The organism is Allobosea sp. GW822-FHT03F07 (assembly GCF_058801345.1).
This window is the reverse complement of record NZ_JBXAND010000015.1, coordinates 1-54490: the sequence shown is the minus strand read 5'-3', so window position 1 is coordinate 54490 and position 54490 is coordinate 1. Positions and strand designations below refer to the sequence as shown.

Below are 54490 nucleotides of genomic sequence, written 5' to 3'. Positions count from 1 at the left end.
CAAGAGCGTGCCGCAGATCGCCCCGAATTGGCTGCTCGCCCGCCCGACCGTTTCGAGCGTCATCATCGGCGCGCGCAACGAGGAGCAGCTTCGCCAGAATCTCGGCGCCGTCGGCTGGAGCCTCACGCCCGAGCAAATCGCGAGGCTCGACGCGGCCAGCGCGACGACGCCGGCCTACCCCTACTATCCCTACTGGGGAGAAGGCGGCTTTCGCCGGATCAACCCGCCGCCGGTGTGACCGGAATATCGGACCAATCCGGTCCGATATTCCCCTTGCCCCGGCATCGGCTTCTCCCGAAAACCGCATTCCACTTTTCGGGCCGATGCCCTAACGCGGCGCGCGCTTCGCCAAGATGCGTTGCAGCGTGCGCCGGTGCATGCCGAGCCGCCGCGCCGTCTCGGAGACGTTGCGGTTGCAGAGCTCGTAGACGCGCTGGATATGCTCCCAGCGCACCCGGTCGGCCGACATCGGGTTCTCGGGCGGCAGGGGCCGGGCGTCGCGCGCGGCGGCGAGCGCGGCATGGATCTCGTCGGCATCGGCCGGCTTGGCGAGGAAATCGAAGGCGCCGAGCTTCACGGCGCTGACGGCGGTGGCGATGTTGCCATAGCCGGTGAGCACGATGCCGCGCGCATCGGGACGGCGTTCCTTCAATCTCGCGATGACGTCGAGCCCGTTGCCGTCGCCGAGGCGCAAATCGATCACGGCGAAGGCCGGCGCCTCCTGATCGACCGCCGCGATGCCGGCGCTGACGCTCTCGGCCGTGCGCACGGAATAACCGCGGCCCTCCATGGCGCGGGCGAGCCTGGTCAGGAACGGCTTGTCGTCGTCGACCAGCAGCAGCGACATGTCCTCCGCCGCCAAGTCCGGAACGGTGTCGTCCAGCGTATCCTGCATCATCCTCTCCTGCCGTGGGGGCGGGCCCCGCGGAATTCTAGCGCGGCTGCCGCCGCGACGCACCCCATGCGGATGCTCCCTTGCGCCGAATCATCTGCCAACGCCATGTGGGATCGGCGGTTCGGGGTTTGTAGACCCGGAAACCGGCAGATCGGCCTCGAAGACCTCGCGCGGCCAGGTCATCCGCACGGAAGCGCCGCTCGCGGGCGCGGGCAGGTTGGCGAACTCAATCAGCGCGCCGCCCCGCTCGAGCAGGGTCTTGGCGATGAAGAGCCCGAGCCCCAGCCCGCCACCGGCGCGACTCTCGCTCGCGCCATGGGTGAGATAGGGATCGCCGGCCCGGAGCAGCACGTCGGGCGGAAAGCCCGGACCGTCATCGGCAATCGTGAGCGTGACGAAGTCGGCGTTCCATCGTGCCGAGATCGTGACCGTCGAGCGGGCAAAATCCACAGCGTTGTCGACGATGTTGCCGAGGCCGTAGATCATGCCGGGACTGCGCCGGCAGACCGGCTCTGGCTTCTCGCCGTTCATCACGATCTCGAAAGGCACGCCGAAGGGGCGCTGTGGCCCCGCCGCCTCCTCGATCAGCAGGCGCAGCGAAAGCTGGTCGAGCGGCCCGGCATCGTCGTCCTGCAACGAGGCGAGCTTCCCCAGGATGCCGCGGCAGCGCTCGACCTGCTCGCGCAACAAAGTGATGTCCTCCGCCATTTCACCCTCAGCCGGGGCGAGCCGGGACAATTCGCGGGCGACGAGCGCGATCGTGGCGAGCGGCGTGCCGAGTTCATGGGCGGCGGCGGCGGCAAGGCCGTCGAGCTGCGAAAGGTGCTGCTCGCGCGCCAGGACGAGTTCGGTCGCGGCGAGCGCATCCGAGAGATCGCGCGCCTCCTTGGCGACCCGCCAGGCATAGATGCCGGTGAAGCCCAGCCCGAGGACGAGCGCGGCCCAGCTTCCGAGCTGATAGTAGGCCGGCAGCACCGGCCGGTCCGGCCCGGCCCAGGGCAGCGGCAGGTGGAAGAAGTTGAGCAGCGTCGCGAGCACGATCGCAAGCAAGCCGAGGACAAGCGTGCGCTGCGGCGGCAAGGCCGTCGCCGAGATCATCACGGGCGCGAGGAACAGGATCGAGAACGGATTCTCCAGCCCTCCGGTGAGGTAGAGCAGGGCCGCGAGCTGGACGATGTCGAAGGCGAGAAGGGCCGTCGCCGCGCCGGCCTGGAGCCGATGACTCAGCGGAAATCGGATGCGCAACGCGATGTTCAGCCAGGACGAGACCGCGATCGCCGTGAAGCACCAGCCGAAGGGTAAGGGAAAGCCGAGCCCGAAATGCACGCCGGCGACGGCCAGGCTCTGGCCGGCGATGGCGAGCCAGCGCAGCCGCACCAGCGTGTCGAGTCGCAGATGGCGATTCGCACGGCCGAGAACGGGGTTGGCGACGTCGGCGAAGCTCATGCGGCGGTCCACATCATGGCGAACAGGGCTGAATGGGCGCGGCGGGCGTCACATAAGGCACTCCGGCGAGGTAATCATCTGTGGCCAACTCGCATTGGAGGGATTTCTTAGCCTTTTGCAGGATTGAATGAGAACAAATTGGGCATACGCTGCGTTGCTGTTGCGGCGCATCAACGAATGTTGCAGCGCCGGAAGGAACACAATCGCATGTACGGGGCTGCCATGTCGTTCGCCTACCATGCCTACGAAGCGGTTCACATGATGCTCAGCCCCGCCAGGGGCCTGTCCGATGCGATGCATCTGGCGTTCAAGAACCCGGCGAATCCGCTGACCTATACGCCGATGGGGCGCACGATCGCCGCCTCTTGCGAATTGTTCGAGCGCACGACGCGGCGCTATGGCAAACCCGCCTTCGACCTGGCCGAGACGACGATCAACGGCGTCAAGACCGCCGTCGAGGAGCGTGTCGTCTGGGAGCGCCCCTTCTGCCGGCTGGTCTATTTCGATCGCAAGATTCAGGGCCGCCGCAAGCCGCAGCCCAAGGTGCTGCTGGTCGCGCCGATGTCGGGTCACTACGCCACGCTGCTGCGCGGCACCGTCGAGGCCTTCCTGCCGGGCCATGAGGTCTACATCACCGATTGGGTCGATGCCCGGCTGGTGCCGCTCGCGGCGGGCAGCTTCGACCTCGACGACTATATCGACTACGTCATCGCGATGCTGCAGATGCTGGGTCCGGAGACCCATGTCATGGCGGTCTGCCAACCTTCGGTGCCGGTGCTCGCGGCAGCGGCTCGCATGGAGGCCGAGGGCGACGTCTGCGCTCCGCGCTCGATGACCCTGATGGGCGGGCCAATCGACACCCGCCGCTCGCCGACCGCGGTGAATTGCCTCGCCATGGAGCGCGGCACCGACTGGTTCCGCCGCAACTGCATCACCAAGGTGCCGTTCCCGCATCTGGGCACCTTCCGCGACGTCTATCCGGGCTTCATGCAGTTGTCCGGCTTCATGGCGATGAACATCGACCGCCATGTCAGCGCGCATTACGAGATGTTCCAGCATCTGGTCGCGGGCGACGGCGATTCGGCCGAGAAGCATCGCGACTTCTACGACGAGTACATGGCGGTGATGGACCTGACCGCCGAGTTCTATCTCCAGACCGTCGAAACTGTCTTCGTCGAGCATGCCCTGCCGAAGGGCACGATGATGCATCGCGACAAGCCGGTCGACTGCACGGCCATCCGCCGCGTCGCGCTGATGACGGTCGAGGGCGAGAAGGACGACATCTCCGGCGTTGGGCAGACGCAGGCGGCGCATGATCTGTGCCCCAATATCCCCGACGACAAGCGCGTGCACTATCTCCAGAAGGGCGTCGGCCATTACGGCGTCTTCAACGGCTCGCGCTTCCGCTCCGAGATCGCCCCGCGCATCTCGGACTTCATGGTCAGCCTCGACATGGAAGCCGCCAGGCGCCGTCGCGAGGCCGGCGCCACCGAGGCGCGCAAGGGGCTGAAGATCGCGAGCTGAGGCGGCTCTCCGCTGCTCCGGCCTACCGGAAGAAGATCACCGTCTGCAGCAGGAAAAGCGGGATCAGGATCGCGCCCGACCAGAGCATGTAGCCGAAGAAGCTGGGCATCGCGACCTTGCGGTCCTTGGCGATGGCGTAGACCATGAAATTCGGCGCGTTGCCGATATAGGTGTTGGCGCCCATGAAGACCGCGCCGGCCGATATCGCCGCCAGCGTCAGCGCGCCCGTCGTCATCAGCTTCTGCGGGTCGCCGCCCGCCAGCTCGAAGAAGACGAGATAGGTCGGTGCGTTGTCGAGGAACGAGGACAGGATGCCGGTCAGCCAGAAATAGGCGACCGTGTTGTGGCTGCCGTCTGGATGGGTGACGAGCGCGACCAGCCCGGAGAAGGCGCCGTCCTTGCCGGCCTGCAGCATCGCCAGCACCGGGATGATGCAGACGAAGATGCCGGCGAAGAGCTTGGCGACCTCCTTGATCGGCCCCCAGCTGAACTCGTTGCCGGCCCGCACCGGCTTTGGCGTCAGCTTGAGCGAGAGCGCGGCCAGCACCAGCAGGATCGCGTCGCGCACGATGTTCTGCAGCTCGAGATGAACGCCCGCGACGCTGAAGGAAACGCCTGGTTTCCAGCTCGCGGACATCAGGATCGCGGCGATGACGCCGCCGAGCAGGATGAAATTGACCTTGCCGTAGAGCTTGATGTCGCGGTCGGGCGTCGGGTCCTTGAGCGAGGGCATGCCCTCTTCCTTCCGGTAGAACCAGCTGTCGAGGAGGAAGAACAACGCGAGCAGGATCGCCACCGCGAGCCCCGTCTCGGGAAGAAGATGCGTCGTCGTCCAGAAGAAGTTCACCCCGCGCAGGAATCCGAGGAAGAGCGGCGGATCGCCGAGCGGCGTCAGCGAGCCGCCGATATTCGACACCAGGAAGATGAAGAACACGACGACATGGACATTGTGGCGGCGGTTGTCGTTGGCGCGCAGGACGGGGCGAATCATGATGATCGAGGCGCCCGTCGTCCCGACGAAGCTCGCCATCAGCGTGCCGATCGCCAGCAGCGCGGTGTTGGTCGCGGGCGTGCCGTGAAGGTTGCCCATGATCAGGATGCCGCCGGCGATAGTGAACAGCGCGAAGAGCAGGATGATGAAAGGGATGTATTCGAGCAGCGCAGTATGGGCGAGCACGCCCAGCGCCGGTTCGAAGCCGCGCAGGAGGACCAGCGGCACCAGCACGAGCGCCGCCCAGAAGGCCGCGAATTTGCCGTAGTTCAGCTCCCAGAAATGCGGGAACAGGATCGGGCCGAGCGCGATCGAGAGCAGCATGCCGGCGAAGGGCAGCGCCCAGAGGCCGCCCATCGAGGCCCCGCCGATATCGCCGGCGGCGAAGGCGGCACTGGATGTCAGGCAGAGGGTCACGATCGCGGCAGCCCGCGTCAGTCCGGTTTTCAAGGCCATTCCCCGCCCCACTCTTCGCGTGGTTGTCGTGATCCGCTGCCGGGCACGGTTATACGATGGCTATGCCCCCCGCAACCGGAGGCGCGCGCCCGTTTTCCGCCATTGTGCCGCCGTTCATTCCGCGAGAATAATCTTCTCCGCGCGGTGATCCGCCGCGCTTGATTCGGACAGCCCCATGTGCCGTTTCCTCGCCTATTCCGGCGTGCCGGTCTTCCTGGAGGACCTCGTCGCCGCGCCGTGTCATTCGCTGATCCACCAGTCCCTGCACGCGGCCGAGGCGAAGACCGGCACGAATGGCGACGGATTCGGCGTCGGCTGGTACGGCGACAGGCAGGAGCCCGGCCAGTATCGCGAGGTCCGACCCGCCTGGTCCGACGAGAACCTGCTCTCGATCGCCCGGCAGGTCCGCTCGCATCTGTTCTTCGCGCATGTCCGGGCGGCCACCGGCACCGCGACGACGCGGGCGAACTGCCACCCCTTCGCCCATGGCCGGCATCTCTTCATGCATAACGGGCAGATCGGCGGCTACGGCCTGATCCGGCGCCGGCTCGAGGCGCTGATTCCCGATTCGCTCTATTCCGTGCGTGTCGGCACCACCGATTCGGAAGCGCTGTTCCTGCTCACCCTGTCGCGCATCGAGGAGGGGCTGGCGCCGGGTGCGGCCCTGGCCGCCGCGCTGGGCGACGCGCTCAGCCTGATGCGCCAGGCCGGCACGACGGAGCCCCTGCGCTGCGCCGCCGCGCTCGCCGATGGCGACACCATCCACGCCGTGCGCTGGTCCTCGGATACGCGCCCGCCGAGCCTCTATCTCTGCCAGCGCAGCGACAGCGTCGTCGTCGCTTCGGAACCGGTCGATGCGGCGCGCGACTGCTGGCAGGCCCTGCCCTGCAACACCCTCGTGTCGGTCCGCGCCGGCACGGTCGCGCTGACACCCTTCGAGGTCGGACTCGAGCGGGCGGCCTGATCCGAGATCGCGGAAATATTTGCGACGCTTCGTGAACCTGCCGGTTGGCAGAAGCGACAGATGCATGGGCCGCCCCCGCGGCTCGAACTTCGCCGCCCCGGTCTTCACACCTCCCAAAGGCTACCGGGGCGGCGATACGCTTTCGCTCCGCACATGCGCCGGCCGCGAGCAGGCCTTGGCCTGACCTGCCTTGACCCGGTTTTCCGTTTCCCCCTACCTTCGGGCGGGGGGCGCCGTAGGGCCGATCATGCTGCGCACCATCCTTCTTGCCGTCACGCTTCTCATTCTCGCCCCACCGGCACGGGCCTATGACAACCCGATCGGCCGCGGTCTCGCAGACTTCCTCAACATCTTCAGCGAACAGCCGATTCCGCGCCAAATGGTGCCCTGGGGCGGAGGCCAGGCTCCCGGCACGGTCGTGATCTCGACCAGCCAGAGGCGGCTCTACTACGTCCTCGGCAATGGGCGGGCGTTGCGCTACGGCGTCGGTGTCGGGCGACAAGGCTTCAGCTGGTCGGGAACCAAGACGGTCACGATGAAGCGGGAATGGCCGGATTGGCGGCCACCGGCCGCCATGCTGAAACGCCGCCCCGACCTACCGCGCCATATGGCCGGCGGCATCGACAACCCTCTCGGGGCGCGCGCAATCTATCTCGGCTCGAGCCTCTACCGCATCCATGGCTCGAACGAGCCGAACACGATCGGGGCCGCTGTCTCGTCGGGCTGCATCAGGATGACGAACCGCGACGTCACCGATCTCTACGAGCGCGTCAGAATCGGGACCAGGGTGGTCGTGCTCCGGTGATTCGGAGGCGGCGCTTTGGAGACCGGGTTCACGCCGGCAACGCGATTCGCGTGCAGCACCCGTTTGCGCTGGTGCCTGATGGCAACGACGAATGAGCAGTGGGATGTTGTCGCAAGCCCGGCTGTTCCGGGCGATCCCGCTGCATCTCAGCTATGGAGCGGAAGGAAATGGTGGAGCCAGGCGGAATCGAACCGCCGACCTCTTGAATGCCATTCAAGCGCTCTCCCAACTGAGCTATGGCCCCACTCTCAACCAGCCGACATGGGGGTCGGCCGGGGGTAATCTCGGATCCGTGCACCTCGCCGCGGTGGTGAGGAAGAGCCCGGAACCCGGTCGCCGCGTCAGCGGCGAAGCGCTCTATAGGCGGGAGTGGCGGAAGACTCAAGCACCGATTGTCGTCCGATCGTCATTCTCTTGGGCGCCGCCTCCCGGGACGTCCTCAGACGTCCTCGTCGCCCTCGATGTCGCCATCGATCAGGTCAGCGACGTCGTCATCGCCTTCCTCGTCCTCTTCCAGGAAGGTGTCGTCATCGGGCGCGCCATCGTCCTCGACCTCGATGTCGTCCTCGCTGGTGACGACGACGTCCTTCTCGGACGCCTCGGCATCGGCCTCGTCGAGCGAGACGAGCTCGACCGCGCCGTCGGCGGCCTCGGCCTCATCCTCGTCTTCGTCGGGCTTGGCCGCTGCGGCGGCCTTGGCCTGCGGCTCGAACATCGAGCGCGGGAAGGATTGTCCCGTGTAAGGCGAGACAATCGGGTCCTTGTTCAGGTCATAGAATTTGCGGCCCGTGGTCGGGCAAACGCGCTTCGTGCCAAGTTCCGGTTTCGCCACTGCGTCGGACCTTCAATCAATCATGTTCTGAAAAGCAGGCGCGTCCGTTAGTCGTGGCGGGCGGCCCTGTCAAATGCTCATTTCATGCGAATGCATCCGACCGTCAGGGCCGAGGTCGATTCCTGGCGTGCCTGTTGCGCGACCTGCGCAGTCCAAGCCGGACGTGACGCATGGCAGAGCGGCGTGCTAGGGCAGCGCCCTTCCGATCGATCAGCCGGCAGAAGAACCGTGTCCCACGCGCTCACACCCGTCCCCGTCACCGCACGCCGCTCCGGCCCGCTGCGCGGCAGCGTCCGCGTCCCCGGCGATAAATCGATCTCACACCGGGCGATGATCTTCGGCCTGCTCGCCATCGGCGAGACCGTTGTCACCGGCCTGCTCGAAGGCGAGGATGTGATGCGCACGGCCGATGCCGCCCGCGCGCTGGGCGCCATCGTTCATCATGACGGGCCCGGCGCCTGGCGCGTGCAGGGCGTCGGCGTCGGCGGGCTGCGCGAACCGGCGGGCCTGCTCGATTTCGGTAATGCCGGCACCGGCTCGCGCCTGATGATGGGCGTCTGCGGCGCCCATCCGATCACTACAACCTTCGACGGCGACGCCTCGCTGCGCAAGCGGCCGATGCGGCGCATCCTCGATCCGCTCGAGCAGATGGGCACCGTCATCGTCTCGCAGGAGGCGGGCGGACGCGTGCCCTTGACCCTGCGCGGGCCGAAGGAGGCGCTGCCGATCACCTATCGCACGCCAGTCGCCTCGGCGCAGATCAAGTCGGCCGTGCTGCTCGCCGGCCTTGCCGCTCCCGGCGAGACCACGGTGATCGAGACGGAAGCGACCCGCGACCATACCGAGAAGATGCTGATCCATTTCGGCGCCGATGTCGCGGTCACGCCCGAGGGCGAGCATGGTCGGCGCATCGTGCTGAAGGGCCAGCCGGAATTGCAGGCGCAACCGATCGTGGTGCCGGCGGACCCGTCCTCGGCCGCCTTCCCGTTGGTCGCCGGGCTGATCGTGCCCGGCTCCGACATCCTGATCGAGAGCGTGATGACCAATCCGCTGCGCAGCGGCCTGCTGACGACGTTGCGCGAGATGGGTGCCGACATCACGATCGAGAGCGAGGCGAACGAGGGTGGAGAGGCGGTCGCCACGCTGCGCGTGCGAGCCTCCTCCCTGAGGGGCGTCGTGGTGCCGCCCGAGCGGGCGCCCTCGATGATCGACGAATATCCCGTTCTGGCGGTCGCTGCCTCGTTCGCGACCGGGACCACGCGCATGCGCGGCCTCCAGGAATTGCGCGTCAAGGAATCGGACCGGCTCGCGGCAGTCGAGGCGGGGCTGAAGGCAGCCGGCGTCACCTGCGCGATAGAGGGCGACGACCTGGTCGTCGAGGGGTCGGGCGGGAGCGTCACCGGCGGCGGCACCGTCGCGACCCATCTCGACCATCGCATCGCGATGAGCTTCCTCGTCATGGGGCTGGCGACGGACAAGCCGATGCAGGTCGATGACGGCTCGATGATCGCGACGAGCTTCCCGAGCTTCATTGCGCTGATGAACGGGCTCGGGGCGGAGATTTCCGGGGACCACATCGGATGAGCCCCGAACAGGCGCCGGCAGGGCTCGTGATCGCGGTCGACGGCCCGGCGGCATCCGGCAAGGGCACGCTGGCGCGCCGGCTCTCGGCGCATTACCGACTGCCCTATCTCGACACCGGCCTGCTCTACCGCATGGTCGCGCGTGCCATGCTGGATGCGGGGCACGACATCCGCGACGCTGAGGCCGCGGCTGTGCTGGTCTCGACCTTCAGGGACGATGCCTTCGCCGAGGACAGCCTGCGTGGCCGCGAGATCGGCGAGGCGGCCTCGGTCGTCGCCGCGATGCCGGCGGTGCGCAGCGGGCTGATCGAGCGCCAGCGCCGCTTTGCGGCGCAGCCCGGTGGCGCCGTCCTCGACGGCCGCGACATCGGCACGGTGATCTGCCCGCAGGCACCGGCCAAGCTCTTCGTCACCGCGACGCCCGAGGTGCGCGCCGCCAGGCGCCACAAGGAATTGGCCGGGCGCGGCGAGATTGCCAGTTTCGAAGGCATCCTGGCCGATATCCGCCGGCGCGACGCTCGCGATTCCGGGCGCAGCGACGCCCCCCTCAAGGCCGCCGACGACGCCGTGATCCTCGATACATCGGCGCTGACCGTCGAGGAGGCGACGGCTGCCGCAATCGACATCGTCGAGATGCGCCGCACGGCGCGATAATCGGCGCGGCTGCCCAGCTTTCGCACTTGGAACGAATCGAAAGCGGGCGCACACTTCCGTTGCGACATGATGACGGAGGTGGCGATGCGGCGTTGGCTGTACGGTCTCTTGAGTCTGGCGGCAGCGGGTCTATGGACCGGCGCCGCCCCCAACGCCCAGCAGGCGGCAGGCCCGCCCGAGGAGGTCGATGTCGCGCTCGTGCTCGCCGTCGATGTCTCCTTCTCGATGGACCTCGACGAACTGGCGCTCCAGCGCAACGGCTATATCGAGGCCTTCCGCTCGAAGCCGTTGCACGATGCCATCGCCAAGGGCGCCATTGGCAAGATCGCGGTGACTTATTTCGAATGGGCCGGCGGCAATTTCCAGCACATCGTCAAGCCCTGGACGATCATCGACACGCCCCAGTCGGCGATCGCCTTCGCGGAAGAACTCGGCGAGGCGCAGACGCGGCGGGGCCGCCGCACCTCGATCTCGGCAGCGATCGATCTCGGCGTGCAATTGCTGGAGCAGGCCAATGTCACGCCGATGCGCAAGGTGATCGACATCTCCGGCGACGGAGCCAACAACGACGGACGCGCCGTCACCACCGCCCGCGACGAGGCCGGCGCGAAGGGCATCAACATCAACGGCTTGCCGGTGATGCTGAAGCAGGCGAGCTATTTCGACATCGACAACCTCGACGTCTACTACAAGGACTGCGTCGTCACCGGGCTGGGTGCCTTCGTGATCCCGATCCGCGAACGGCACCAGTTCGTCGACGCCACCCGCACCAAGCTCGTCCGCGAGATCGCCGAGATGCCGCGCGACGGCGAGGCGCTGGTCCAGAAGGCGCAGGCCACCGGCGGCAACAACGCAACCTGCCTCGCCGGCGAGAGGCAATGGCGCGACCGGATGGGGAATTGAGGCATCGGTCGCCAGGACAAGCGCGCGCCGTCATCCCGGGCGTAGCGCAGCGAAGACCCGGGATCCATGCCGGAGCAGATCAGTCAAAGGTTCAGGCATGGATCCCGGAGCGGCGCGGCTTTGCCGCTCGTCCGGGATGACGGCGCGGTTCCGGACATGAACGGTAGGCTTCGCCGGCAGTTCAGGTCCCGCGTGGCTTCGCCCGCGTCGTCGGCGGCGCGGCGGCAGGGTCATCGGGCCAGGGATGGCGGGGGTAACGCCCCTTCATTTCGGATTTCACCGCAGCCCATGAGCCGCGCCAGAAGCCCGGCAGGTCGCGGGTGATCTGGACGGGCTTGTGGCCGGGCGAAAGCAGCTCCAGCACCAGCGGCACCCGCCCGCCGGCGAGCGCGGGATGCTTCGACAGGCCGAAGAGTTCCTGCACCCTGATTGAGATCGTCGGCCCGGCCTCGGCTGCGTAGTCGACTGCGAGGCTGGAACCAGTCGGTGCGGTGAAATGCGTCGGCGCCTCGCTGTCGAGCCGGCGCTTCATGTCCCAGGGCACGAGTTCGGCGAGCGCACCATCGAGATCGCCAGGCTCGATCGCGGCGAGCGAGGCCCGGCCGAGGGTATGAGGGGCGAGCCAGGCGGCGGCATCGGCCGCCAGACCCTCGTCCGAGAGATCGGGCCAGCCTTCGCCGGGCTCGGCCCGCCGCAGGAAATCGACGCGCTCGCGCAATTGCCGCTGCGCCTTGGTCCAGGGCAGCAGGCCGATGCCCAAACCCGCGATGCCCCGGGCGAGAATGGCCGCATTGTCGGGCGAAGACTCGGCCGGCAAAGGCCGCTCCGCCAGGCCGAGCGCGCCATAGCGCCTGACGGCCCGAACCCGAAGCGCGCGCGCGGTACGGTCGAAATTCGTTTCGCTACGCTCCTCGATCGTGAAGGGCGAAAGACCATTGGCGGCCAACCAGGCGATCTCGGCCTCCGCGATCGCAGCCGCCGACAGGATGCGGGATTGCTGGGCAGCCCCCGTCATTTCGGCGACGACGATATGGCTTTCACGCGCCAACCTCTGCGTCGGCTCGAGCGTAGCCCCGCGCCCGTTCGCAAGCAGGTACTGCCCGGAGCCCGGATTGCGCGCCCTGGCAACGCGTTCGGGATAGGCGAAGGCCAGCAGCAGGCCCGGCGACAGTAGCTGGGCTTCCCTCGATGATCCCGAGGCGCGCTCGGCCGCGCGGGCCCAGCCCTCGGCGAGACGGCGCATGTCGCCTGCCCGGCCCCCCCGTTCGCGCTCGAAGCGCTCCAGCCGCTCGGACAGATCGAGCGCGTCGCCGCCGAGGCCGCGCTCGACCAGCAATGCTGCCAGCATGGCGGCCGGCTCCGCCTGCCCGAAGCGCGCCGCCGCCACGACCATGCGGGCGAGGCGAGGCGGCAGCGGCAGGAACTGCAGCGCACGCCCCTCAGGCGTTATCCGGCCGTCGGCATCGAGCGCGCCGATGCTTTCCAGCAGGCTGCGCGCCTCCTTGAGAGCGGGCGCGGGCGGCAGGTCGAGGAAGGCCAGGCTCGTCGGATCGGAGACGCCCCAAGCGGCGCAATCGAGCAGTAGGGGCGCAAGATCGGCGGAAAGGATTTCGGGGCGCGCGAAGGCTTCGAGCGCGCCGTTGCCCGCCTCCTCCCAAAGCCGATAGCAGATGCCCGGCTCGGTGCGCCCGGCGCGACCGCGGCGCTGGTCGCAAGCGGCGCGGCTGGCGCGGCGCGTCTCCAGTCTGGTGACGCCGATATCCGGCTCGTAGACGGGCACGCGGGCGAGCCCGGAATCGATCACGACCCGCACGCCTTCGATCGTCAGCGAAGTCTCGGCGATGGCCGTCGCCAGCACGACCTTGCGGCGGCCGGGTGGCGCGGGAAGAACGGCGCGGTCCTGCTCCGCCTGGTCGAGCGCGCCATAGAGCGGCGCGATCTCGACGCCCTTGTCGCGGATCCGCTCGCGCAGCCGCTCCTCGACCCGCCTGATCTCGCCCTGGCCGGGCAGGAAGACGAGCTGTGAGCCGGGCTGCTCGTTCAGCGCCAGCATAACGGCATCCGCGACCTGATCCTCGATGCGTTTCAACGGTTCGCGACCGAGATAGCGCGTCTCGACCGGAAAGGCCCGGCCCTGGCTCTCGATCACCGGCGCCTCGCCGAGCAACGCCTTGCCCAGCAGTTTGGCGACACGGGCGCCGTCCAGCGTCGCCGACATCACGAGGATGCGCAGGTCCTCGCGCAGGCCCGATTGCGCGTCCAGCGCCAGGGCCAGTCCGAAATCGGCATCGAGCGAACGCTCGTGGAATTCGTCGAACAGGACGGCCGCGACGCCCTCCAGCGCCGGGTCGTCGAGGATCATCCGGGCGAAGACGCCCTCGGTGACCACTTCGATGCGCGTCTTCGGGCCGATCTTCGAGCCGAGGCGGACGCGCAGGCCGATCGTCTCGCCGACGCGCTCGCCCAGCGTCTGCGCCATCCGGTTCGCCGCACCACGCGCTGCCAGCCGGCGCGGTTCGAGCACGATCAGCTTGCGCGCTAGCGTCCAGGGCTCGTCGAGCAGGGCGAGAGGGACGCGCGTGGTCTTGCCGGCACCAGGCGGGGCGACGAGCACGACGTTGCTTTTCTCCCGCAAGGCGGCAGCGAGATCGCCGAGGACGGCGTCGATCGGAAGCGGTGTATCGAAGACGCGCATGCGCGCCCGATGTGGCCCAAGCCCGCCGCAGGCGCAAGCATCCCGCGGCAGGCGCAAGCATTCCTCGCCGCATGCGCAAGTTCCTCGCGTGCAAGCCACTCGCCAGCCCGCGCCCGTCATGCTAACCGCTCAGGCCATGACCGATCCCAAGACAGCCACCGGCCAGGCTCGCATCCAGGCCCGCTTCCAGGCCTGCGCAGCGGAAGGCCGCGCCGCGCTCGTGACCTTCATCACGGCGGGCGACCCCGATCTCGATACTTCTGCGGCGATCCTCGCCGCGCTGCCCGGCGCCGGCGCCGACCTGATCGAGCTCGGCGTGCCCTTCACCGACCCGATGGCCGACGGCATCCCGGTCCAGCTCGCCGGCCAGCGCGCCCTCAAGGCCGGACAGACGCTGAGGAAGACGCTGGCGATGGTCGAGAGCTTCCGGACCGCCGGCCATGACACGCCGATCGTGCTGATGGGCTACTACAATCCGATCTACGCCTATGGCGTCGAACGCTTCCTGGTCGATGCCCGCAAGGCCGGTGTCGACGGGCTGATCGTCGTCGACCTGCCGCCCGAGGAAGACGCCGAGCTCTGTCTTCCTGCGCTGGCCGCGGGCGTCAGCTTCATCCGCTTGGCCACGCCGACGACGGACGACAAGCGCCTGCCCAAGGTGCTGCAGAACACCTCGGGCTTCGTCTATTACGTCTCCGTGACCGGCGTCACCGGCGGCGCGATCGCCAGCTACGATGCGGTTGGCGACGCCGTCGCCCGCATCAAGCGCCATACCGATCTGCCGGTCGCCGTCGGCTTCGGCGTCAAGACGGCGCAGGACGCGATCAAGATAGCAGGGAGCGCCGACGGCGTCGTCGTCGGCTCGGCCTTGGTCGAACGGATCCGGCTCTCGCTCGACCCGCAAGGCAAGGCCACGGAAAAGACGGTTTCGGCTGTCACCTCGCTGGTCGCCGAACTCGCCGCGGGCGTCCGCTCGGTCGCGAAGGCGGCGGCCTGAGGCTCGAAGCCTCGCCCGCCATTTGCGCCAGAATCGTAAGGATCGATCCATGAACTGGATTTCCGAAGTCGTCCGGCCGCGCATCAAGACGCTGTTCAAGCGCGAGAGCCCGGAGAATCTCTGGATCAAATGCCCCGATTCCGGGCAGATGGTCTTCCACAAGGATGTCGAGGCCAATGGCTTCGTCATCCCCGGCTCCGACCACCATATGCGCGTCACCGCGCAGGACCGGCTGCGCCTGACCTTCGACGAGGGCAAGTGGCTCGACGTGCCGCTGCCCGATGTCGCCATCGACCCGCTGAAATTCCGCGACGAGAAGCGCTATGTCGACCGGCTGAAGGACGCCCGCGCCAAGACCGGCGCCATCGACGCGTTCAAGGTCGGCTATGGCCGGGTCAAGGGCTTCGCCCTCACCATCGCCGTGCAGGATTTCCACTTCATGGGCGGCTCGCTCGGCATGGCGGCCGGCGAGGCCTTCATCAAGGGCGCCGAGACCGCGCTCGAGAAGAAGACGCCCTATGTCGTCTTCGCCGCCTCGGGCGGCGCGCGCATGCAGGAGGGCATCCTCTCGCTGATGCAGCTGCCGCGCACGACCGTCGCGGTGCGCCGCCTGCGCGCCGCCGGCCTGCCCTATATCGTCGTGCTGACCAACCCGACCACCGGCGGTGTCACCGCCTCCTATGCGATGCTGGGCGACATCCACATCGCCGAGCCGGGCGCGCTGATCGGCTTCGCCGGGCCGCGCGTCATCGAGCAGACGATCCGCGAGAAGCTGCCCGACGGATTCCAGCGGGCCGAATATCTCAAGGATCACGGCATGGTCGACATGGTGGTGCACCGCCACGATCTGCCCGAGACCCTGGCACGCCTCGGCCGGCTTCTGACCAAGCAGCCGCTCCAGGGCGCTGCGCCTGCCACCGCGGCGCCGCCGCGGCCGATCGTCGAAGCCGTCTGACGCGGCAACGGCGGGGACAACATGGGCTCGTCCGACGCGGTGCTGGCGCGCCTGCTGGCGCTGCATCCCAAGCTGATCGACCTTTCGCTCGGGCGCATCCTGACCTTGCTGGAGCGGCTCGGCGATCCGCAGAAGCGCCTGCCGCCGGTGATCCATGTCGCCGGCACAAACGGCAAGGGCTCGACCATCGCCTTCATGCGAGCGATCCTCGAGGCGGCGGGCTTGTCCGTCCATGTCTACACCTCGCCGCATCTGGTGCGTTTCCACGAGCGCATTCGGCTGGGTGCGCCCGGCGGCGGCCGCTTCGTCGACGAGGCCGTCCTGGTCGAGGCGCTGGAGCGCTGCGAACGCGCCAATGCCGGCGACCAGATCACCTTCTTCGAAATCACCACCGTCGTCGCCTTGCTGCTCTTCGCCGAGCACAAGGCCGATGTCGTGCTGCTCGAGGTCGGCCTCGGCGGACGCTTCGATGCGACCAACGTCATCGCCCATCCCGCCTGCACCGTGGTGACGCCGGTCTCGCTCGATCATTCCGAATATCTCGGCGACACCGTCACCAAGATCGCGGGCGAGAAGGCCGGCATCTTCAAGCGCGGCGCGCCGGCCGTGATCGCTCCGCAGGAACCGGAGCCGACTGCGGTGCTGGAAGCTGCGGCCGAGCGCGTCGGCGCCTCGAAGATCCTGATCGGCGCGCAGGATTTTGCCGTGCATGAGGATGGCGGGCGGCTGGTCTACGAGGATGGCGACGGGTTGCTCGACCTGCCCCTGCCGCGCCTTTCCGGGCGCCACCAGCACGTCAATGCCGGCACGGCGATCGCAGGCTTGCGTGCGGCCGGCTATGGCGGGCTGCCTGCGCGCGCCTTCGAGCAGGGCATGCTGAATGCCGACTGGCCGGCGCGGCTGCAAAGGCTGGCGCGCGGCCGGCTCGCCGATCTCGTCCCCGCTCGCGCCGAACTCTGGCTCGACGGCGGCCACAACCCCGATGGCGGCCGCGTGCTGGCGCAGGCCATGGCCGATCTCGCCGACCGCAACCCGGCGCCGCTGGTGATGATCGCCGGCCTGCTCTCGACCAAGGACGCGAAGGCGACGCTTGGCCATTTCAAGGGGCTGACGCAGATGCTCTTCGCCGTCCCGATCCAGAACCAGCTCGTCGCGCGGCCGGCCGAGGAGGTCGCCGAGCTCGCCCGCTCGGCCGGGCTCGTCGCCGAAGCCTCCGGCTCGGTCGAGCAGGCGCTGCGCGAGATCGCCGCACGCAACTGGTCGGCACCGCCACGCATCCTGATCTGCGGTTCACTCTACCTCGCGGGCGAAGTGCTCTCCGCAAACGGCACGCCGCCGGCGTGAGGGCGCCGCGAGATATCAGGATGGCCCGGACGTTGAGGAAAGCATGCCTGTTTCAGCACCAATGGTCGTCACCTCCGCGCTGCTCTGCGCCATGCTCGGCGGCTGCGTCACCTCCGGCGGCGGATCGTCGGAGAGCGACGCCATCGACCGTGTCACGGCCGGGGAGCCGACCTTCCTGCGGCAGACCTATATGACGATGGACGAACGTTGCCGGCCGCTGAAGCGCCCCACGGCCGTTCTGACGCAGCCGCCGCAGCATGGAGTGGTCAAGATGGCGACGCGCCATGCGAAGGCCGTCTATGGCCCCGGCCCGCAGGCGCACTGCGACGGCAAAGTCGGAGCATCCCTCGCCTTCGAATACACGCCCCGCTCCGGCTACCGCGGCCCCGATTCTTTCGAGGTGCGCGTGCGCTATGGCGATGGCGAGATCCGCCCGGGACGCTTCGACGTCGAGGTTCGCTAGAGCCAACAGGAGACCATCCGATGAAGCACGCTTTCGGCCGAGGCGGCCCGCAGATCGCGTCGATCGGACAGGGGAGCTGGTACATCGAGCAGGGCGACCGGAAAGAGGCGATCGCCGCCTTCCGGCGCGGGCTCGATCTCGGCCTCTCTCATATCGACACCGCCGAGATGTATGGCGACGGACGCTCGGAAGAAATCACCGGCGAGGCCATCGCCGGGCGGCGCGACGAGGTCTTCCTCGTCTCGAAGGTGCTGCCGAACAATGCCTCGAAAGCCGGCACGCGCGCGGCCTGCGAGCGCTCGCTGCGCCACCTCAAGACCGACCGGCTCGATTGCTACCTGCTGCACTGGCGTGGCCCGCACCCCCTGGCGGAAACCTTCGACGCCTTCGAGGCGCTGAAAGCCGAGGGCAAGATCCTGTCCTGGGGCGTGAGCAACTTCGACGAGGCCGATCTCGACGAGGCGCTGGATGTTGCCGGCCCCGGCCGGATCGCCTGCAATCAGGTGCTCTACCACCTGCGCGAACGCGCGATCGAACATGCCGTCATCCCCTGGTGCGAGCGCAACGGCGTCGCCGTCACCGCCTACAGCCCTTTCGGCCATGATGATTTTCCCGAGCCGAACAGCGCGGGCGGCCGCGTGCTGGGCGAGATCGCGGCTGCCCATGGCGCGACGGCGAGACAGGTCGCGCTCGCCTTCCTAACGCTGCGTCCCAGCGTCTTCGCGATCCCGAAGGCGGGCCAGACCGCGCATGTCGAGGACAATGCCGGCGCGCTGCGGCTGACTTTGACCGAAGACGACCTCGCCCGGATCGAGACGGCCTTCCCGCGCGGTCGCAAGCCGCCCTCGCTGCCGATGCTTTAGACAAGACTGGCATCAGAGCTTTCTCTGGCACAGGCCGTGCTTGGGCGCGGGCTTCCGCCGCCTGGAGTTCGCCCGTGCATCGCCGCCAGTTCCTGAAGACCTCCGCCGCCGCCTCGGCCCTGATCGCAGCGCCGCAGGTCGCCCTCGGCCAGGGCAACAATGTCCTGCGCTTCGTGCCCTATGCCGATGTCGCGATCATCGACCCGATCTGGACGACGGCCTATGCGACGCGCACCCATGCGCTGCTGGTCTTCGACACGCTGTTCGGCCTCGACGAGAACCTGCAGCCGCAACCGCAGATGGTCGAGGGTCATGTCGTCGAGGATGACGGCAAGCGCTGGACGATGACGCTGCGGCCTGACCTCGTCTTCCATGACGGGACCAAGGTTTTGGCGCGTGACTGCGTGGCGAGCCTCAAGCGCTGGGGCGTGCGTGACGCCTTCGGCCAGGCTCTGATGGCCGCCACCGACGAGATCGCCGCGCCCGATGACCGCACCATCGTCTTCCGGCTGAAACGGCCCTTCCCGCTCCTGGCGCATGCGCTGGCGCGGCCGAGCTCGCTGATCCCGGTGATCATGCCCGAACGGCTCGCAGTCACCGATCCGTTCAAGCAGGTGCCGGAGGCGATCGGCAGCGGACCGTTCAGCTATGTGATGAGCGAGCGCGTTCCCGGCGCGCGGCACATCTACGCCCGCCATGCCGCCTATGTCCCGCGCCAGGGCACGCCGAGCTTTACCGCGGGTGCGCGCACTGCACATTTCGACCGCGTCGAGTTCCAGGTCATCCCGGATGCCGCGACGGCGGCGGCGGCCTTGCAATCGGGCGCCGTCGACTGGGTCGAGCAACCCCTGATCGACCTCTTGCCGGTGCTCAAGGCTAATCGCGACATCGTCGTCGAGATCAAGGATCCGTTCGGCTGGTGCGGGCAGGTCCGCCTCAACCATACGCAGCCGCCCTTCGACAATCCGGCGATCCGGCGGGTCATCCTGAAGGGGCTGAACCAGACCGAGTGCATGCAGGCCGTCGCCGGCGCTGACAACTCGCTCTGGAAGGACCGGACCGGGTTCTTCGGGGCGGTCTCCGAGATGGCGACAGAGGCGGGGCTCGAGGCGATCGGCTCCTCCTCCGACTATGCGGCGCTGAAGAAGGAGCTGATCGAGGCCGGCTACAAGGGCGAGCGTGTCGTCTTCCTGTCCGGCCAGGACGTGCCCCGTATCAGCGCCGTCTGCGAGGTCGCGGCCGAGATGATGAAGAAGATCGGCATGAACGTTGATTTCGTGCCGGCCGATTGGGGCACGGTGATCCAGCGCATAGCCAAGCGCGGCCCGGTCGAGGATGGCGGCTGGAGCTGCTACGTCACCTACTGGTCCGGGCTCGATCTGGCGACTCCCGCGACCAACACGCCGCTGCGCGCCAATGGCGCAAAGGGAGCGACCGGCTGGCCCGACAGCCCGGCGATCGAGGCGCTACGCGACAAATGGCTGACCGCGGGCGGTCTCGCCGAGCAGAAGACGATCGCGCGCGATCTCCAGCTCCAGGCGTTGAAGGACGTGCCCTTCGTGCCCGCCGGGCAATATTTCCAGCCGGTGGCCTATCGCAAGAACCTGACGGGCATGCTCAAGGGCGTGCCGGTCTTCACCAATATCCGCAAGAGCTGAGGCGCAATGCGCCTCAAGCCGTCTCAGGCTACCTGGGCCAGCCGCGCCAGCGCGGCGGCCGGGTCGATGCGGCCGTCATAAAGCGCCCGGCCGGTGATGGCGCCTTCGAGGATGGCCGCATCGGGCGCCATCAGGCGCTCGATATCAGCCATCGAGGCGAGGCCGCCCGAGGCGATGACGGGGATGGTCAGCGCCTTGGCGAGCGCGATCGTGCCATCCCAGTTGATGCCCTGGAGCATGCCGTCGCGGGCGATGTCGGTGTAGACGATCGCCGCCACGCCGGCATCCTCGAAGCGCCGTCCGAGGTCGTCGGCCGCCAGCGCCGAGGTTTCGGCCCAGCCCTCGACGGCGACGAAGCCGTCGCGGGCGTCGATGCCGACCGCGACCTGTCCTGGAAAGGCCTTCGCCGCCTCGCGCACGAAGGCGGGATCGCGCACCGCGGCCGTGCCGATGATGACGCGGCGGATGCCCTTGGCGAGCCAACCCTCGACCGTCTTCATGTCGCGGATGCCGCCGCCGAGCTGCACCGGGAAGGCGACCTGCTTCAGGATGCCCTCGACAGCCGCCGCGTTCATCGGCTTGCCGGCGAAGGCGCCGTCGAGATCAACGACATGCAGCCACTGGAAGCCCTGAGCTTCAAAGGAGGCCGCCTGCGCGGCGGGATCGTCGTTGAAGATCGTCGCCTGGTCCATGTCGCCCTGCCTCAGGCGGACGCACTGGCCGTTCTTGAGATCGATCGCGGGGAAGAGGATCACGGCTTCCACCTCAGGAAATTGGCGATCAGCCTGAGACCGAGCTTCTGGCTCTTCTCGGGGTGGAATTGCGTCCCGGCGATGTTGTCGCGCCCGACCATCGCGGTGACCGGTCCGCCATGGTCGGTCATCGCGATCACCTCTGCCGGATCAGCGGCGGCGAGCGCATAGGAATGGACGAAATAGGCGTGCAGCCCGTCCGGGCCGGTCTCGATGCCGTCGAGCAGAGCGTGGTCGTTCTGCTTCGCCAGCGTGTTCCAGCCCATATGCGGGATCTTCAGGCCCTCGCGCTGCGGCACGATCAGCGAGACATCGCCCGGGATCCAGCCGAGGCCTGCCGTCACCGTGTATTCGAGGCCGCGCGAGGCCAGGAGCTGCATGCCGACGCAGATGCCGAGAAAGGGGCGGCCCTTTCCGCGCACGACCTCCTCCAGCACCTCGACCATGCCCGGCACGGCATCGAGACCGCGGCGGCAATCGGCGAAGGCGCCAACGCCTGGCAGGACGATGCGATCGGCCGCACGGACCTCGTCGGTGTCGCTGGTGACGCGGATGGTCGAGGCGATGCCGGATTCAAGCGCGGCGCGCTCGAAGGCCTTCGCCGCCGAGTGCAGATTGCCCGAACCGTAATCGATGATGACGACGGATTGGCTCATCGGCCCCGCGCCTCGGGAAAGAGCCCGATGATCGGCACCGGCCCGGCCGGCTGCGGACGGGCGGGCAGGGGTGCCGACAGACGCGGCGGCAGGGCTTCGCGAACCAGAGCGCGCTCGAAATAGCGCCGCTCCGCTTCCGGCAAATCGCGCGCCTCGACGACATCCGCCAGCCGCCAGCCTTGGCGCGAGAGCTTGCGGGCCAGGAGATTCTGACCCTCCATCGCGAGGAACAGCGCGATCGTCCAATGGGAGATCAGCAGCGCCCCGCGGGTCAGGCCGAACTGGTTGCTTGCATAGAACAGTGCGCCCCAGAGCAGGGCATAGATCAACGTCGCCAGCCAGAGCCGCTTGCCGAGCAGCCACAGCCCACCCAGGAAGAAGGCCGGCCAGGTGAAGGTCTCCGGCAACAGCCGGGCCTGTTCAATCTCGTCACGCGCCCCGCCTGAGCCGGGCGGCGGGATCATCACCGTGTAGAATGCCATGATCCGACCCCTCAGAGAGCGCCCTTGGTCGAGGGCACGCGGCCGCCCTCGCGCGGATCGACCTCGAGCGCGTGACGCAGCGCGCGCGCCAGCCCCTTGAAGCAGCTCTCGGCGATGTGGTGGGCGTTGTCGCCATAGAGCGTCTCGACATGCAGCGTGATGCCGGCATTCATGGCGAAGGCCTGGAAGAACTCGCGCACCAGTTCGGTGTCGAAGCTCCCGATCTTCTGCGCCTCGAAGCGCGTGCGGAACACGAGGAAGGGCCGGCCGGAGACGTCGACGGCGACGCGCGTCAGCGTCTCGTCCATCGGCAGATGGATGTCGGCGTAGCGCCGGATACCCTTCTTGTCGCCGAGCGCCTGCCTGAGCGCCTCACCGAGCGCAATGCCGGTATCCTCGACCGAGTGATGGTCGTCGATATGGGTGTCGCCCTTCACCACGACCTTCATATCGATCAGGGAATGGCGGGCGAACAGGTCGAGCATATGGTCGAAGAAGCCGACGCCCGAGGCGATCTCGGCCTTGCCGGTGCCGTCGAGGACGAGGGAGACCGCGATGTCGGTCTCGTTGGTGCGGCGCTTCACTTCGCCCAAACGCATGATGGCCTCTGTTTCCTTGCGAAAAACCGGCCCCGCTTTAGCAGGCAAGGCAAGCGAAGGCCATGGCCGGCGGCTGCACCTCGTCATGCTCGGGCGAAGACCCGAGCATCTCTTGCCGGAGGTTCTCGGGTCTGCGCTACGCTCCGCCCGAGAATGACGCCCGCCACGCGGACCGCGGCGTTCAGACCCCCGCCAGCGCCTGATTCAGATCCGCGACGAGATCGTCAGCGTGCTCAAGTCCGACGGACAGCCGGATCAGCCCCTCGCCGATGCCCATGCTGGCGCGGATCTCCGGGCTGAAGCGCTGATGCGTCGTCGTCGCGGGATGGACGATCAGGCTCTTGGCGTCGCCGAGATTGTTGGAGATGCGGATCAGCTTGAGCCCATTGAGGAAACGGAAGGCCCCGGCCTTTCCGCCCGCGACCTCGAAGGCGACCAGCGTCGAGGGGCCGTTCATCTGGCGGGCGATGATCTCGGCCTGCGGATGGGTCTTCGAGCCGGGGAATATGACCTTGGGAAGCTGCGGCTGGGCTTCCAGCCATTCGGCAACGACCGCGGCATTCTCGGCCTGCTTGCGCACGCGCAGCGGCAGGGTCTCCAGCGCCTTCAGCATGACCCAGGCGTTGAAGGGCGAGATCGCCGGGCCGGTCTGGCGCAGGAAAGTCTGGACATGGGTCTCGATGAAATCCTGCGAAGCCAGGATCAAGCCGCCGAGACAGCGGCCCTGCCCGTCGATGTGCTTGGTCGCGGAGTAGACCACGCAGTCGGCGCCGAGCTCCAGCGGGCGCTGGAAGAGCGGCGTGGCGAAGACGTTGTCGACCACCAGCGTCGCGCCGACCTCCTTCGCCAGCGCCGCGACGGCGCGGATGTCGATGACCTCCAGAGTCGGGTTGGAGGGGCTTTCGAGGAAGAACACCTTGGTCTGCGGCGTCACCGCCTTGCGCCAGGCCGCGATGTCCGTTCCGTCCACCAGCGTCGAGGCGACGCCGTAGCGCGGCAGGTGCTCCTCGACGACATAGCGACAGGAGCCGAACAGGGCCTGCGCCGCGACGACATGGTCGCCCTGCCGGACCTGCCCCATGATGGCAGCGGTGACGGCCGCCATGCCCGTCGCGGTGGCGCGGCAGGCCTGCGCACCCTCGAATGCGGCCATGCGGGCTTCCAGCATGGCGACGGTCGGGTTCGAGAAGCGGGCGTATTGGAAGCCCGGATCCTTGTTCAGGAAGCGCGCCTCGGCCTGCTCGGCACTGTCATAGACATGGCCCTGGGTCAGGAAGAGCGCCTCGGAGGTCTCGCCGAATTGCGAGCGCAGGATGCCGGCATGCACCAGACGGGTTTCGGGGTGAAGACTGGCCGCGCCGCCGTCCGGTGCCGACATGACGAAAACTCCAAAGCGTTCTATAAAACGAACCCTCGGAGTATCATCCTGCATCGCGTTCGTAAAGAAGAACAATCTTCCGCCGTGGCGGATCGTTTTGGCGGCTTCGCTTCGCTGTCGTTCCTCGGCGCGAAAGCGGCAATCCGTCAGCGGTCGGCCGGATCGCGCGCGAGCGGCGCCAGGAAGCCGGCCAGATCCGAGGTCACATGGTGGACATGGCCGGCCTCGACCGCCGTCTGCTCCCAGGCTTCGCGAAAGGGGTCGGGCGTCTTGGGGATGATCAGCACCGTCTTCATGCCGAGCGCGCTCGGGACGATGAGGTTCTTCTCGATGTCCTCGAACATCGCCGCCCGGCCCGGGTCGACCGCGTGCTTGGCGAGGAAGAGCTCATAGGTCGAGCGCTCGGGCTTGGGCGTGAAGCCGGCTGCGACGATGTCGAAGACATCCTCGAAATGATGGAGAATGCCGAGTTTGCCGGCGACGTTGCGGGCATGGCCGACCGAGCCGTTCGTCAGGATCAGCTTACGTCCGGGCAGTGCGGCGATCGCCGCGCCCAGCGCCGGATCGGGCTCCAGCAGGCTGAGATCGATGTCATGGGCGAAGTCGAGAAAGTCGTCCGGCTCGACCCCGTGCTCGACCATCAGCCCGTTCAGGGTCGTGCCGTAGCGATGGTAGTAGTAGTTCCGCAAGGCGTGCGAGGAGAGGCCGTCCAGCCCGAACAGTTCCTGCAGGAACAGGGTGATCCGCTGGTTGACCTGCGGCCAGACCTGGCACTCATGCGAATAGAGCGTGTTGTCGAGATCGAAGACCCAGTGGTCGACATGCGCGAAGGCCTCGGCCTCGAGCGGCGGGGTCGCGACGGGAATGCTGGCATGCGTGTTCATGGGACGGACTCATGTGGCGAGCCGATCCTGACATGCAAGAGTTCTGCTAGAGGTTAACGCATGGAGTGCGTCATGCCCGGGCCTGACCCGGGCATCTCTGCATCGCTCGGCGCCGGAGATTCCGGGATCAAGCGCGGGAATGACGGCCTGGCCAACCTCAACGCCGAATGATCGTGCCCGAGCCGGTGTCGGTGAAGAGCTCGATCAGCGCCGCATGCGGCACCTTGCCGTCGAGAATGACGACCGCCTCGACGCCCTTTTCGAGCGCGTAGATGCAGGTCTCGATCTTCGGGATCATGCCGCCGGAAATGGTGCCGTCCGCGATCAGGCGGCGGCATTCCTCGACCGTCAGCTCGGGGATCAGCTGCTTGTCCTTCGTCAGCACGCCGGGAACGTCGGTGAGCAGCAGCAGGCGCTTGGCATTGAGCGCACCGGCGATCGCGCCGGCGAAGGTGTCGGCATTGACGTTGTAGGTCTGGCCGTCCTCGGCGGCGCAGACCGGCGCCAGCACGGGGATCAGCTCGGCCTTGAGGACGGCATCGAGCACGGAGGTGTCGACCTTGTCGGGCTCGCCGACAAAGCCGAGATCGAGCACCTCCTCGATCTTGGAATCGGGGTCGACGATGGTGCGCGTCACCTTGCGGGCGGTGACCATGTTGCCGTCCTTGCCGCAAAGCCCGATCGCCTTGCCGCCCTCGCGCGAGATGTAGCCGACGATCTCCTTGTTGACCGAGCCGGCCAAGACCATCTCGACGACGTCAACGGTCGCCGCATCGGTGACGCGCAGGCCCTGCTTGAACTCCGACTTGATGCCGAGCTTGCCGAGCATGCGGGCAATCTGCGGCCCGCCGCCATGGCAGACGACCGGCTTGAGGCCGGATTGCTCGAGCAGCACGACATCCTCGGCGAAGTCCTCGGCGGTCGCGGCGTCGCCCATGGCGTTGCCGCCATATTTGATCACGATGACCTCCTGATCGTAGCGCTGCATGTGCGGTAGCGCCTGGACCAGCAGGTCGGCGGCTTGCGACGGCGTCAGATGGGCAGGGGTGATCATCGGTCGAGGCTCCGCGTCGGCGCGCGAGGCAGTCGCGCCGGGTGCGGCTTCTAGAGGAAGATCGGCGCCGACGGAAGCAGCGGCAGGCACGCTTCGCGAACAAAGCCGACAGCGCGAGCGCGAGGCCTCCGGAACCACGATAGCCAGGCAGGCCACTCAAGCTTATCATCCGGCCGGATCCTCGAAATGGGGAGTTCGGTCGATGAGCGATGCCCGATCCTTGTTCGACGTTCTGCGTCAATCGGTATCGGCCGATATCGTCGACGAGATCGAAAGGCTGATCGCGACCGCTCCCGATCGAAAGCTCAATCGCATTAACGCTCTGGCCTTTGCCGCCGAACGAGGCCTGGACGAAGAGCGGGTGATCGGCGGCTTTTTGCATGCCTCTCGGCTCGGCCTGTTCGAGTTCTCATGGAATGTCCTTTGTCCGGGATGCGGCGGTGTGCTCGACGCCGGCGCGTCGTTGAAGCATGTCCGCAGCGAGGTCTACACCTGCGCGCTCTGCGCCGCCGGCTACGAACCCTCGCTCGACGAACTGGTCGAGGTGACGTTCACGGTCGCTCCGAACGTCAGGCGGATCGAGGCCCATCAGCCGCACCAACTGCCGGCCGCGGAATATTTTCGCCAGATCTACTGGGGTTCGGGCGTCGATTTGCCGGAAGACGACTACGAGGCGATGCTTGACGAATTCATCGTCGAGGCGCTGGAACTGCCGGCAGGCGGTAAGGCCGTCGTCTCGCTTCAGATCGCGGAATCCTTCCTCATCGTCTTCGAGCCGGTGACCCACGCCGCGCAGTTCATCGACGTCAAGGGCGAGCCTACGAAGGAGCGGCAGGCGCTTTCGCTGGTGTTCGACCGTGCGCACCGCCACAACGAGACGCTCGTGATGCGGCCAGGGGCCCTGCGCATCGCATTCGAGAACCATGCCGACATCCGCACCCTGCCGTCCGTCTGCATCGCGAACGATGCGCTGCATCACATGCTCGGAAGGCGCCGCCCTTTCCTGACCGCCAAGCGGGTGCTCTCGAACCAGACCTTCCGGGACATCTACCGCACCGACACGCTCGATATCGACCAGCGCCTGAAGATCGCCAGCCTGACCTTTCTGTTCACCGATCTCCGCGGGTCGACCGAGCTCTATGAACGCGTCGGCGATCTCGTTGCCTTCGACTTGGTGCGTGCGCATTTCGAGGTCCTGAGCGAGATCGTAGCGTCCGAGACAGGCGCCGTGGTCAAGACGATCGGCGATGCGGTCATGGCGTCTTTTCCTGCGCCAGAGCGCGCCATCGCAGCAGCCGTTCGCATGCGCGAGGCGATGCGTGGTCTCAATCGGGAACGCGGAAAGGAGGATATGATCCTCAAGATCGGGATCCACGAAGGGCCCTGCATCGCGGTCAATCTCAACGAAAGGCAGGACTATTTCGGGCAGACGGTGAACATCGCGTCCCGCGTGCAACATCTGGCCGCCTCGAACGAAATCTTCACCACCGATGCGGTGCTCGGCGACCCGCGCGCCAGCGATCTGCTCGCCAAACTGGGACTGAAGCCGTTGCGGCAGGACGTCGGGCTGCGCGGCGTCTCCAGGGATGTCGGCGTCTTCGTTATACAATAACGGAGTTCGCCATGGCGCGACGGCCGGAGGCGGGATTTTCGACCTGATAGCCGATCGACATCAATCCGGCGCCGGGGGCGGCTCCCAGAGCAAGACAGCGCGACCAAGAATGGGAGTTGGCGAGCCTCAGGCGCGGGGCGCGAACAAGGCCGAGAGCACGAGGCCGAGCCAACTGCCCATCATCAGAAGGCCGCCTGTCGGCGCGGCGCCCTGGAACAATCTCTCGCCGCCGAAGCCGCGGCGCGCGAGATCGGCGGCGAACAGGGCGACGCCCAGGCACTGGAACGACAAGGCGATGCGAGCCATGATCTGATGCAGCAGCCCGACCTTGCGGGCAGCCGTGGCGGCGATGACAACCGGCGCGTGGAAAAGCAGCATCTGGCCGGCGATGGTGACGGATTCGGCCACACCGCCATGGGCACCGGCGGCGAGCAGGCCGACGCCGGCCAGCCCCATCAGCATCGCCACCGCGAGATGGATCTTGGCGGCGTTGTGCCTCATCCTCGCTCCGCCAGCACGCGCCCGACCGCGGCTCGCAGCTCGGGGATGCCGAGCCCGGTCTCGCTCGAGGTCAGCAGCACTTCCGGGAAGGCGGCCGGGCGGCGCTTGATCTCGTCATAGGTCGCCTCCAGCATGAACTGCTGGTCGGCCTTCTTGAGCGCATCGCCCTTGGTCAGCACGACCTGATAGGACATCGCCGCCTTGTCGAGCGTCTCGAGCACGGCGTTGTCGACGTCCTTCAGCCCGTGGCGCGCGTCGATGAGCAGATAGACGCGCATCAGATTGGGCCGGCCGCGCAAGTAGTTGTGGATCAGGTTGGTCCAGGAGGCGACCTTGGCTCGGCCTACCGCCGCATAGCCGTAGCCGGGCATGTCGACGATGGTCAGGCGCTCGTCGGCGCCGACCTGGCGGAAGAAGTTGAGCTGCTGCGTGCGGCCGGGCGTATGCGAGGTCCGCGCCAGGGCGTTGCGGCGCGTCACGGCATTGATCAGGCTCGACTTGCCGACATTAGAGCGGCCGGCAAAGGCGATCTCGTGACCGACCATCGGCGGCAGGTCGTCGATATGGGTCGAGGCCCAGACGAAATCCCACGGCCCCTCGAAGAGCTTGCGGGCGGATTCGATCTCGTCCTCGGTGAAGGGTGTCGTCGTGCTCGTGGTCATGGTGGTTACGCCTACACGGCCGCGCGCAGCGCGTCGATGTCGGCGCCCCCGATCGCCGCGACATGGCGCGCGATCTTCTTCGCCTCCCAGTCCCACCAGCGGATGTCCAGAAGCGCAGCGATGGTCTCGTTGGAGAAGCGCATCTTCACGACGCGGCCGGGATTGCCGACGACGACCGCGTAGGGCGGTACGTCCTTCACCACCTGAGCGCGCGTGCCGATGATCGCACCGTCGCCGATGGTGATGCCGGGCATGATAACCGCCTCGCGGCCGATCCAGACATCGTTGCCGATGACCGTGTCGCCACGATGGGGCTGGCCGGTGACGTCCGGCGCGCCCTCGACGCCGAACATCTGGAAGGGATAGGTCGAGAAGCCGGCCATCGGGTGATTGGCGCCGTTCATCACGAACTGGGCAGCCTGCGCGATCGCGACGAACTTCCCGATGATCAGCCGGTCGCCGAGGAAGTCGAAATGGTAGCGCACGCAGCGGGCGACGAAATGTTCGGGGCCGCGCGAGTCGTCGTAGTAGCTGAAGTCGCCGACCTCGATCAGCGGGTGATCGACGATCGCCTTCAGGAAGGCGGTGCCCTTCCAGCCGGGAATGGGGTGGCGCGTCAGCGGGTCGGGCAGCGGCATCGGCTCTAAAGGCAAAGGGCGGGAAACCCCGCCCTTTGCTCCTTCACTTCTTGTTGCTGTTGGCGGGCTTGCCCGGGGTCGGCGCCGGTGAGGGCGATGCCGCGGCCGGGTCCGGCTTCTTGCCGAACATGCCCTTGATGTTGTCGAACAGCTCGATCTTCACGCCGTGCTTCTTCATGATGTAGCCCTGCTGCATCACCGAGAGCAGGTTGTTCCAGCTCCAGTAGATCACCAGGCCTGCCGGGAACGAGCCGAGCAGGAAGGTGAAGAACACCGGCATCCAGGTGAACATCATCTTCTGCACCGGATCCGGCGGCTCCGGGTTCATCTTCATCTGCACGAACATCGTGATGCCCATGATGATCGGCCACAGGCCGAGATGCAGCACGGAGGGCGGCGTGAAGGGCAGAAAGCCGAAGAGATTGAACAGGTTCGTGGGATCGGGCGCCGCGAGGTCGCGGATCCAGCCGAAGAACGGCGCATGCCGCATCTCGATGGTGATGAACAGGATCTTGTAGAGTGCGAAGAAGACCGGAATCTGCACCAGCACCGGCCAGCAGCCGGCGAGCGGGTTGATCTTCTGGGTCTTGTACAGCTCCATCAGAGCCTGCTGCTGCTTCATCTTGTCGTCCGCATAGCGCTCGCGGATCGCCAGCATCTCCGGCTGCATCGCCTTCATCTTGGCCATCGAGGCATAGGACTTGCTGGCGAGCGGGAAGAAGACGCCCTTCAGGAGAAGTGTGACGATCAGGATCGCGACGCCGAAGTTGCCGACATGCTTGAAGATCCAGTCGAGGAGGAAGAACATCGGCTTGGTGATGAAATAGAACCAGCCCCAATCGATCAGCAGGTCGAAGCGCTTGATGCCGAGGTCGCGCTCATAGCCGTTGATGGCCGAGACTTCCTTGGCGCCGGCGAAGAGGCGCGCTTGGCTCGCGGCGCTGGCGCCGGGGGCGACCGTCACGGCCTCCGCGAGGAAATCGGCCTGGTAGGTGCGCTGCGACCCTATCTGCACCGAGGAGAAGCGACCTTCGTACTTGCGTGACTGGTCCGGGACGACGGTGGCCGCCCAGTACTTGTCGGTGATGCCGACGAAGCCGCCGACGGCATCCTTCCAGACGCGGCCATTGGTGCCGGGAGAGAGCAGCGGCTCCTTGTCGACATGGTCGTAGGTGAATTCCTGCAGGCCATGCTCGCCGAGAACGCCGATCAGGCCCTCATGCAGCACGTAGTAGCCGAGCGTCGGCGGCCGGCCGTGGCGGACGACCTGAGCATAGGGGAACAGCGTGACGGCGGCGCCACCCTTGTTCTCGACCTCGTCCTTGACCGAGAACATCGCGTTCCCGTCGACGGAGACGATACGGCGGAAGAGCAGGCCCTGGCCGTTGTCCCAGGTCAGGGTCAGCGGCTTGGCCGGGGTGAGCACCTGCGCGTCCGGCGTCCAGACGGTCGAGGCGTTCGGCAGCGTCACAGTGGTACCGGGCGCCGCGACCCAGCCGAAATCGGAGTAATAGCCGTTCGGGCCGCCCAGCGGCGACAGCAGCACGATGATCGGGCTGTTGGGATCGACCGTCTCGCGGAAGCCCTTCAGCGAGATGTCGTCAATGCGCGAGCCGGTCAACGAGATCGAGCCGGCGATCCTGGGCGTGTCGATGCGGACACGCGGGCTCGCGGCCAGGGCCTGCTCGCGCGTCGCGGCGACCGCAGCCGCCGGAGCGGCGCCGGGGACCGTCGTCGCGCTCTGGCCGGGCACGGTCGAAGGTGCGGGGGCGACGCCGGCGGCGGGGGCCTGCTGGCTCTGCGCCTGCTGGTTCTGCTGCGCGATCTGCTGCTGCTTCTCCATCTGCGGCTTGGCGTAGAAGAACTGCCAGCCGAGCAGGATGACCACCGAGAGCGTGATCGCGAGAAGCAGGTTGCGGTTGTCTTCTTTCATCATGATCGGAAACAGATCTCGCTGACGCCAGTCGGGCTTTAGGGATTCAGTGGCTCTAGGATCGGGGAGTCGAATCGACGGGACGGGCATTGCCCCTGCCGCGGCCGGCCCCGCCGGAGCGCGGCTTGCCGGAGCGGTTGGCGCGACCCTGGCCCTGGGGCCGGGCGCGCTCGATCGCCACGGAGAGTTCGCCGACCAGCGCACGGAAACCAGCCGTGAGGGTCTCGGGGCGCGCGACGATAACGACGTCGCAGGGCCGCCCGGCCTGAGCCGCCAGGGCCTCCGCGGCTGCGGTGCGCAGGCGCCGGCGAATGCGGTTGCGCTTGACGGCGTTGCCGACCTTGCGGGAGGCCGTCAGGCCGAGGCGCAGGCCCTCTGGCGCGCGCGCATCGCCGCCATCGGCTTCGCGCAACGGGGCGTCGAGGACCTGGACGGTGAATGCAGACGAACGAAAACGGCGGCCAAGCTCGGCCGCCGCCAGAAACTGCTTGCGTTGCGTCAGACGGGCTAGGCGCATGGCGATTGGCCAGTCTTCCGAATAAGGCGCGCTGAAATCACGCGCCTATGGCTCAGGCCGAGAGCTTCTTGCGGCCGTGAGCGCGGCGAGCGGCGATGACCTTGCGGCCGCCGGCCGTCGCCATGCGGGCGCGGTAGCCATGGCGGCGCTTGCGAACCAGCTTGCTGGGTTGATAGGTTCTCTTCATCGTCCGTCTCCGGGGCCCTGTGGGCGTCACGGCCCCGGCTTTCCTGGGAAAGCGTGGCCGGCGGCGCCTGTCATGCAAAAGGTTCTGCACGGACCAAAGGCCTGCGCAAGTCGCGGGCTTATGGCGGATGACCCGGTCCAAGTCAATGCCGAAGTCACGGCCGAAGGGGGCCTGCGACGAAGCTTCGCGGCATTTTCTGCCATGATGACGCAGTGGACGCGCTTGCGCTCGGGAGCCTTATCCCCGATATAGCGCCCGGGAGGTTGGCGAGGGACGTCTCACTCGCCAACCGGGTCAGGTCCGGAAGGAAGCAGCCCTAACGAGACCGAACGGGTCTTCGTCCAGCCTCCCACCCCAGCGAAGCGTGGCATGCAGCGGCTTGCGCCATCGCTCCTGCCAAGAGCGGCAGCGTCACACCGAAACGAGCGTTGACCCCCGCGCGGCGAACCGCCAAACCAGACCGATGAGCGACGACACCAACGCAGCGCCTCCCGCCGACGAGCCCGGCTTTGCCGGCTTCGACCCGGCGCCTGTCGCCGCGCCGCAGTCCGCCTTGCCCTCGGCCGCCTCGCCCTATCGCGTGCTGGCGCGCAAATACCGCCCGGCCCATTTCGGCGACCTGATCGGCCAGGACGCGATGGTGCGCACGCTCACCAACGCCTTTTCGGCCGGGCGCATCCCGCAGGCCTGGATGCTGACCGGCGTGCGCGGCGTCGGCAAGACCACGACCGCCCGCATCCTCGCCCGCGCCCTGAACTACCAGACGGCCGATGGCGGCGGCGCGCCGACGACCGACCTGCGTGAGTTCGGCGTCCATTGCCGCGAGATCATCGAGGGCCGGCATATCGACGTGCAGGAGATCGACGCCGCCTCCAACAACGGCGTCGACAACATCCGCCAGATCAATGACGCTGTGCGCTATGCGCCCGTCTCGGCCCGCTACAAGGTCTATATCGTCGACGAGGTGCACATGCTCTCGACCGGCGCCTTCAACGCCTTTCTGAAGACGCTGGAGGAGCCGCCGCCGCATGCGCGCTTCATCTTCGCGACGACCGAGATCCGCAAGGTGCCGGTGACGGTGCTGTCCCGCTGCCAGCGCTTCGACCTGCGCCGCGTCGACGCAGGCCTGCTGGTCTCGCACCTCTCGAACATCTGCAAGGCCGAGCATGTCGAGGCCGAGGACGAGGCCTTGGCCGCGGTCGCCCGCGCCGCCGAGGGCTCGGTGCGCGACTCGCTCTCGATCCTCGACCAGGCCATCGCCCATGCGGCCGGCACGATTACGCTGGAGGATGTCCGCTCGATGCTCGGCCTCGCCGACCGGGCGCGCGTCATCGACCTGTTCGAAGCGGTGATGAAGGGTGACATCGCCGCCGCGCTCGGGGAACTCAGGGCGCAATACGATGCCGGCGCCGACCCGGTCGTGGTGCTGGCCGACCTCGCCGAGTTCACCCATCTGGTGACCCGTCTCAAGCTCGTGCCCGACGCGGTCAAGGACAACAGCCTTGCCCAGGCGGAGCGCGTGCGCGGCGGGGACTTCGCCCAGCGCCTGTCGATCCGCATCCTGGCCCGCACCTGGCAGATGCTGCTCAAGGGCGTCGGCGAGGTGAAGCAGGCCGACCGGCCGATCATGGCGGCCGAGATGGTGCTGGTGCGGCTGGCCCATGCCGCCGAGCTGCCGACGCCGGACGAGGCACTGCGCATGCTGCGCGACGGCTCGGGCGCCGTGCCGTCGGGCAATGGCGGCAGTTCCGGTTATGGCGGAGCCTCCGCGCCGCGGCCGCCCTCTGGTGGCGGCAATACGGCGCTGGCGGCTAGGCCGGTCCTGGCCAGCGCCAATCCGATGCCCGCCGCGGCGCCGCGCGCCCAGGCCCAGCCTCAAGCCCAGCCCGCCGTCATGGTGGCCTCGCTGGAGGATGTCGTCGCGCTCGCCTCGCAGCATCGCGACATCACGCTGAAGATCGCGCTGGAACGCGATGTCCGCCCGGTTCGCTTCGAGCAGGGGCGGATCGAGTTTTCGCTCGCCGAGGGCGCATCCCGGACGCTGGCGCAGGACCTCTCGCGCCGCCTCAAGGAATGGACCGGCCAGACCTGGATGGTCGCCGTCGTCAATGCCGAGGGCGGCGCCACCCTGCGCGAGCAGGCCGTCGCGGCGAAGGACCAGCGTGAGAGCGATGCGGCCGCGCATCCGGCCGTGAAGGCGGTGCTCGAACGCTTCCCCGGCGCGCGCATCGTCGATGTCCGCGACCCGCGTGCGGCCGAAGCGGACGCGCCCGCGACCGCTGCGCCGGAGGACGAGTATCTGCCGGATGGCGAGCCGCTCTTCGACGATGCCGAGCCCGATTTCGACGGCATCGATTTCTAAAGTTCCGGATTTCTGAGATTCCGGATTTCTGACGTTCAAAGGGAGATGCACCGATGCGCGACATCATGGGCCTGATGAAGCAGGCGCAGGAGATGCAGCAGAAGATGGCCAATGTTCAGGCCGAGCTCGACGCGATCGAGGTCGAGGGCGCGGCCGGCGGCGGCATGGTCACGGTGACGATGACCGCCAAGGGCGCGCTCAAGGGCGTCAAGATCGACCCGAGCCTGATGGTGGCCGACGAGCGGGAGATCCTCGAGGATCTGATCGTCGCGGCCAGCAGCGATGCCCGCAACCGTGCCGACCGCGTGATGCAGGAGCGCATGGCCGAGGTCACCAAGGGCCTGCCGATCCCGCCCGGCATGAAGCTGTTTTGAGTCCGCGACCATCCTCACCGTCATCCCGGACGCAGCAAAGCGGAGATCCGGGATCCATCGAAGGGCGAAGGCGCTCTAGGATGGATCCCGGGTCTGCGCTCCGCTTGCCCGGGATGACGGCGCGGTTTTGATCCAGCGATCGCGAAAGTCCATCCCATGTCCCGCGCCATCGCCGGCCCCGAGATCGAGCGGCTGATCCAGCTGCTGGCCAAGCTGCCGGGCCTAGGCCCGCGTTCGGCGAGGCGCGCGGCGCTGCATCTCGTCAAGAAGCGCGAGGCGCTGCTCGGCCCGCTGGCGGAGGCGATGGCGGTCGCGCGCGAACGGATCGTCGTGTGCTCGACCTGCGGCAATGTCGACACCAGCGATCCGTGCTCGCTCTGCCGCGATCCGCGTCGCGACGACGGGCTGATCGTGGTCGTCGCCGATATTTCCGATCTCTGGGCGCTGGAGCGCTCGGGCGCGGTGCCCGGACGCTACCATGTGCTGGGCGGGGTGCTATCGGCGCTCGACGGCGTCCGCCCCGAGCATCTCTCCTTCGACGCGCTGGTGCGGCGCGCCTCCGAGCCGGGCGTGAAGGAGGTCATCCTGGCGCTGAGCGCCACGGTCGACGGCCAGACCACGGCGCATTTCATCACCGACCTGCTGGCGCATCTGCCGCTCAAGGTGACGCGGCTCGCCCATGGCGTGCCGGTCGGCGGCGAACTGGACTATCTCGACGACGGTACGCTGGCCGCCGCGATCCGCCAGCGCACCGGTTTTTGACCCGTCATTGCGAGCGCAGCGAAGCAATCCAGAGGACGGGGGACTGCCCTTCTGGATCGCGTCGTTCCGCTCGCGATGACGGAACGACCTGAACGCTTCAGAACTTGTAGGCGACGCTGGCGCGCAGCGCATGCGTCGTCGGCTCGTGCCGGACGCTCAGCCCTAGCAGGGGGCCGCTCCCGGCATGGTTCACCTTGCCGAAATCGGTGTAGCGGTATTCGGCGCCGAGGATGAGATTGTCCGTATAGGCGAAGTTGACGCCCGCACCCGCGGTCCAGCCGGTCTTCGAGCGGTCCGAATTCTCCGACAGCCCCGTCGCGGCATCGTAGAGATGGTAGTCGAAATTGGTGAAGGCCGCGCCGCCGGTGGCGTAGATCATGAACCGATCCATGGCGAAGCCGACCCGCCCGCGCACCGAGGCCTGCCAGTCGCGCTTCACGCGCGCCGTTATACCCGGCGCGATCAGCGTTTCGCCGGCGTCGAGCCCCTCGAAGTCGCCCTCGATGCCGAAGACGATGCTGCCCACCTGATAGTTGAAGCCGGCATGCGCGCCGCCGAGCGCTGAATCGGAACTCTGGCGGAAGGCTGCGCCGTTGAAGGCCCGCGCCAGCGTGTCGGAGAAGGCGGTGCGCTCCTGACCCCATGAATAGCCGGCCTGCGCACCCAGATAGATACCCGTCCATGAATAGAGGTCGGGCAGGGCTGGCGCGGGCGGGAGCAAGCGGGACGAGGGTATGTCGGCCGCGATGGCCGGAGCCATGCAGAACAGGCTGCCGCAGAGAAGAGCGAGACGGGCGAGGCCCGGCTTTGGGTGCAGCGTCATCACGGCCTCGACTCGTCAACGAAACGGAACGGCGCACGCCTCAACGGACGGCGAACATGGCCATGATCAGAAAGCATTAAGGTTAATGATCCGCTAAACGCGCCCTCCGACGCGGCGCCGGGAACATTCGAGCCGGCTTGCTGTTGCCTCGCCATGCCGCCGCGACGAAGCTTCAGCGCGGTAGCGGAGACACGTCCTCAATGTCCTTCCTGAAGCGGATCACGGGTGCGGCCGGGGCAGGCGTCGCGCTGGGCTATGTCACCGAGGCCCTCACCTCCCGCCTGTCGCGGCGCAAGCGCGAAGCGGCGCGGGGGCGCATGGCCCGCACCCCATTGCAGATGACCTGGCTAGGCTGGAAGGACGTGCTGGCGCGCTTTGCCGGCAATGTCGCCGACAACCGGCTCAGCTCGCTGGCCGGCGCCGTCGCCTTCTTCACGCTGCTGTCGCTGGTGCCGGCGCTCTCGCTGCTCGTGACGCTGTATCGCTATTTCACCGATCCGGCGACGATCGCAGGCCAACTCGATACGGTGACGACGGTCTTCCCGCAGGCGGCGCGCGACCTCATCCATGAACAGGCGATGCGGCTGGCGCTGCTGCCGGCCTCGCCGCTCTCGCTGACCTTCCTGATCAGCCTGCTCGTGGCCGTCTGGTCTGCGAACGCCGCGGTCAAGGCGATCTTCGACGCCCTGAACATCATCTACCGCGAGCAGGAGAAGCGCAGCTTCCTCTGGCTGAACGCCGTCTCGCTGGTCACGACGCTGAGCGGCGTCGTGCTGCTGGTGGCGGCGCTGACGGCGATCGCCAGCGTGCCGCTGGTGACGGCGCTGTTCCCCTTCGCCTTCGAGCTGGAGCGCCTGCTGCGCCTCGTGCGCTGGCCGGCCTTCCTCGTCGTCGCCACCCTGTCGATCGCCTGCCTGTACTGGATCGGACCGAGCCGCGAGCGGGCGCGCTTCGTCTGGGTGATGCCGGGTGCCGTCGCGGCAGCGATCCTTTGGGCGACCGCATCCTGGGCCTTCTCCTGGTATGTCGGGACGCTCGGCAACTACACCGCGACCTATGGCTCGCTCGCCACCGTCGTTGTCTTCATGACCTGGCTCTGGCTGTCGGCGATGATCGTGCTCGGCGGAGCCGAGCTCAATGCGGAGCTCGAACATCAGACGGCACACGACACCACCACCGGCCATCCCAAGCCGCTCGGCATGCGCGGCGCCACGATGGCCGACCGGGTCGGTCCGCCTGCTGCCGGATAGGAGCCTCGCCCCGTCATGCTCGACCCCGACGACACGCGGCAGGACGATCTGCGCAGCGGATCCAGCCCCTGGCATGCAGGACCGGCGCGGCCAGTCAGCCAGGCGCTCGAATCCGACATTCGTTGCGACGTGGTCATCGTCGGCGGAGGCATCACCGGCGCGCTGGCGGCGGAGCATCTGACCGCGCGCGGTTACGACGTCGTGCTGGTCGACCGCGAGCGCGAGGGCTTCGGCAGCACGGCGGCGAGCACGGCGATGCTGCAATGGGAAATCGACCTGCCGGTGCGCCGTCTCACGGCGCTCTATGGCTTCGACAAGGCCGCCGACGTCTATCGCCGCAGCTTCAAGGCCGTGGAGGGCCTCGGCGAGCATATCGCTCGATTGGACCTCGCCTGCGCCTTCCTTCCGCGTGACACCGTCTATCTGGCGGCCGGCGAGACCGGGCCGCGCGAACTGCTCGATGAAAGGTCGTTGCGCGAAAAAGCCGGCCTGCCGGGCGCGCTGCTCGACCATGCGACGCTGCTCGGCGCCTTCGGCTTCGACCGCGCGGCGGCGATCGTCTCGCCGGGGTCGGCGGAGGCCGATCCGCTCTGCCTCTGCCACGCCCTGCTGCATGTCGCAGCGGGGCGCGGGGCGCGCCTGATCCGGGATGAGGCCGTCGCTTTTGATGCGACGCAGCGCGGCGCGGCCGTGCAACTCGCGGGCGGCCGCATGGTCGAGGCTGGCCATGTCGTGCTGGCGACGGGCTATGTAATGCCGGACTGCGTCGACAGCGAACTGCACCGCGTCGCATCGAGCTGGGCGCTGGCGACCCTGCCGCAGTCGCCCTCCGGCCTCTGGCCCGGGCGCGCACTCGTCTGGGAAGCCTCTGAGGATTATGTCTACTGCCGCACAACCACGGATGGCCGCATCATCATCGGCGGCGAGGACGAGGAGAGCGACGACCCCGACCGGCGCAAGGCGCTGGGGCCGGCGAAGACCGAAGCCCTGCTCGCCAAGCTGCGCGCCCTCGTTCCGGCCGCGGAAGCCACGCTCGGCCATGCCTGGTCAGGCGCCTTCGGGCAGACGGCGGACGGATTGCCCCTGATCGGGCGCGTGCCGGGCCGGCCGCGGATGCTCGCGGCCTATGGTTATGGCGGCAACGGCATCACCTTCAGCTTCCTCGCCTCGCGCATCATCGGCGCGCTGATCGCGGGCGAGGAGGCGCCGTGGTTCGGGCATTTCGCCATCGACCGACCCGACCCCGCCAGGCTGTGAAGGACAGCCGATTGCGAAGCTGCAATCGAAGCTTTGCGGACGCCGGGGCAGACAAGTCGGGTCAGGAGCGCCATCTATCCGTGGTGCGACTTCGAGGTCGCGAAGCGAATGGAGGTTGCCATGCTTGCGGCCGAGGACAGCAGAATCACCACACCGGTCAGGCTGGAGGCGCTCGATGCGCCCTATCATATCGGCGCGGTGACGCTGCGCGTCCATGATCTCGCCGGCCTGACCGCGTTCTACCGCGACAGCATCGGGCTCGCCGTGATCGAACAGGGCGCAGAGTATGCGACGCTGGGCGTCGATGGCGAAGTCCTGGTGCGGTTGCAGCAGGGCGCGACGCGGCCGACCTCGCCCGCCGGCCTGTTCCATCTGGCCATTCTGCTCCCGTCACGGGCCGATCTCGCCGACTGGATTGCGCATGCCGCCGCGACGCGCATCCCGCTCGAAGGCGCTTCGGATCATCTCGTCAGCGAAGCGCTCTATTTGTCGGACCCGGAAGGCAACGGCATCGAGATCTACCGCGACCGTCCCCGCGCCGACTGGCCGCGCCGCGACGGCGCGATCAAGATGGCGACCGATCGCCTCGACCTGAACGCCCTGCTCGCCGAAGCGCGCCCGGGATCCTATGCGGGCATGCCGAGCGGCACGCGGATGGGCCATATTCATCTGCGCGTCGGCGATACCGCCGAAGCCGAACGGTTCTATGTGGGCGTTCTGGGTTTCGACCTGATGGTGCGCTATCCCGGAGCGAGCTTCCTCGCCACCGGCGGCTATCACCACCACATCGCGGGCAATGTCTGGAACAGCCGGGGCGCCGCGCCGCGCCAGGCCGGCGAAGCCGGGCTGGATTCCTTCGAGCTGATTGCCCAGGATGCCTCCGATTTCGACGCGATGCGCACGCGGCTGCTGGCCGCTGGCGGAACGCAGACGCCGCTGGGCCCGTCGATCTCCGATCCGTGGGGCAACCGGCTGGTGCTCAGGCCCAACTGATTTTCCAGACATCGCTACAAGACGACGCCGCCGTTCAAAGCTGAACGGCGGCGCCGGGCATAGCGTCAGGTCTTGTCCGGCGCAGCCACGGCCTCGGACACAAAGCTCGCGATCTCGCGGGTCGAGAACGGCTTGCGCAAGAACGGAACCGTCCTCAACCGCTCCGGCACGTCGCTCGGCGTCGAGCCGGAGACGAACGCGAAGGGCGTGCCGTTCTCCAGAAGGCTGGCCGCGACATCGAAGGTCTTTCCGCCGACGACGTCGATATCGAGGAGCGCGCAGGAGAGCTTCGACGAGGAAGCGCGGTGGGCCTGCGTGACGGACTCCACGACGATAAGCTCGGCATCCGCGCCAAGCTGCTCGGCCAGCGCGGATTCGATGTCCATCGCGATGAACGGGTCGTCTTCTACAATCAAGACGCGGATATCAGTCATCGACTCCCGCTGCCTTTCCACTCTGAACCCTCGACATCTTGGAGAACGTCAGAGGGACGACGATGTTCCGGAAGATTGCCCGGCATTGTCCTGCATTTTTGTGAAATTCGACTCAACTTGCGGAGACAAGGTTAGCGAACCGTAAGTCACGGCAATCGTGCCGGCGCCTATCGGCGGCTCCCGGGGCGCACCGGAGACAGTTCGAAGCCGGTGACACCGACGGCGACATTGACGCCGCGGGAGCCCTGCAGAGATAGCGGCTGCAACGTCACCTCGTCGTTGTTGCCGCCGACGAGGAGGTTCGCGCTGCCGCCGACACCCGCCGATGCGCCAGCCGTCGCGCCACCATAGCGGCCCGACAACGCACCGAGCGGTGCGCGGGCATAGGGGCCATAGACGCGCCATGACATCGTGCTGCTACGGATGGTGCCGAGATCCAGGCCGAAATTGCGGACGACGCCGACATAGCGTTGCGGCGGCCCACGACGCGGGGTGAAGATGCAGTTCATCGGGCGCTGGGACGTCACGACCAAGCCTATGCCGCTGCCGACATTGCAGGTCAGGCGGCCGGCCGGCGGTCCGGACTGCGCAAAGGACGGAGCGCTTGAAACCAGAAGCCCGGCTGCCGCGACAACAGCAGCAAGGGCGGGCCGGGAATGCCGAATGTCCATCTGGGGAGCTCCTGACATGAAGGTGACCATGAAACGCCTCATAGCGGGCACAGTTCCGCGCAAGCTGGAACTGGTTAACGTGTCCGGCATTTTACGGTATAGTGCCTTTGAAAGGTCGATCGTCGTGAGCCAGGATCGCGCCGAAATCCACATCTCCTTTCTGTCCGGCCGCGACAAGGCCGAGATGCCGCCGTTTTGGGAGCTGGAAGCGTTGATCGACCAGGGCTTGGAGCGCGATGTGGCGCTCGAGGTCATGGCTGCGAGGCGACTGGAGGCGATCCCGACCCCAACTGCGGCTTCCGAACCGCCAACCGCTGAGGTGCCGCTTACACTGGTGCAGATGCAACCGTGAGCCAGAAGCCGGTCTTCGGAGCAGACCCGCTCCCCGCCGACAAGAGAATCCATCATTGGCAAAAGCGGCTCGAGGCCGCGCGGCGGGGCTGAATGTCGACATGCAGATGGTTGGCATGGGCGGGATCCGAGCCTGGGCCGAGCGCGGTCATGAAAGCCCCGCAAGCCGACTGGCGAATGGCGGCGAGAAAGCTGCGCTGATGCTCGCCGTCGGGCTTCTCCACCACGACGTTTCCGTCGCCTTTGCCGTCACCGACGACGAAGGCGAAGATGTCGAGCGCACGCCCCGTCGAGTGCTCGCTGAGCGGACCATTCGTCGCCCTGTTGCGCCGCCGGCATTCATGTCCGCCGCCGACTCGCAACGCCGTCAAATCCCGCTCAAAGTATCCTTTTGCCAGCGGCCTGACGCTGATCTCGAGCCATTGCGCGACGGATGTCGCCATCGCGCAGCTCAGCGTCACCGGGGGCTGAAGAACGATCCGGCGTCGTTGGGACTCCAGACCTGACGTCAGGGCCTCGACCATGACGGGCTCGACCACGCTGCAGGCCTCGTCCTGCCCGGGCTCGACCTTGACGACGCGAACATCGTTGCCATGGGCAGCGACCAACGCGGCAAGACAGGCAGGATCCGAACGTGAATCGGCGGCTGCGTTCGACTTTGAAGCCTCGGCCGGCTCCGATGTCCCGGCAGGCCTGGGCTTCGAGGCGGGCGGCTCGAATTGGGATCGTGCCGGCAAATCTGCAGGACGGCGCGGCGGCAACTGCATCCAAGTGCTACGCGACTGGACCGGCCATGCGACCGTCGGAGCAAGCAAAAGTGAGACGAGCAGAGCCGCGACGGCGGCCGACTCGCGCCGATCATCGGCCCATATCCTGAGTGGGCGGGGCTTCAGCTGTCGAGCGCCGAAGCGCTTGCGACCGCGATGGCCGTAACACCCGCGAGGGCGATTGACAGGATCTCCGCGCCCCAGGCACCCTGGGGCACGATGCCGCCGAAGAGCGCGGCACCGATCGAGGCCGCGGTGATCAATGCAGCAATGCAGGTCATGGCCATGGTCTCACACCTCCCCAGATGACGAACCGAAGCTACGAAGCTATGTGCTGAGAAACAGCGCATGAAACGTCGGTGCCGGCGGCTTGTTCCACTCCTCCCGTGAACAAATCGGAATCATCTAAGCCGCGCACGGGAAAGCCCGCGGCGCGGGGCGCCGCGGGCTCGAAAATGATGAATGATTTCGGTATTTCAGGCGGCCTTGCGGCCCGCCCGCCGGTCGAAGAACAGGGCCTGACTGATCGCGGCCTTCACGGCCTCCGGCTGGAACGGCTTGGTGATCAGGAAGGCGGGCTCCGGCCGGTCGCCGGTGAGAAGGCGCTCCGGATAGGCGGTGATGAAGATCACCGGCACATCGATCGTAGAGAGGATCTCGTTGACCGCATCGAGGCCCGAGCTGCCATCCGCGAGCTGGATATCGGCGAGCACCAGGCCGGGGCGCTTCTTGGCGACGAGCGCGATCGCCTCTCGCTGGGTCCGGGCCACCCCAGTCACGGTATGGCCGAGTTCCTCGACCATCGTCTCGATGTCGAGAGCGATGATCGGCTCATCCTCGATGATGAGCACATCCGTCGCGACCTGCTCTGCGATTTCCTGCCCCGCGGTCTGGACGAGGTTGGCAGCCTCCGCCGCGGACACATCCATGATCGCGGCGACCTCATCGATCGAGAATCCCTCGACCGTGCGAAGCAGGAAGGCCTGCCGAGGGCGCGGTGTCAGCGCTTCGAGATTGCGCTCCACGGAGGAGGTGTTCAGCGTAACGGGCGCGCCGGGGTCGACGGCGTTGAGGCTGACCGAGGACCAGAGCTTGAGAAAGGTCCGGTAGAGCCCGATGCGCGGATTGAGCTCTCGCGGAAATGAGGCGGGGTCGAGAACCAGCGCTTCGAGCATGGCGACGACGTAAGCATCGCCACTATTCTGCGTGCCTGTCAGTGCGCGTGCGAATCGGCGCAGATACGGCAAATGCGGCGCGATTTCCTTGGCAATCGACATGGATATGTCCTCTTGAAACGTGCCGAAAATGAGCACCGGGCACCGCCCGCTGACAAGCGATTTATTTTTCATTCCGTTCGGAACCTTTTGCCGAACAGCCTGTTAAACGGGAGTACGAGTGTCGGTATCGCCCGTCGAAGGCATGCTGGCCAGAGATCGAAGTTGCCGGGACCTGGTGGAAAAGCAGGCCTGGTTTTGGCGCGAGGGCTGACATGAGCGATGTGGATTCAGCGATGGCCGCTCCCGATGGAGACGGGGACCAGGACAGCGAGTTGACGCTGGACCCGCGAGTCCAGGAATCGATCGGCCGGTCGCTGAAGGCGCATTACGACGACATCGTCAATGCGCCGGTGCCAGACAAGTTTCTGGTGCTGCTCGCCCAGCTCGAGGCAACCGAAAATCGCGCTGCCGGAGCACCGTCCGATGAGTTCAACTGATTTCAAGGACGGCCTGATCAAGGAGATTCCCAATCTGCGAGCCTTCGCGGCCTCGCTGTCGGGCTCCATGCAATTGGCCGACGACCTGGTTCAGGACACCCTGCTGAAGGCTTGGGGCAACTCGGACAAGTTCGAGCCGGGCACGAGCCTGCGCGCCTGGCTCTTCACCATCCTGCGCAACACCTATTACTCGCTGTATCGCAAACGCGGGCGCGAGGTACAGGACAGCGAAGGCACCTATGCCGAGCGCATGGCGACGCATGGCAATCAGGAGAGCCATCTCGACCTGGCGGATTTCCGCAAGGCCCTCGCGAAACTCCCCGAGGAGCAGCGCGAAGTGCTGATCATGGTCGGCGCCACCGGCCTGTCCTATGAGGAGACGGCGGAAATCTGCGGCGTCGCGATCGGCACGATCAAGAGCCGGGTCAACCGGGCACGCACGAAGCTGGCCGAACTGCTGTCGATCGGCAGCCTCGACGATCTTGGGCCGGACCGCCGGAGTGCGGCCGCGATGCAAAGGGTCGGTTCCGAAATCGTCGGCTCCTGATGAAGCTCGCGCGCTTTCGGACGGTTCGGGGCCGCCTGCTCGCACTGCTTGTGGCGATCGCGCTGCCGATCGCCTGCCTTACGGCGCTGGCGGCGTTCACGACCTATCGCACGGTCATTGCAGCGATCGAGCTGTCGCAGGCGCGGACGGCGGACGCCTTCGCTGTACGCACGCGCGTCTGGAACCGGGGCGCCCTCAGGACATTGCTCGCATCGGGATCCCTGCTCGCGAGTTCCGGCCTGAGCGGGCCGGACTGCGTGGGTCCGGCGCGGGACATGCTGGCGCGAATCCCGGGCTACCGGGCGTTCCGCATCGTCCTGGCCGATGGCCAGGTCTGTTCGGCCTCGCTCGACCCGGGCGTGAGCGACGCCGATATGGCCGATGTCGCGGCGCGAATGCGAGGCTTGCCGCGTTCGGTCGCCCGGTCCACCTCCGTGCTTCCGCCGGCGCGCTATGACTACGTGAAGGTCGGTAACCGCGACCATCTCGCCGTGCATGTCGCTGCGACGCAGGACGGCACGCTGCAGGACGGGCTGCTTCTCGTGGACCCCGATCTGCTCGACCAGGTGTTCGAACTCGGGGACCACAGCGAAGGCATGAACGTGGCGCTGATCTCGCGCGGCGACACCGTCGCGGCCCTTCGCGGCGTTTCGGGGCCCAACGCCGCGAGCGGCGCGATATCCTGGCTGCCTGAACAGGAGATCGTCCCCGAAGACGCGCGGCGCTGGGAGGCCCGCAGCCGGGCCGGCGAGCATCGCGCCTATGCGGCGCGGCTGGTCACGGCGCCCGACCTCTATGTCATCGCGAGCTTCAGCGATGCTCCGCAGCGCGCGGCCCGCATGCAGTTCCTCGCCTTGCTGATCGCGCCGATCCTGACCCTCGCCCTGCTCTGCATCGTCTATTTGCGGGCGATCGACCGGCATTGCATCCATTGGTTGCGCGGCATCGAGACGGCAGCCAGGGCGCGCCTGACCCAGCCCAATGTGCGCGCGCAGATCGCCGAGGACATGCCGACGGATATTCGCAGCGTGGCGGAGGCTTTCAACACCATGGTCGACGAACAGGAGGTGCGCCAGCGCCGGCTGCAGACCGCGCTCGACGACAACCGCTTCCTGGTTCGCGAGCTGCATCACCGGGTGAAGAACAGTCTCCAGGTGGTGCAGAGCTATATCGGCCTGACCAAGCGGGACTATCGCGACGAAGCCAGACTCGCTTTGGCCGACGCCGAATGCCGCGTCCATGTCCTGTCGGCGGCCTATCGCTTCACGCTGGCCGATGGCGAGATGCAGCCGGTGCGCGTCGACCTTTTCATCGAGGACGTGGTGTCGATGATCACCAATCTGATCCGCCAGCGCGATCAGTTCGTATCGAGCCGCCTCGAGACGGCAGCCACGCTCTCGGTCGATCGGATCATCCCGCTCGGCTTTCTGGTCGTGGATGTCGCTTCGCGGGTGTTGCGAAGCACGCCCGGCGTCAACGTCACGATCATCGTCAGCGATGTCGACGAGACCACGCTCGAGGTCGCGCTGGAGGCCGATCGGGAGATTCCGCCGAGCCAGCCCCACAAGCTCTTCGCCGGGCTGGTGGCGCAAATCGAGGCCGTGCAGGTCGAGCATGCCGAAGGCCGCAGGCTCGGAAGCTGGCGCATCACGCACGGCGCCTGACGGGCTGAGCCGAGACGGCGGCTCGGTCAGGCCGGCCCGTCGATCGTCTCGATGGTGACGCCGACGCCGAGCCCCAGGAACGAGCCCGTAAGTCCGGTAAAGCTGCCCGCCACGGGCGAAGCGTCTTCCGGTACGCGCGCGACGGCCACCCGCAGGAGTTGCCGGTCGGCAACGAGATCATTGGTCGGATCGAACTCGACCCAGCCATCGCCGGGGATGAAGACGTCGGCCCAGGCATGGGTCAGCCCGACGGTCGAGACCAGCCCGGATGCGTCCGGGGTCCGGTCATGGATATAGCCCGTCACGAAACGGGCCGCGAAGCCCATCCTCCGGGCGAGTTCGATGAACAGCCAGGCGTAGTCGCGACATGAACCTGCCTGCTGGCGCAGCGTGTCGGCGGGGTGCTGCGTGCCTTCGTCATAGCGAACCGCGTAGCTCAGCGCGGAGTAGATGGCATGGGCGAGATCGCGCAGGAGATGGCCGCTGCCCTGCCCGATGCGGGCGCGGAAATCGGCGAGCCATCGGTCGAGAACTCCGTCCGGATCGGCGGCGGCGAGGTCGAGATAGGGCTGCAGCACTGCGCGCTCGCTCTCGGTATAGACGACCCCCGTCACCGCCGCGGCCGTCTCGATCTCGGTGCGGGGCAGGGCTGAACCGAAGCGCTGCACGACGAGCTCGCTGACGATGTCGAGCGTATCGGCCGGCACGTCGAAATTCGCGATGGCGACGGAGTTACCATAGGCGTCGTGCATCCAGCGCAGCCGCGCCTGCGGCGAGATCGAGAGCGCGGTATCGACGACACGCAGATCGAAGCTGTCGCGCGGACGCAGCATCAGCCGATGGGGACCAAATTCCACGGGACCAGCGTAGCGATAGGTCGTGGAATGCCGAATGCGCAGATACATGGGTTCTTCCTGAAGCAATCCACTGCCGGCTTCGATAGCACCCCCGCGCGACAAAAAAACAAGCCGCCCGAAGGCGGCTCTGGAGTGCGGTGCGAGGGGTTGCACCACTCATGCAACACGGGAAAGGCCGGAATGTTCCGCGCCCACCGCCATGCCGCCGAAATTTTCAGCGCAAGACCGCGTTGTCCCCACGGGGCAGCATCGCCTGCTGCGAGCCGCCGATAGCGCGCTTTGTGACGCCGACAGAGCGCTGCGCCGGATCGACCGCGGCGAGCCGTATGTCGGTCGGCGCATGACGTTCGATCTTCGCCTGCGCGACGGCTTCCGAACTGGCGGCATTCGTTTGCTGTAGATTGGAGCCCAGGGTCAGCGCAACGACGGCCGCCCCCATGAAACCGAAGAAAAGGCCGGCGCGCTTGATGGGGGCAAGGCTGTTATTCAACATCTGTCTCTCCCGTCGCCTTGGCCGGGCAAGAGCGACCGGCTTCCGAGAAATGAACGCAAGAATGTCGGGCGGGTTCCATTGCGTCAGATCGATCGATGGGCCGCGTGCATCGCGTCGGCGCGAGGCAGCCCGCTCAGGCGGCCTCGTCATTGGCGGCCGAGCGCGACCTGAACAGGCGCCAAAGGGACTTCCCGAGGCGCCGTGAGGTCATTTGCGCACCGGCGAGGCGTTTCTCCAGCGTGATCTTGCGGTCGTGATAGTCGTCGAGCCCGGGCCGGTGCCCGACGCTGATCACCGTCGACGCCGAGAGCTCGGCCTCGAACAGGCCGAGCAGCGAGTGCTGGCTGTCCTCGTCCAGCGCCGAGGTCGCCTCGTCCATGATGATGATGTCGGGCCGCCGGATCAGGAGCCGCGCGAACGCGATGCGCTGGCGCTCGCCGCCGGACAGGATGCGGTCCCATTTGTCCTCGTCGTCGAGGCGCTTGGCGAGATAGGCCAGTCCGCAGCGCTTCATGGCCGCGACGATGACCTCGTCGGGAACCGGGTTGTCGGCCTCCGGATAGAGCAGGACGGTGCGCAGGTCGCCGATCGGCAGATAGGGCTTCTGCGGCACGAAGGCGAGCGACTTGCCGCGCGGCAGCGCGATCGAGCCGGAGCCCCAGGGCCAGAGCCCGGCGAGCGCGCGGATCAGCGTGCTCTTGCCGGTGCCGCTCTCGCCGACGATCAGTACCTTCTCGCCGAGCCCGATCACCACCGTTGCATCCGCGATCACGACGCGGCCATTGCTGTGGGCGATCGAGAGGCCTTCGAGATGGATCGCACCATCGTCGCTTTCCGTCATCTCGATCTGGGTCTCGCCCTCCATGATCGTGCCGACATCGAGCCCCTCCAGCGCCTCCTGCAATTCGTCGACGCGGGTGACCGAAGCGAACCACTCGGCCAGACGGACAAAATTGTCGACGAACCAGATCAGAGCCGCCTGCACCGCACTGAAGGCCGCGACCACCTGCATCACCGCGCCGAGCGTTACGTCGCCAGCGAGATATTTCGGGGCGATCAGCAACAGCGGCACGATCGGGAACAGCGCGCCATTGGTGTTCAGCACGAGGGCGATGACGCCCTGCTGGCGGATGACGCGCAGCCAGGCCGCGACGACCCGACCATAGTTCTCGCCGACCGAGCCCCGCTCGTCGGCATCGCCGCGGATCAGCGCGATGCTTTCGGCATTCTCGCGCAGCCGCGTCATCTCGGCTCTGAACTGCGCCTCCGCCTCGTTCTTGGCAGCGATCCGCGCGACCAGAGGCCGCCCTGTCAGATAGGCCGCAAGCGAGGCGATGACCGCGTAGCCGATTGCGGCGATCGCCATGTAGCTGGGTATCACCACCTCGACGCCACCCAGCATGAAGCGGGCGGATCCCGCGACATGCCAGAGGATCGCGGCGAAGGTCGCGGCCGTGACGGCCGCGCTGATCAGGCCGATCGCGAACTCAACCAGAGGCTCGATCGCCAGCCGGACATCTTCCGCGATGCGATATTCCGGCGCCGCCTGCTCCTGGGCGACGAACTGCAGGCGATAATAGCGCTGGTCGGCGATCCACCAGCCGGCCAGACGGCGCGTCAGATATTCGCGCCAACGCATCTGCAGCAGCATCCGGCTGATCACCAGGGCCGACAGGCTGAGCGCCGAGGCCGCGATCAGGAGCGGCAGCCAGCCGGCGGCGCTCCATGCGGCTGCGGCGTCGCGCTTTTCGAGGGCGTCGAAGAAGAGCCGGTTCCATGCATTCACGCCAACGGCGGTGGCGATCTGTGCCGCGACCAAGGCAAGAACGGTGATCGTCAGGCCCCAGGCACGCAGCTTCGTCGCGCCGCTCCAGAACGGCAGGGCCGCGGCAAAGAACCGGCGCATGCGCGAGCGCCTGCCGACGCGCGACTTCTCGGTCATGTGGCTCGTATCTCCGGGGCGGCGCGCCTGATGCCGCTGCCTGTGGAAGCGGCATTCGCAGAACGTTTCGCCGCTGCGACAGTTCCCGGAAATCCGTCGGAATATTGCCTTGCACAATGGTCAAACGGAGCGAACTGATATTGAGTTATCGGCTATCGGCGGCGTGCCGCCGATAGCCGAGCAAGCGCGACCCCGCTCCGGCTTCGCCGGGGGATCTGGAGACGATGACGGATATCGCCCCTAACGGCCGCAACGGCGTACCCTGCCTGGCATGTCCGCTGCGGCTTAAGCCCGCCTTCAAGGACAAGACGGACGAAGAGGTGCGCTTCATCCAGTCGATCAAGACGGAACATCGCTCGCTGGCGGCCGGGGCCGATATCATCCACCCCGGCCAGGAGGATGCCGAACTCTACACGCTGTTCTCCGGCTGGGCCTTCCGATACCAGCTGCTGCCCGATGGTCGCCGCCAGATCCTGAACTTCCTGCTGCCGGGCGATCTCGTCGGATTGCAGGCTTCGCTGCTCAGCGCCGCCCAGCACGGCATTGAGGCACTCACCGATGTCGAGCTCTGCGTCTTCCCGCGCAAGCGCGTCTGGGACCTTTTCGTCCATATGCCCGCGCTGGCCTACGAGGTCGCCTGGCTCGGCTCGCGCGAGGAGAGCCTGATCGACCAGAACCTGACCTCGGTCGGGCAGCGCAGCGCGAGCGAACGCATCGCCGCGCTGGTGATCTCGCTCTACCGGCGCGCCCAGGCGCTCGGCCTAGTCAGCGACGGCGGCTTCCGCTTCCCCCTGTCCCAGCAGCAGCTCGCGGATGCGCTCGGCCTCTCGCTGGTCCACACCAGCAAGACCTGGTCGCGGCTGCGCAAGGCCGGTCTCTTCGCCATGACGGAGGGGCGGCTGACCCTCCTCAACCCGCGCCTGACCTCGCGGATGGCCCTGCTCTATGAGCGCGAAACGGCCCCAAGGCCGCTGATCTGAAACCACACTCGTCTCGGGTGCATGGTGATCTGCAGGCGAGGCATCGTCGATATCGACAGGTTCGCCGCATAAGGACTTGGCTCAAGGGCACTCTTGACCCCATATGACGCCCAGGTAACGTTCGCGGAACGTCAGGGTCGTGCCTTTCGGCAACGACGTCAGGGGCATCATGTCACTCACCTCCCATCGTCGGCCTTCGCAATCGCTGGCAACGCGCCTCGGGCAGTCGCGCGTCGCCTCGCGTATCGAGGACGAGGTGCGCGTCACTGCCGCCGACCTTGTCGACAGCGTCGCCGAGGCCCGGCTGAAGGTCGCGACGGTGCGCTACAAGGTGCAGGACGAGGTCCGCAGCAAGACCGAGAAGCTGCGCACGAGCATCAGCGAAGCCCGCACCAAGCTCGGCGACGAGGCGCGCTTCATCAAATCCTGGATCGACGACCCGATGCGAACGGGCTCGGTCACGCCGTCGAGCCCGGCGCTGGCCCGGCGCATGGCGTCCTTCGTCGATCCCGCCTTGCCCGGCCCGGTGATCGAGATCGGCCCCGGCACCGGCCCCGTCACCGAGGCCCTGATCGAGCGCGGCATCAGCGAGGACAGGCTGATCCTGGTCGAGTACAGCCCCGAATTCTGCAAGCTGCTGCGCGTGCGCTTTCCGCGCGCCACCGTCGTCGAGGGCGACGCATACGCTTTGTCGACGACGCTCGCCGGGCATCTCGAAGGCAAGGCGATCGCTGTCGTCTCGAGCCTGCCGCTGTTCAACCAGCCCCCAGTGATGCGCAGCGCCCTGGCTAAGGACGCCTTCACCCTGCTGGTCGAGGGCGCGCCGTTCATCCAGTTCACCTATTCGGTGGTTTCGCCGGTTCCGCGGAAGGGTTCCGGCCTGAAGAGCTTCGTCTCGGACTGGGTCCTCAGAAACATCCCCCCGGCCCGCGTCTGGGTTTATCGCCAACCGCGTTGAGCAGGCGTAAGCGAGCAGCCCCTCGCTCCGGCGAGCCGGCAATCCCCAGCCGAGAGCCAACTGGATGGTAACCCTTCTGCGATAAGCATTGCGCCTCGTGGCGTCGTGGGTCCGGCCGTCGTGTCGGGCCAGCCGCCGGCAGCGGCGCAGCTACACTGATCCTGCGGTCTATTCGATCCGGCAGGCGCCGGCGGCTGGCGAAAGCCGCCAGAGGCCGTCATCGGGCTTGGCCGGGATTTTGACCGCATCGTCGGCGATCTCCTCGGCGTCATAGGGGTTCGGATTAGCGATGATCCCGCCATTGCGGATGTCGAGCGTGCCACCCGGCCCACGCTCGATCAGCCAGCTCCCTGCCTCCCATTCCGGCACACATCGCACGCCCTGGCCACGCGGCTTGCAGAAGCCGCTGATCTGGTAGTCGTAATCCGAGACGGCTTTCACCCGCTTGCCCAGGTTGAGGTAGAGCACGACATAGAAACCGCGCGACGGCTCGGCCTTCCAATCGTCCGGGAGATGCACGAGGCGGATGCGGCTGACCTTCTGGTGCGGATGGGCGGCCAGATGGGCCGCGTCATAGCTGCGCTCCCAGCAGGCCGCGCGCTTCGGCGGCAGTTCGCTTTCGAGTGGCCGCGCATCGGCCGGGCCGGCCGGCCATATCGAAATGGCCAGGCCAATGGCGGCGATCGGGGCTGCGCGCATCACGTCCTCCTATCTCCTGCCGGCAATATCTGAGATCATCGCAATCGCCGCCGCGCTGCAATGTCTTTCGCTTTCGGCGGGCCTGGCCTCAGCCAGTGCGCTTGACCTGCACCGGACGCTCGGGCTTGGTTCTGCCCTGGGCGGTCGGAGACTGGGAAGCGTGACGGAGATCGGGCGGCTCGTCCGCGACATCTCAGACGAGATGGCCGCCCAGTCCGAGCGCGGCGATGTCGCGACCTACATTCCACCGCTGGCGGCGATCGATCCGCGGCGGTTCGGCGTCTGCATCGCGCTGGCGGATGGCAGCGTCCACATGGCGGGCGATGCCCTCGAACCCTTCTCGATCCAGAGCATCTCCAAGGTCTTCGCGCTGACCCAGGCGCTCGGCAAGGTCGGCGAGGCGCTGTGGAGCCGCGTCGGGCGCGAACCTTCGGGCACAGCCTTCAACTCGATCGTCCAGCTCGAGCGCGAGCAGGGCATCCCGCGCAATCCCTTCATCAATGCGGGCGCGCTGGTCGTCGCCGACGTCAACCTCGCCGGCCACGAACCGCGCGTCGCGATCGGCGAATTGCTGCGCTTCGTACGCTACCTCGCCGACGACGAGAGCATCGCGATCGATGAGGCGGTCGCGCGCGCCGAACAGGCGACGGGCTTCCGCAACATCGCGCTCGCCAATTACATGAAGGCGTTCGGCAACATCAAGCACGCCGCCGAACTGACGCTCGGCGTCTATTTCCATCAATGCGCCATCGCGATGAGCTGCCGGCAGCTCGCCATGGCCGGGCGCTTCCTGATGCATGGCGGGCTCTACGCACCCGGTGGCGCGCGTGTCGTTCCCCCGCTCAGGGCGCGCCGGATCAACGCGCTGATGCTGACCTGCGGCCACTACGACGCCTCGGGCGACTTCGCCTTCCGGGTCGGGCTGCCCGGCAAATCGGGCGTCGGTGGCGGCATCCTGGCGATCGCTCCGGGCAAGGCCTCGATCGCGGTCTGGTCGCCCGGTCTCAACGCGTCCGGCAACTCGAAGCTCGGCACGCTGGCACTGGAGCGGGTCGCCGAGGCGACGGGCTGGTCGGTTTTTGCGGCGGGCTGACGGGGCCCGATGCGACCCTGTCCGAGACACCGGGCAACAAGGCCGGCGACACCGGCTGCAAGGCGTGACTCGGACGCCATGCGTTGCGCGAATGCTCGATCAGCGCATCGCGCAAAGCGAGAGTTCGAATCATAACGCAACTCCAGAATGGTAAACGCAACGTCAATCCTTTCGTGAGACCTTTGTCAAATCTGCGCGATAACTCGCGGAGAATGGTCACGGGGGCGACGTTCATGCGGATGGTTCTTGGGCGGGCATCGATCAGGCACATCCTGATCGGCCTGATCTGCGCGATGGCGCTGGTGAGCGGCGGCCTTGCGCTGCAAGGCATCTGGTCTGCGACCAAACGCTATGCCGTCGCCCAACAGGTCGTCGGGCTGGCGGGCCTGAACAAGAATCTGTTCGACGCCCTCGGAGCCTTCCGGCTCGAACGCGCCTCGATGCAAAGTGCAGCTATCGTCGCGAGCGACAAGAACCAAGCCTCGATCAATACCTACACGCAGAGGCGAAAGCTGGTCGATGAGGCGATGGCGCGTGCGAACGAGGCGTTCGCGACGACGGCCCGGCCGGCGCTGGCGAGCGTGCAGGGCGACTTGACCGCCATTTACAACGAGAACCGGGCTCTGCGCGAAGCCGTCGAGAAGGAGGTCAAGCTCCCGCTCGAAAGCCGCGACAAGCAGATGCCGGACCGGATCATGGGCGTCGGCGAGAAGCTTCTGCGCAGTCTCGACAAGGCCTCTCTGGCCGTGGACAGCGAGATTCGCGCGCTCAACCCGGCGCTGACCGAACTCGTGATCGCCCGCGCTCTGGCCTGGGCCACGCGCACCTATGCGGGCACCTCGGGCGTCATGATCAGCACGATCACGGCGCAGCAGCGCCCCTTCGACGCGAAGGAGGCGCGCATTCTGCTGAACAACGACGCCAGCGCGCTGGCGAGCTGGCAGGCCCTGCGCGACATGGCCGACACCGCGCAGACCGACCCGGCGATCAAGGCCGCCATCGCCAAGGGCCACGCCGCCTATTTCGCTGGCCCGATCAGGGAGATGCGCGATGCGCTGACCACGCTGACGACCACGGGGGGCAAGCCCAACGTCTCGGTCGACCAGTGGCGCAGCGAGATCGTGCCGGCGCTCGAAGGCATCGCGGCCGTGGCCAATACGGCGCTCGACCAGGCGATCGCCCTGGCCAATGCTGCGGCGCGCGACGCCTTCGTCGCGATTGCCGAATATGCCGCGACCTTGCTGGCCTGCTTGCTGATAGCCATCGCTGGCTATGTCGTGGTGCGTTCGCGTGTCACCACCCCGCTCGCGCAGATGACCACGTCGATGACGAGGCTGGCCGAGGGCGATCTCGCCACAGCGCTACCGCGCATTGATCGACAGGACGAGATCGGCGCGATGGCCTCCGCCTTGTCGGTCTTCCGCGACAATCTGGTGAAGATGCGCGACCTTGAGCAGCAGGAGCGCGAAGCGTCCGCACGCCGCCTGCGCGCGGCGGAGAGCATGGCCCTGGTCGTGACGGATGTCGGCGAGGTCGTTGCTGCTGCGGCAGCGGGTGATTTCTCGGCGCGTCTGCAGATCGAGCAGGCCGACGAGCAGATGCAGAAGCTGGTCGCC

The 54490-nt window shown here is 67.2% G+C and carries 56 protein-coding genes, 1 tRNA gene and 1 other RNA gene (1 of these 58 cut by a window edge); 29 read left to right on the top strand and 29 right to left on the bottom strand.

Translation table 11 applies throughout. The features are described 5' to 3' along the window. On the top strand, positions 1-238 hold the final stretch of the coding sequence (locus tag AC1RMY_RS24870; RefSeq protein WP_492869186.1) for an aldo/keto reductase. It extends 797 nt beyond the left edge of the window; 238 of the gene's 1035 nt are visible here — the last part of the coding sequence; the start codon falls outside the window, past its left edge; its stop codon occupies positions 236-238. Between the two features lie 90 nt (positions 239-328). On the opposite strand, the gene AC1RMY_RS24865 is transcribed toward AC1RMY_RS24870, so the two are convergent. Together AC1RMY_RS24865 and AC1RMY_RS24860 are read right to left on the bottom strand one after the other, a co-directional pair. Continuing rightward, positions 329-895: an ActR/PrrA/RegA family redox response regulator transcription factor gene (locus AC1RMY_RS24865; RefSeq protein WP_492869184.1), complete on the bottom strand. Its 567-nt coding sequence runs from the start codon at positions 893-895 to the stop codon at positions 329-331. 90 nt (positions 896-985) lie between these two features. Then, positions 986-2341, bottom strand: a complete 1356-nt coding sequence (locus tag AC1RMY_RS24860) for an ActS/PrrB/RegB family redox-sensitive histidine kinase (protein ID WP_492869182.1) — start codon at positions 2339-2341, stop codon at positions 986-988. Positions 2342-2563: 222 nt separating this feature from the next. On the opposite strand from AC1RMY_RS24860, the gene AC1RMY_RS24855 reads away from it, so the two are divergent. After that, a complete protein-coding gene (locus tag AC1RMY_RS24855) occupies positions 2564-3865 on the top strand; it encodes a polyhydroxyalkanoate depolymerase (RefSeq protein WP_492869192.1) in 1302 nt (433 codons plus the stop codon). Positions 3866-3887: 22 nt separating this feature from the next. Here AC1RMY_RS24855 and AC1RMY_RS24850 read toward each other — a convergent pair whose 3' ends face one another. Then, a complete protein-coding gene (locus AC1RMY_RS24850; RefSeq protein ID WP_492869180.1) occupies positions 3888-5312 on the bottom strand; it encodes a sodium:proton antiporter in 1425 nt (474 codons plus the stop codon). A 175-nt stretch (positions 5313-5487) separates the two neighbouring features. On the opposite strand from AC1RMY_RS24850, the gene AC1RMY_RS24845 reads away from it, so the two are divergent. After that, the gene (locus tag AC1RMY_RS24845; RefSeq protein ID WP_492869179.1) at positions 5488-6276 is read left to right on the top strand and encodes a class II glutamine amidotransferase; all 789 of its coding nucleotides are present in this window, start codon (positions 5488-5490) and stop codon (positions 6274-6276) included. A gap of 247 nt (positions 6277-6523) precedes the next feature. Then, a complete protein-coding gene (locus AC1RMY_RS24840; protein WP_492869177.1) occupies positions 6524-7081 on the top strand; it encodes a L,D-transpeptidase in 558 nt (185 codons plus the stop codon). Positions 7082-7249: 168 nt separating this feature from the next. On the opposite strand, the gene AC1RMY_RS24835 is transcribed toward AC1RMY_RS24840, so the two are convergent. Together AC1RMY_RS24835 and AC1RMY_RS24830 are read right to left on the bottom strand one after the other, a co-directional pair. After that, a tRNA-Ala gene (locus tag AC1RMY_RS24835) sits at positions 7250-7325 on the bottom strand. Positions 7326-7520: 195 nt separating this feature from the next. Then, on the bottom strand, positions 7521-7913 hold the full coding sequence (locus AC1RMY_RS24830; protein WP_492869175.1) for a TIGR02300 family protein: 393 nt from the start codon (positions 7911-7913) through the stop codon (positions 7521-7523). Positions 7914-8141: 228 nt separating this feature from the next. On the opposite strand from AC1RMY_RS24830, the gene aroA reads away from it, so the two are divergent. The 3 genes from aroA to AC1RMY_RS24815 all read left to right on the top strand — a co-directional run bounded on the left by aroA (position 8142) and on the right by AC1RMY_RS24815 (position 11053). Beyond that, complete coding sequence (aroA, locus tag AC1RMY_RS24825; RefSeq protein ID WP_492869174.1) at positions 8142-9497, top strand: 3-phosphoshikimate 1-carboxyvinyltransferase; 1356 nt, start codon at positions 8142-8144, stop codon at positions 9495-9497. Further along, positions 9494-10150, top strand: coding sequence for a (d)CMP kinase (gene cmk, locus AC1RMY_RS24820; protein WP_492869172.1), 657 nt, complete (start codon positions 9494-9496; stop codon positions 10148-10150). Before aroA ends, cmk begins: the two co-directional genes overlap by 4 nt. Before the next feature lie 84 nt (positions 10151-10234). Then, the gene (locus AC1RMY_RS24815) at positions 10235-11053 is read left to right on the top strand and encodes a DUF1194 domain-containing protein (RefSeq protein ID WP_492869170.1); all 819 of its coding nucleotides are present in this window, start codon (positions 10235-10237) and stop codon (positions 11051-11053) included. 181 nt (positions 11054-11234) lie between these two features. Here the strand turns inward: AC1RMY_RS24815 and hrpB are convergent, their stop codons facing one another. Further along, a complete protein-coding gene (gene hrpB / locus AC1RMY_RS24810; RefSeq protein ID WP_492869168.1) occupies positions 11235-13748 on the bottom strand; it encodes an ATP-dependent helicase HrpB in 2514 nt (837 codons plus the stop codon). Positions 13749-13884: 136 nt separating this feature from the next. On the opposite strand from hrpB, the gene trpA reads away from it, so the two are divergent. The 6 genes from trpA to AC1RMY_RS24780 all read left to right on the top strand — a co-directional run bounded on the left by trpA (position 13885) and on the right by AC1RMY_RS24780 (position 20028). Continuing rightward, positions 13885-14745, top strand: a complete 861-nt coding sequence (gene trpA / locus AC1RMY_RS24805) for a tryptophan synthase subunit alpha (protein WP_492869166.1) — start codon at positions 13885-13887, stop codon at positions 14743-14745. Between the two features lie 49 nt (positions 14746-14794). Then, positions 14795-15700, top strand: a complete 906-nt coding sequence (accD, locus tag AC1RMY_RS24800) for an acetyl-CoA carboxylase, carboxyltransferase subunit beta (protein ID WP_492869164.1) — start codon at positions 14795-14797, stop codon at positions 15698-15700. Positions 15701-15721: 21 nt separating this feature from the next. Next, positions 15722-17044, top strand: a complete 1323-nt coding sequence (locus AC1RMY_RS24795) for a bifunctional folylpolyglutamate synthase/dihydrofolate synthase (RefSeq protein ID WP_492869163.1) — start codon at positions 15722-15724, stop codon at positions 17042-17044. A 43-nt stretch (positions 17045-17087) separates the two neighbouring features. Beyond that, positions 17088-17507, top strand: coding sequence for a hypothetical protein (locus AC1RMY_RS24790; RefSeq protein ID WP_492869161.1), 420 nt, complete (start codon positions 17088-17090; stop codon positions 17505-17507). A 20-nt stretch (positions 17508-17527) separates the two neighbouring features. Then, entirely contained in the window at positions 17528-18370 is an 843-nt protein-coding gene (locus tag AC1RMY_RS24785) for an aldo/keto reductase (protein WP_492869159.1), read from the top strand. Positions 18371-18444: 74 nt separating this feature from the next. Then, positions 18445-20028, top strand: a complete 1584-nt coding sequence (locus AC1RMY_RS24780) for an ABC transporter substrate-binding protein (RefSeq protein WP_492869157.1) — start codon at positions 18445-18447, stop codon at positions 20026-20028. A gap of 23 nt (positions 20029-20051) precedes the next feature. Here AC1RMY_RS24780 and hisA read toward each other — a convergent pair whose 3' ends face one another. The 7 genes from hisA to argB all read right to left on the bottom strand — a co-directional run bounded on the left by hisA (position 20052) and on the right by argB (position 25833). Beyond that, positions 20052-20792 (bottom strand): 1-(5-phosphoribosyl)-5-[(5-phosphoribosylamino)methylideneamino]imidazole-4-carboxamide isomerase, encoded by a 741-nt coding sequence (gene hisA / locus AC1RMY_RS24775; RefSeq protein WP_492869155.1) that lies wholly within the window; start codon positions 20790-20792, stop codon positions 20052-20054. Further along, positions 20780-21436, bottom strand: coding sequence for an imidazole glycerol phosphate synthase subunit HisH (gene hisH, locus AC1RMY_RS24770; protein ID WP_492869153.1), 657 nt, complete (start codon positions 21434-21436; stop codon positions 20780-20782). The genes hisA and hisH overlap by 13 nt, the downstream gene beginning before the upstream one ends. Beyond that, positions 21433-21918: a DUF2628 domain-containing protein gene (locus AC1RMY_RS24765; protein WP_492869151.1), complete on the bottom strand. Its 486-nt coding sequence runs from the start codon at positions 21916-21918 to the stop codon at positions 21433-21435. The genes hisH and AC1RMY_RS24765 overlap by 4 nt, the downstream gene beginning before the upstream one ends. An 11-nt stretch (positions 21919-21929) precedes the next feature. Next, complete coding sequence (gene hisB / locus AC1RMY_RS24760; protein WP_492869149.1) at positions 21930-22517, bottom strand: imidazoleglycerol-phosphate dehydratase HisB; 588 nt, start codon at positions 22515-22517, stop codon at positions 21930-21932. 181 nt (positions 22518-22698) lie between these two features. Continuing rightward, on the bottom strand, positions 22699-23895 hold the full coding sequence (locus tag AC1RMY_RS24755) for an O-succinylhomoserine sulfhydrylase (protein ID WP_492869147.1): 1197 nt from the start codon (positions 23893-23895) through the stop codon (positions 22699-22701). A gap of 146 nt (positions 23896-24041) precedes the next feature. Further along, a complete protein-coding gene (locus AC1RMY_RS24750) occupies positions 24042-24779 on the bottom strand; it encodes a pyrimidine 5'-nucleotidase (RefSeq protein WP_492869145.1) in 738 nt (245 codons plus the stop codon). A gap of 157 nt (positions 24780-24936) precedes the next feature. Next, a complete protein-coding gene (gene argB / locus AC1RMY_RS24745) occupies positions 24937-25833 on the bottom strand; it encodes an acetylglutamate kinase (protein WP_492869143.1) in 897 nt (298 codons plus the stop codon). A 202-nt stretch (positions 25834-26035) separates the two neighbouring features. On the opposite strand from argB, the gene AC1RMY_RS24740 reads away from it, so the two are divergent. Then, entirely contained in the window at positions 26036-27445 is a 1410-nt protein-coding gene (locus AC1RMY_RS24740) for an adenylate/guanylate cyclase domain-containing protein (protein ID WP_492869141.1), read from the top strand. A 126-nt stretch (positions 27446-27571) separates the two neighbouring features. On the opposite strand, the gene AC1RMY_RS24735 is transcribed toward AC1RMY_RS24740, so the two are convergent. From AC1RMY_RS24735 to rpmH, 6 genes are read right to left on the bottom strand one after another with little or no spacing between them, the layout of a single operon-like run. After that, positions 27572-27946, bottom strand: coding sequence for a DUF423 domain-containing protein (locus AC1RMY_RS24735; protein WP_492869140.1), 375 nt, complete (start codon positions 27944-27946; stop codon positions 27572-27574). Then, on the bottom strand, positions 27943-28608 hold the full coding sequence (gene yihA, locus AC1RMY_RS24730; RefSeq protein ID WP_492869138.1) for a ribosome biogenesis GTP-binding protein YihA/YsxC: 666 nt from the start codon (positions 28606-28608) through the stop codon (positions 27943-27945). Before yihA ends, AC1RMY_RS24735 begins: the two co-directional genes overlap by 4 nt. Positions 28609-28619: 11 nt before the next feature. After that, the gene (locus tag AC1RMY_RS24725; RefSeq protein ID WP_492869136.1) at positions 28620-29246 is read right to left on the bottom strand and encodes a CatB-related O-acetyltransferase; all 627 of its coding nucleotides are present in this window, start codon (positions 29244-29246) and stop codon (positions 28620-28622) included. 43 nt (positions 29247-29289) lie between these two features. Continuing rightward, the gene (gene yidC / locus AC1RMY_RS24720; protein WP_492869191.1) at positions 29290-31179 is read right to left on the bottom strand and encodes a membrane protein insertase YidC; all 1890 of its coding nucleotides are present in this window, start codon (positions 31177-31179) and stop codon (positions 29290-29292) included. A 55-nt stretch (positions 31180-31234) separates the two neighbouring features. Continuing rightward, positions 31235-31696, bottom strand: coding sequence for a ribonuclease P protein component (rnpA, locus tag AC1RMY_RS24715; protein WP_492869134.1), 462 nt, complete (start codon positions 31694-31696; stop codon positions 31235-31237). A 52-nt stretch (positions 31697-31748) separates the two neighbouring features. Then, complete coding sequence (gene rpmH / locus AC1RMY_RS24710; protein WP_067253664.1) at positions 31749-31883, bottom strand: 50S ribosomal protein L34; 135 nt, start codon at positions 31881-31883, stop codon at positions 31749-31751. A 257-nt stretch (positions 31884-32140) separates the two neighbouring features. On the opposite strand from rpmH, the gene ffs reads away from it, so the two are divergent. From ffs to recR, 4 genes are all read left to right on the top strand, one after another. Then, positions 32141-32237: signal recognition particle sRNA small type (gene ffs, locus AC1RMY_RS24705), an RNA gene on the top strand. Positions 32238-32346: 109 nt separating this feature from the next. Next, entirely contained in the window at positions 32347-34245 is a 1899-nt protein-coding gene (locus tag AC1RMY_RS24700) for a DNA polymerase III subunit gamma/tau (protein WP_492869131.1), read from the top strand. A gap of 53 nt (positions 34246-34298) precedes the next feature. Then, positions 34299-34619, top strand: a complete 321-nt coding sequence (locus AC1RMY_RS24695; RefSeq protein WP_492869129.1) for a YbaB/EbfC family nucleoid-associated protein — start codon at positions 34299-34301, stop codon at positions 34617-34619. Positions 34620-34775: 156 nt separating this feature from the next. Continuing rightward, positions 34776-35381, top strand: a complete 606-nt coding sequence (gene recR, locus AC1RMY_RS24690; protein WP_492869127.1) for a recombination mediator RecR — start codon at positions 34776-34778, stop codon at positions 35379-35381. 97 nt (positions 35382-35478) lie between these two features. Here recR and AC1RMY_RS24685 read toward each other — a convergent pair whose 3' ends face one another. After that, a complete protein-coding gene (locus tag AC1RMY_RS24685; RefSeq protein ID WP_492869125.1) occupies positions 35479-36204 on the bottom strand; it encodes an outer membrane protein in 726 nt (241 codons plus the stop codon). 200 nt (positions 36205-36404) lie between these two features. On the opposite strand from AC1RMY_RS24685, the gene AC1RMY_RS24680 reads away from it, so the two are divergent. From AC1RMY_RS24680 to AC1RMY_RS24670, 3 genes are all read left to right on the top strand, one after another. After that, on the top strand, positions 36405-37454 hold the full coding sequence (locus AC1RMY_RS24680) for a YihY/virulence factor BrkB family protein (protein ID WP_492869123.1): 1050 nt from the start codon (positions 36405-36407) through the stop codon (positions 37452-37454). A gap of 15 nt (positions 37455-37469) precedes the next feature. Then, on the top strand, positions 37470-38711 hold the full coding sequence (locus AC1RMY_RS24675) for an NAD(P)/FAD-dependent oxidoreductase (RefSeq protein WP_492869121.1): 1242 nt from the start codon (positions 37470-37472) through the stop codon (positions 38709-38711). A 120-nt stretch (positions 38712-38831) separates the two neighbouring features. Beyond that, complete coding sequence (locus AC1RMY_RS24670) at positions 38832-39704, top strand: VOC family protein (RefSeq protein WP_492869119.1); 873 nt, start codon at positions 38832-38834, stop codon at positions 39702-39704. Positions 39705-39769: 65 nt separating this feature from the next. Here the strand turns inward: AC1RMY_RS24670 and AC1RMY_RS24665 are convergent, their stop codons facing one another. Continuing rightward, the gene (locus AC1RMY_RS24665) at positions 39770-40138 is read right to left on the bottom strand and encodes a response regulator (RefSeq protein ID WP_492869117.1); all 369 of its coding nucleotides are present in this window, start codon (positions 40136-40138) and stop codon (positions 39770-39772) included. Positions 40139-40305: 167 nt separating this feature from the next. Continuing rightward, the gene (locus tag AC1RMY_RS24660) at positions 40306-40809 is read right to left on the bottom strand and encodes a DUF992 domain-containing protein (protein ID WP_492869116.1); all 504 of its coding nucleotides are present in this window, start codon (positions 40807-40809) and stop codon (positions 40306-40308) included. Positions 40810-40825: 16 nt separating this feature from the next. Here AC1RMY_RS24660 and AC1RMY_RS24655 point away from each other — a divergent pair, with 16 nt between their 5' ends. Continuing rightward, on the top strand, positions 40826-41161 hold the full coding sequence (locus AC1RMY_RS24655; RefSeq protein ID WP_492869114.1) for a hypothetical protein: 336 nt from the start codon (positions 40826-40828) through the stop codon (positions 41159-41161). 52 nt (positions 41162-41213) lie between these two features. Here the strand turns inward: AC1RMY_RS24655 and AC1RMY_RS24650 are convergent, their stop codons facing one another. From AC1RMY_RS24650 to AC1RMY_RS24640, 3 genes are all read right to left on the bottom strand, one after another. Continuing rightward, the gene (locus tag AC1RMY_RS24650) at positions 41214-41927 is read right to left on the bottom strand and encodes an extensin-like domain-containing protein (protein WP_492869113.1); all 714 of its coding nucleotides are present in this window, start codon (positions 41925-41927) and stop codon (positions 41214-41216) included. A 122-nt stretch (positions 41928-42049) separates the two neighbouring features. After that, a complete protein-coding gene (locus tag AC1RMY_RS24645) occupies positions 42050-42214 on the bottom strand; it encodes a hypothetical protein (protein ID WP_492869111.1) in 165 nt (54 codons plus the stop codon). Between the two features lie 189 nt (positions 42215-42403). Beyond that, a complete protein-coding gene (locus tag AC1RMY_RS24640; protein WP_492869109.1) occupies positions 42404-43204 on the bottom strand; it encodes a response regulator in 801 nt (266 codons plus the stop codon). 212 nt (positions 43205-43416) lie between these two features. On the opposite strand from AC1RMY_RS24640, the gene AC1RMY_RS24635 reads away from it, so the two are divergent. Genes AC1RMY_RS24635 through AC1RMY_RS24625 form a run of 3 tightly spaced genes read left to right on the top strand, consistent with a single transcriptional unit; the run spans position 43417 to position 45852 of the window. Continuing rightward, on the top strand, positions 43417-43641 hold the full coding sequence (locus AC1RMY_RS24635) for a NepR family anti-sigma factor (protein WP_492869107.1): 225 nt from the start codon (positions 43417-43419) through the stop codon (positions 43639-43641). After that, on the top strand, positions 43628-44188 hold the full coding sequence (locus AC1RMY_RS24630) for a sigma-70 family RNA polymerase sigma factor (protein WP_492869106.1): 561 nt from the start codon (positions 43628-43630) through the stop codon (positions 44186-44188). Before AC1RMY_RS24635 ends, AC1RMY_RS24630 begins: the two co-directional genes overlap by 14 nt. Next, a complete protein-coding gene (locus AC1RMY_RS24625) occupies positions 44188-45852 on the top strand; it encodes a histidine kinase dimerization/phosphoacceptor domain -containing protein (RefSeq protein ID WP_492869104.1) in 1665 nt (554 codons plus the stop codon). Before AC1RMY_RS24630 ends, AC1RMY_RS24625 begins: the two co-directional genes overlap by 1 nt. Positions 45853-45878: 26 nt before the next feature. On the opposite strand, the gene AC1RMY_RS24620 is transcribed toward AC1RMY_RS24625, so the two are convergent. From AC1RMY_RS24620 to AC1RMY_RS24610, 3 genes are all read right to left on the bottom strand, one after another. Further along, complete coding sequence (locus AC1RMY_RS24620) at positions 45879-46757, bottom strand: transglutaminase family protein (RefSeq protein WP_492869102.1); 879 nt, start codon at positions 46755-46757, stop codon at positions 45879-45881. A 166-nt stretch (positions 46758-46923) separates the two neighbouring features. Then, the gene (locus tag AC1RMY_RS24615) at positions 46924-47352 is read right to left on the bottom strand and encodes a hypothetical protein (RefSeq protein WP_492869100.1); all 429 of its coding nucleotides are present in this window, start codon (positions 47350-47352) and stop codon (positions 46924-46926) included. Then, complete coding sequence (locus AC1RMY_RS24610) at positions 47336-49144, bottom strand: ABC transporter ATP-binding protein/permease (protein WP_492869098.1); 1809 nt, start codon at positions 49142-49144, stop codon at positions 47336-47338. The genes AC1RMY_RS24615 and AC1RMY_RS24610 overlap by 17 nt, the downstream gene beginning before the upstream one ends. Positions 49145-49368: 224 nt before the next feature. Here AC1RMY_RS24610 and AC1RMY_RS24605 point away from each other — a divergent pair, with 224 nt between their 5' ends. After that, positions 49369-50124 carry a Crp/Fnr family transcriptional regulator gene (locus AC1RMY_RS24605; protein ID WP_492869096.1) on the top strand — a complete coding sequence of 252 codons (756 nt, stop codon included), beginning with the start codon at positions 49369-49371 and terminating at the stop codon, positions 50122-50124. A gap of 169 nt (positions 50125-50293) precedes the next feature. After that, the gene (locus AC1RMY_RS24600; RefSeq protein WP_492869094.1) at positions 50294-51082 is read left to right on the top strand and encodes a class I SAM-dependent methyltransferase; all 789 of its coding nucleotides are present in this window, start codon (positions 50294-50296) and stop codon (positions 51080-51082) included. A gap of 168 nt (positions 51083-51250) precedes the next feature. Here the strand turns inward: AC1RMY_RS24600 and AC1RMY_RS24595 are convergent, their stop codons facing one another. Continuing rightward, positions 51251-51781, bottom strand: a complete 531-nt coding sequence (locus tag AC1RMY_RS24595) for a hypothetical protein (RefSeq protein WP_492869092.1) — start codon at positions 51779-51781, stop codon at positions 51251-51253. A gap of 160 nt (positions 51782-51941) precedes the next feature. On the opposite strand from AC1RMY_RS24595, the gene AC1RMY_RS24590 reads away from it, so the two are divergent. Together AC1RMY_RS24590 and AC1RMY_RS24585 are read left to right on the top strand one after the other, a co-directional pair. After that, positions 51942-52874 carry a glutaminase gene (locus AC1RMY_RS24590; RefSeq protein WP_492869090.1) on the top strand — a complete coding sequence of 311 codons (933 nt, stop codon included), beginning with the start codon at positions 51942-51944 and terminating at the stop codon, positions 52872-52874. A gap of 233 nt (positions 52875-53107) precedes the next feature. Then, a partial coding sequence (locus tag AC1RMY_RS24585; RefSeq protein ID WP_492869088.1) for a HAMP domain-containing protein occupies positions 53108-54490 on the top strand: 1383 nt, incomplete at its 3' end.

Coding starts and splice junctions, on each gene's coding strand:
- AC1RMY_RS24865 (WP_492869184.1), bottom strand. CDS start 895: ATGCAGGATACGCTGGACGACACCGTTCCGGACTTGGCGGCGGAGGAC.
- AC1RMY_RS24860 (WP_492869182.1), bottom strand. CDS start 2,341: ATGAGCTTCGCCGACGTCGCCAACCCCGTTCTCGGCCGTGCGAATCGC.
- AC1RMY_RS24855 (WP_492869192.1), top strand. CDS start 2,564: ATGTCGTTCGCCTACCATGCCTACGAAGCGGTTCACATGATGCTCAGC.
- AC1RMY_RS24850 (WP_492869180.1), bottom strand. CDS start 5,312: ATGGCCTTGAAAACCGGACTGACGCGGGCTGCCGCGATCGTGACCCTC.
- AC1RMY_RS24845 (WP_492869179.1), top strand. CDS start 5,488: ATGTGCCGTTTCCTCGCCTATTCCGGCGTGCCGGTCTTCCTGGAGGAC.
- AC1RMY_RS24840 (WP_492869177.1), top strand. CDS start 6,524: ATGCTGCGCACCATCCTTCTTGCCGTCACGCTTCTCATTCTCGCCCCA.
- cmk (WP_492869172.1), top strand. CDS start 9,494: ATGAGCCCCGAACAGGCGCCGGCAGGGCTCGTGATCGCGGTCGACGGC.
- AC1RMY_RS24815 (WP_492869170.1), top strand. CDS start 10,235: ATGCGGCGTTGGCTGTACGGTCTCTTGAGTCTGGCGGCAGCGGGTCTA.
- hrpB (WP_492869168.1), bottom strand. CDS start 13,748: ATGCGCGTCTTCGATACACCGCTTCCGATCGACGCCGTCCTCGGCGAT.
- trpA (WP_492869166.1), top strand. CDS start 13,885: ATGACCGATCCCAAGACAGCCACCGGCCAGGCTCGCATCCAGGCCCGC.
- accD (WP_492869164.1), top strand. CDS start 14,795: ATGAACTGGATTTCCGAAGTCGTCCGGCCGCGCATCAAGACGCTGTTC.
- AC1RMY_RS24795 (WP_492869163.1), top strand. CDS start 15,722: ATGGGCTCGTCCGACGCGGTGCTGGCGCGCCTGCTGGCGCTGCATCCC.
- AC1RMY_RS24790 (WP_492869161.1), top strand. CDS start 17,088: ATGCCTGTTTCAGCACCAATGGTCGTCACCTCCGCGCTGCTCTGCGCC.
- AC1RMY_RS24785 (WP_492869159.1), top strand. CDS start 17,528: ATGAAGCACGCTTTCGGCCGAGGCGGCCCGCAGATCGCGTCGATCGGA.
- hisH (WP_492869153.1), bottom strand. CDS start 21,436: ATGAGCCAATCCGTCGTCATCATCGATTACGGTTCGGGCAATCTGCAC.
- AC1RMY_RS24765 (WP_492869151.1), bottom strand. CDS start 21,918: ATGGCATTCTACACGGTGATGATCCCGCCGCCCGGCTCAGGCGGGGCG.
- hisB (WP_492869149.1), bottom strand. CDS start 22,517: ATGCGTTTGGGCGAAGTGAAGCGCCGCACCAACGAGACCGACATCGCG.
- AC1RMY_RS24755 (WP_492869147.1), bottom strand. CDS start 23,895: ATGTCGGCACCGGACGGCGGCGCGGCCAGTCTTCACCCCGAAACCCGT.
- AC1RMY_RS24750 (WP_492869145.1), bottom strand. CDS start 24,779: ATGAACACGCATGCCAGCATTCCCGTCGCGACCCCGCCGCTCGAGGCC.
- argB (WP_492869143.1), bottom strand. CDS start 25,833: ATGATCACCCCTGCCCATCTGACGCCGTCGCAAGCCGCCGACCTGCTG.
- AC1RMY_RS24740 (WP_492869141.1), top strand. CDS start 26,036: ATGAGCGATGCCCGATCCTTGTTCGACGTTCTGCGTCAATCGGTATCG.
- AC1RMY_RS24735 (WP_492869140.1), bottom strand. CDS start 27,946: ATGAGGCACAACGCCGCCAAGATCCATCTCGCGGTGGCGATGCTGATG.
- yihA (WP_492869138.1), bottom strand. CDS start 28,608: ATGACCACGAGCACGACGACACCCTTCACCGAGGACGAGATCGAATCC.
- AC1RMY_RS24725 (WP_492869136.1), bottom strand. CDS start 29,246: ATGCCGCTGCCCGACCCGCTGACGCGCCACCCCATTCCCGGCTGGAAG.
- yidC (WP_492869191.1), bottom strand. CDS start 31,179: ATGAAAGAAGACAACCGCAACCTGCTTCTCGCGATCACGCTCTCGGTG.
- rnpA (WP_492869134.1), bottom strand. CDS start 31,696: ATGCGCCTAGCCCGTCTGACGCAACGCAAGCAGTTTCTGGCGGCGGCC.
- rpmH (WP_067253664.1), bottom strand. CDS start 31,883: ATGAAGAGAACCTATCAACCCAGCAAGCTGGTTCGCAAGCGCCGCCAT.
- AC1RMY_RS24700 (WP_492869131.1), top strand. CDS start 32,347: ATGAGCGACGACACCAACGCAGCGCCTCCCGCCGACGAGCCCGGCTTT.
- AC1RMY_RS24695 (WP_492869129.1), top strand. CDS start 34,299: ATGCGCGACATCATGGGCCTGATGAAGCAGGCGCAGGAGATGCAGCAG.
- recR (WP_492869127.1), top strand. CDS start 34,776: ATGTCCCGCGCCATCGCCGGCCCCGAGATCGAGCGGCTGATCCAGCTG.
- AC1RMY_RS24685 (WP_492869125.1), bottom strand. CDS start 36,204: ATGACGCTGCACCCAAAGCCGGGCCTCGCCCGTCTCGCTCTTCTCTGC.
- AC1RMY_RS24680 (WP_492869123.1), top strand. CDS start 36,405: ATGTCCTTCCTGAAGCGGATCACGGGTGCGGCCGGGGCAGGCGTCGCG.
- AC1RMY_RS24675 (WP_492869121.1), top strand. CDS start 37,470: ATGCTCGACCCCGACGACACGCGGCAGGACGATCTGCGCAGCGGATCC.
- AC1RMY_RS24670 (WP_492869119.1), top strand. CDS start 38,832: ATGCTTGCGGCCGAGGACAGCAGAATCACCACACCGGTCAGGCTGGAG.
- AC1RMY_RS24665 (WP_492869117.1), bottom strand. CDS start 40,138: ATGACTGATATCCGCGTCTTGATTGTAGAAGACGACCCGTTCATCGCG.
- AC1RMY_RS24660 (WP_492869116.1), bottom strand. CDS start 40,809: ATGGACATTCGGCATTCCCGGCCCGCCCTTGCTGCTGTTGTCGCGGCA.
- AC1RMY_RS24655 (WP_492869114.1), top strand. CDS start 40,826: ATGAAGGTGACCATGAAACGCCTCATAGCGGGCACAGTTCCGCGCAAG.
- AC1RMY_RS24650 (WP_492869113.1), bottom strand. CDS start 41,927: ATGCAGTTGCCGCCGCGCCGTCCTGCAGATTTGCCGGCACGATCCCAA.
- AC1RMY_RS24645 (WP_492869111.1), bottom strand. CDS start 42,214: ATGGCCATGACCTGCATTGCTGCATTGATCACCGCGGCCTCGATCGGT.
- AC1RMY_RS24640 (WP_492869109.1), bottom strand. CDS start 43,204: ATGTCGATTGCCAAGGAAATCGCGCCGCATTTGCCGTATCTGCGCCGA.
- AC1RMY_RS24635 (WP_492869107.1), top strand. CDS start 43,417: ATGAGCGATGTGGATTCAGCGATGGCCGCTCCCGATGGAGACGGGGAC.
- AC1RMY_RS24630 (WP_492869106.1), top strand. CDS start 43,628: ATGAGTTCAACTGATTTCAAGGACGGCCTGATCAAGGAGATTCCCAAT.
- AC1RMY_RS24625 (WP_492869104.1), top strand. CDS start 44,188: ATGAAGCTCGCGCGCTTTCGGACGGTTCGGGGCCGCCTGCTCGCACTG.
- AC1RMY_RS24620 (WP_492869102.1), bottom strand. CDS start 46,757: ATGTATCTGCGCATTCGGCATTCCACGACCTATCGCTACGCTGGTCCC.
- AC1RMY_RS24615 (WP_492869100.1), bottom strand. CDS start 47,352: ATGACGAGGCCGCCTGAGCGGGCTGCCTCGCGCCGACGCGATGCACGC.
- AC1RMY_RS24610 (WP_492869098.1), bottom strand. CDS start 49,144: ATGACCGAGAAGTCGCGCGTCGGCAGGCGCTCGCGCATGCGCCGGTTC.
- AC1RMY_RS24605 (WP_492869096.1), top strand. CDS start 49,369: ATGACGGATATCGCCCCTAACGGCCGCAACGGCGTACCCTGCCTGGCA.
- AC1RMY_RS24600 (WP_492869094.1), top strand. CDS start 50,294: ATGTCACTCACCTCCCATCGTCGGCCTTCGCAATCGCTGGCAACGCGC.
- AC1RMY_RS24595 (WP_492869092.1), bottom strand. CDS start 51,781: ATGCGCGCAGCCCCGATCGCCGCCATTGGCCTGGCCATTTCGATATGG.